The sequence below is a fragment of the Agromyces indicus genome (genome assembly GCF_031432295.1).
Taxonomy (GTDB): Bacteria; Actinomycetota; Actinomycetes; order Actinomycetales; family Microbacteriaceae; genus Agromyces; species Agromyces indicus.
The window spans coordinates 340,823-396,143 of record NZ_JAVKGS010000001.1 but is presented as its reverse complement, the minus strand read 5'-3'; the positions used below and the strand labels follow the sequence as shown (position 1 = coordinate 396,143).

Sequence of the window (55,321 nt, the reverse complement as noted above, 5' to 3'; positions counted from 1 at the left end):
CGAAGGTGGCGGGGGTGACCTCGGGCAGGCGCGACCGGTCGAACGGCGTCATCCTGCGGCGCGACTCGCGCCGCTGCCACGGCAGTCGGAACCGGGCCATGCGCACCTCCTCGAATCGCACCCGTTCCACCGTACCGATCCTCGGTGAACGGATGTCGCCCCCCTCTCTTGCCGCCCCCTCCCCCGCCCCCGCCGTTCCGCCCTCGCCCCTCCCCCGCCGTTCCGCGAAATGACGCAACCTGCGCTTCCGGCCGCGCGCCGGAACCGTTTGCGTCATTTCGCCGGGCGGGCGGCAGGAGCGCGGGGCCGGCAGGCGCGCGGGCCGGGCGGGCGGCGCGCGGGCCGGCAGGCGCGCGGGCCGGGCGGGCGGCGCGCGGGCCGGCAGGCGGGCAGGCGGAGGGGTCGGCAGGTGGGCGCGCCGGGAGGCCGGGGGGTCGGGGGTCGGGGGAAGGGCCGGCGGAGGGCGAGGACGGGACCGAGCCCGGGAAGACCGCGCCGGCCCGCCGCCCGCCCCGCCGCCCGCCCGCCTCGGACGTTCGGCGAAATGACGCAACCTGCGCTTCCGGCCGCGCGCCGGAACCGCTCGCGTCATTTCGCGCGGCGGCGGCAGGAGCGCGGGGCCGGCAGGCGCGCCGGCCGGGGGTGAGGCCGGGGCGGGAGAGACGGGCGGCGGGGTCAGGCGGCTCAGGCGGCGGGGTCGAAGCCGGGGGTGCGACCGTCGCGGCCGACGTACTTCACGACGAGGCTGCAGTCCTTGTCGACGTAGCCCTCGTCGATGAGGCGCTCGAAGCGCTCCATCGCGAGGCGCCCCGCCGCGAGGTCGAGCCCGGCGGCGTCGCCCGCGGCGAGCGCGTACGACAGGTCCTTCGCCGCGAGCCCGGTCGTGAACGTCGCGTCGAAGTTGCGGTTCGCGGGGCTCGTCTCGACGACGCCGGGCACCGGGTACCAGGTGCGCAGCGGCCACGAATCGCCGGATGACACGGTCGCGATGTCGTGGAACACCGCCGGGTCGAGCCCGAGCGCCTCCGCGAGGCGCGCCCCCTCCGACGAGGCCTGCAGGGTGATGAACAGCATGAGGTTGTTCGCGAGCTTCGCCGCGATGCCCGACGTCGGCCCGCCGACGGTGAAGACGTGCCCGGCCATCGGGTCGACGAGGGTCGCCGCCTCGGCGGTGGCATCCGCTTCACCGCCGAGCATGAACGTGAGCGTGCCGGCGTGCGCGCCCGCGATGCCGCCCGAGACGGGTGCGTCGACGAAGCGGATGCTGCGGGCCGCCGCCGCCTCGTGGCACGCGCGCGACGTCTCGACGTCGACCGTCGACGTGTCTAGGACGACCGTGCCCGGGCGCACGCGGTCGAACACGCCGGGCTGCCCGGCGTCGCCGATGAGGACCTGGCGGGAGTGCTCGGACCGGGGCAGCGACGTGAAGACGGCGTCGGCGTCGCGCACGGCGGTCGCGGCATCCGTCGCCGTGCGGATGCCGCCGGCCCGCGCCTGCTCGGCCATGCGCGCGTCGACGTCGAACCCGACGACCTCGTGCCCGGCCCGGGCGAGGTGGGTGGCCATGGGCCCGCCCATGTGTCCGAGCCCGATCCAGCCGATGACCGCCATCCGCGTCCTCCTCGACGTCGTGTCGCGCGGCGCCCGTGCCGTGCGATCGTCTCCACGCTACGCCCGCGGCGACGTGCGGCCCCACCCCCCGCGCGTCGAGCGCGCCGCGGACCCGGATCGTCGGAATGGCCGCGCCCGTGCGACGATTCGCGTCCGACGCGGTCCCGGCCCGCGGCGTCCGACGCGGCGCCGGCCCGAGGCGCCGGCCCGCGGCGCCCGCGCGGGCCGCGACGCGTCAGGGGATCGCCTGGGCGGTCGCCTCGAGCGGGCTGACCGGGCGGTCGCGCTGCGTGGCGAGGGCGAGCCCGGCGGCGCCGCACACGACGACGATCGCGACCGCCTCGACGAACGTGAACCGCTCGCCGAGCACGAGCGCGCCGAAGATCGCGGCGATGACCGGCCCGAAGCTCGTGATGATCGCGTAGAGCCGGGGCGTGATGCGCCGCAGGATGTACGTGTCGAGGCTGTACGGCAGCGCCGACGAGAGCACGCCCACTCCCAGCAGCAGCCCGACGATGCGCCAGTCGAGCGCGCCGACGTCGAGGGTCGCCACCGCGAACGGCACGAGCAGTGCGAGCGAGACGAGGCTCGCGACCGTGAGCCCCTCCAGTCCGGGCAGCCGGGTCGCCACGCGACGCGTCAGCAGGATGTACGCCGCCCAGCTCGCCGCCGCAGTCAGCGCGAGCACCACGCCGATCGGGTCGACGCCCGAAGCGGATGCCGCGGCATCCGTCTCGCCCGAACCGCCGGCCCACGGGCCGATGAGGAGCAGCACGCCCGCCCCCGCCGCGAGCGCGCACGCGAGGTCGAGCAGCCGCCGGGAGGTGAACAGGGCGATCGCGAGCGGGCCGAGGAACTCGATCGTCGCCGCGATGCCGAGCCCGAGCCGGTCGACGGACTCGTAGAAGGTCACGTTCATCACCGCGAGCACCACGCCGAGCGCGAGCGCCGGCCGGAGCCGCCGCCAGGTGAGCTCGGCGCGCTTCGGCCGGTAGAACGGGAGCACCGCGATCGCCATGACGAGCTGGCGCACCGCAACGACCACGAACGAGCCGACGACGGGGATCACGAGCCCCGCGAGCGACGAGCCGAAGTTGATCGACACCTCGGTGCCCAGCTGCGTCGACGCACCGGCGAAGCGGCGGCGGCGGAGCGTGGCATCCGTCATCGCGGCCGCCGGCGCGGGCGTGGTCTCGTGGGGCACCACTCGACGATACGACCTGCGCGGCGCGACTCGCCCCCGCGCCTGCGCCGCCCGCGGTCGCCGCTGTGGTCGGCTGTGATCAGGGGTGCGCGCATGACGAAGCCATTCGGAAGCCTGACGGACGACGAGGTGCAGCTCGCGGGGCGCGTGGAGTTGCGCCGGGTCGTCGTGACCGACGACGTCGAGTCGTGGGACCTGCTGCTGTACCCGGCGGGCGGTCTCGAGCCGATCGCGGTCGACGCGTTCAGCCTCGACGAGCTCACCCGGACCAACCCGCCGTCGTCGCGCGACCTCGCCGACGGGGTGGCGAAGGTCGTGCTCGGATGCCACGGGCTGCGCCGCATCGAACCGTGGACGATGTCGCGGGACGCGTCGAGCTGGTCGGCGCGGGTCGCGGTCGTGCCGGCTGCCGCCGCCGGGGGTGCGGGGGCGGATGCCGCGGAGAGCCCGGGCGCGCCGACCGCCGGTTGAGCGCGGCGCAGTGAGCACGCGGGGCTGAGCGCGGTCACCCGTCGAGCTGCTCGCGGAACCGCGCCGGCACGGCGTCCCGTCCGGCCCGGCGTCCGGCGGCGACGCTTGCCTCGGCCGCGACGAACCCGTCGGGGCGCACCAGGTAGAGCCGATCCGACCGCAGGCGTCCGCCGGCGGCGGGCGGGAACACGTGCGCCTCCGTCCCGAGCCGCTCGGCGACGCGGTGCACCAGGTCGGCGGGGGCGCCGTACCCGTGCACCTGCCAGCGCATCGACCGCAGCGCGTCGAAGTTCGACGGGTCGGCGCCCGTGTACGGCAGCCGCTTGCCGACGACGTCGTCGCGCGCCTGGGAGCGGGTCGGGGGCTCCGGCGACATCCGGTATCGGATGCGCGTCTGGGACAGGAACCCGAACAGTCGTCGGCCCCCGATGACGCGGGGCAGCACGCGTACGGCGGCGGGACCGAGCGCGGGGATGGCACGCCCGCGGATGAACCGGGTCAGCGCCGAGTCGGCGGTGACGAGTCCGAACAGCCGGTCGGTCGTCGCGACGAGCCGGCGCGCGACCGGCCGCCGCTCGGCCTCGTACCGGTCGAGCCGCCGGTCGGGCATGCGGCAGACGAGCACGTCGGCGAGCGCGCACGCGAGGTTGTGGGCGTCCTGCAGGCCGGTGTTCATGCCCTGCCCGCCGACGGGCGAGTGGATGTGCGCGGCGTCGCCGACGAGGAAGCACCGCCCCTCACGGAAGCGCTCGGCGACCCGGTGGTGCAGCCGGTACGTCGCGAACCACGTCGACGACCGGTATCCGACCGTGAACCCGCGCGCGATGCGCGACCGCACGAGCCGCTCGGGCAGCTGCCCGCCCCCGGCGAGGTCGGCGTCGCGCACCACCCCGAGGATGCGCGCGTGCCCGGGCTCGCCCATCGGGAACGACAGCAGGAGGTCGTCGGGCGCCATCCGGATGTTCACGTGCCCGTCGACGAGTCCGGTCGCGCCGAGCGCGTCGGCGACGAAGAACGTGTGCTCGTTCGTCACGCCCTCGAAGCGGATGCCGCTGAGCTCGCGCACCGCGGAGTGCGCGCCGTCGGCGCCGATGAGGTACCGCGCCTCGATGTGCACGGTCGCGGGTCCGTCGCCGGCACCGGACGACCCCGTGTCATCCGGCACCCGCTCGAACACCGCGGTGACGGATGCCGCGCCGCGCTCGATCGCGACTAGGCGGAGCCCCCACTGCACCTCGAGTCCGCGAGCGGTGAGCCCGTCGACGAGGATCCGCTCGTTGCGGCTCTGCTCGAGCACCGTGATCTCGGGGAACGGCGTCGTGCCGCGACCGAACTCGCGCAGCGGCACCCGTCCGAGGACGCGGTGGCGGAACGCGAGCACCGCCCCGACCGCCTCGGCACGCTCGGCCACCACGCGGTCGGCGAGGCCGAGCTGGTCGTAGAGCTCCATGGAGCGCGCCTGCACGACGAGCGCCCGCGACTCGCGGGTCGGGCCGTGCTTGCCGTCGGCGATGATCGCGTCGACGCCGAGCTTCGCGAGCACGTTGGCCGCCATGAGCCCGCTCGGGCCCGCTCCGACGACGAGCACGTCGGTCCGCAGCGTCTCGGACTCCGCCATGCGCCCAGCCTGTCACCACGAGGGCCCGCGCGGGAGGGCGACGGGCGCTTCCCGTCCTTTCAGGGCCCGAGCAGCAGGTCGTCGGGCGCCGTGATCGGGCGCCAGTCGGCGGCGGCGACGGCACGCGGCATCCGGTCGGCGCCCGCCAGCGCGCCCATCTCGAGCCGGGCGAGCTCGGCCACGTCGGCGACGGGCACCTGGAACGTGCGGAACGGCCCCAGGTCGGGCATGGCGGCCGCGCCCCCGGCGAGCCGCGCCCGCTCGCGCTCGGCGCGTGCGGCCCGCGCCGCCTCGTCGAGGTCGAGCAGCGGCGACTGGTCGAGCACGAAGCCCGCGGTCGCGAGCTCGTCGCCCGACCGCCACGCGACGACCTTGAAGAACCGCAGGGGCACGCGGATGCCGCGGTACTCGGGGTCGCCCGGGTCGAGCACCGGCGCCGTGAACACGCTGAGGCGCTGCGCGTGCACCGTCGCGTAGGCGAGCACGTGGTCCTCGAGCCCGTTCCACAGCTCGAGCGACTGGTTGAACGCGGCCTGCTGCGGCGCCGCGTTCGGATACCGGAACGTGTCGGCGTTCGCGCGGGCCGCGACATCCGGCGGCCCCCACACCGGGTCGCGGCGTCGCACGAGGTGCCCGCGGTCGAGGTCGTTGCGCGCGTAGACGTCGGGCCCGGCCTGCCACGCTTCGGGGATGCGCTCGTCGAACCGCCAGTCGTCGCCGCGCGGCACGTCGACGAGCTGCGCGCCGTCGATGTTCACGCCGGTCACGCGGGCGAACCTGCGGCCGGTGTCGAGCACCACGGTGAAGTGCAGGTAGTCGAGGGCGACGGATGCCGCGGCATCCGTCTCGGGCACGGCGGGCAGCGCCGCCTCGGGCCCCAGGAACCGCGCGTCGAACCCCATGCGCCCACCCGATCACGAGCCGCCGACAGCGGCGGGCGGCCACGCCGGAGGCCGGGCGCCGCAATCCGAAGCCGCGCCCGCCGCGAACCACTCTCGTGCGGGCCCGATCGCGGCTCGCCGAGGGAGGCAGTCGCATGGCGCGCAGCGCACGACCGCACGCGCGGGAGCAGGCCGGCGACGCGACCGCTGCCGGCGCGTCGCGGCGGCGCTTCCGGATCTGGGCGGCCGTCTCCGGGGTCATCGCCGCGGGCGTGTTCCTCGCCGCCGCCGAGCTCGCAGCGCTCCTCGCGGCGCGCGACGGCAGCCCCATCCTCGCGGTCGGCGCGTTCGTCATCGACATCGTGCCGCAGCCCGTGAAGGAGTTCGCGATCGCCGCGTTCGGCGCGTACGACAAGGTCGTGCTGCTCGGCAGCCTCGGCATCGCGGTCCTGGTCGCCAGCGCGGTCGCGGGCGTGCTGCAGTTCGCCCGCCCCCCGCTCGGGTCGGTGGCGCTCGGGATCGCGGGCGCGCTGTCGCTCGCGGCGATCGTCACGCGGGCCGGCGCGACCCCGCTCGCCTGGGTCCCCCCGGTGGTGGGTGCGGCGGCCGGCATCGTCATCCTCGAACTGCTCGTGCGGCGGCTGCGGGCGTGGGCGGGCGACGTCCGAACAGCGGATGCCGCGGCATCCGTCACCGACACCGCACCGGACGGTGTCGCACCCGACGAGGCAACCGCACGAACCGGTGTCGACCGTCGCGGGTTCTTCGCGCTGGCCGGGATCGCCGCGGCATCCGCGTTCGTGGTGGGCGTCGGGTCGCGCGTGGTCGCCGCCGCGACCTCATCGATCGACGCGATCCGCGAGGCGCTGCGGCTGCCCGCCCCTCGGTCGACCGTGACCGTGCCGACCGGCGCGGAACTCGACCTGCCGGGCCTCACGCCGCTCTACACGCCGAACGCCGACTTCTACCGCGTCGACACCGCCCTCACGGTGCCCGAGGTCGACCCGGCGACCTGGCGGCTCGTCATCGACGGCCTCGTCGGGCGGCGCGTCGAGCTCACGTTCGACCAGCTCGTCGGGATGGGGCTCGACGAGTACTCGATCACGCTCACGTGCGTGTCGAACGAGGTCGGCGGCGACCTGCTCGGCACCGCGAAGTGGGTCGGCGTGCCGATCCGGGACGTGCTCGCCCTCGCCGGGCCGCAGTCGGGCGCCGACATGGTGCTCTCCCGCAGCGTCGACGGCTTCACGGCGTCGACGCCGCTCGACGCGCTCACCGACCCCGGCCGTGACGCGATCCTCGCGGTCGGCATGAACGGCGAGCCGCTCCCCCTCGAGCACGGCTTCCCCGTGCGGATGGTGGTGCCCGGGCTGTACGGGTACGTGTCCGCCACGAAGTGGCTCACCGAGCTGAAGGTCACCACGTTCGCGGCCGACGAGGCGTACTGGACGCCTCGCGGCTACAGCGCCGAGGCGCCCATCAAGTTCTCGTCGCGCATCGACACCCCGCGCTCGGGGACGCCGGTCGCGGCGGGCTCGGCGGTGATCGCGGGCGTGGCGTGGGCGCAGACGGTGGGCATCGAGCGCGTCGAGGTGCGCATCGACGACGGCGACTGGGAGCCGGCGACGCTCTCCGCGCCCGTCAACGTCGACACCTGGGTCCAGTGGTACCTGGAGTGGGAGGCGACGCCGGGCACGCACTACGTCACGGCGCGGGCCGTGAACCGCGACGGCGAACTGCAGGTCGAGGAGCGCGCCCCGATCGCGCCCGACGGCTCCACCGGGTGGCAGCGCGTGCTCGTCACCGTGACCTGACCCCCCTCGAGGGGACGCGACATGCCGCCGGCCTCCGGGCCGGCACGGCATGTCGCGTCCCCTCGGTGCAGGGGTCGGCGAGCTACCCGAGGCCCGAGAGCCCGCTGCCGACGAGCATCGCGCCGACGACGAGCAGCACCAGAGCCATCACGATCCCGTTGTTGCGGCGGAGCCAGTCACCGAGTTCGGCGAGCACGGGCGACATCCGCTCGCCACCCACCAGGACCGCCACGACCGGGATGCCGACGCTCGCGCACGCGAGCACGACGAACACCGCGCCGGCGACGAGCACCTCGCCCGCCCCGAGGAAGGCGCCCCCGACCGTGAAGCCGGCGCCCGCGGCGAACGCGAGCTCCTTCGGGTTCGCGACCGTGAGCACGAGCCCGAGCCGGAACGCCCCGCCCGCCCCCATGCCGTCGATCGCGCGCATCCACCCGGGGAGCTTCGATTCGGCGTCGCGGCGGGGTCGTCGGTGCCACTTCACGACGGCGCCGACGACGAGCCCGACGCCGACGAGGAGCCGCAGGACGGCCGCGGGCGTCGATGAGCCCGCCGCGTCGTCGACGAGGTCGGCCGCCCACGCGAAGGCCGCGACGAGCGCCCCGAACGCGAGCACCCTGGCCGCGAGGAAGGCTGCGCCGCCCCGAGCCCCGACGGGCGCGAGCAGCAGGAGCAGCACGGCGATGATCGGCAGCGGACTGAGCGCGACCCCGACCGCGAAGGGGACGACGTCCCCGATGACCTCGGCCATGGCGCGAGCCTAGCGCCGCGGGCTGGCGCCCGGCCGCCGCGTCCCCGTCCCCGTCCCCGTCCCCGAGGGACGCAACGCGCCGCGGCTCCGCGGGCGGGCACGGCGTGTTGCGTCCCCTCGCGAGATGGAGACGCGCATATTGAACATTTCGGTTCAGTGAACTACACTGAACCACATGGTTCAAAATGAGGTGCTCGACCGGGCGTTCGCCGCCCTCGCCGACACCACCCGACGCGACATCCTGGTGCGGCTCGGCGACGGGCCCGCCACGATCAGCGAGCTGGCCGAGACCGCGGGCATGACCCTCACGGGCATCCGCAAGCACGTCGACGTCCTCGTCGAGGCCGGCCTCGCCACCACCGAGAAGGTCGGGCGCACCCGGCAGTGCCGCCTGGGCGCCGAGCGATTGGACGACGCCATGGCGTGGATCTCCTTCTACCAGCGCCTCTGGGAGCGCCGTCTCGACGGTCTCGAGGCCTACTTCACCCTGCGCAACTCCACACCGAACGACACCGGAAAGGACGCATCATGACCGAGCAGACCGGCGGCGCCACCGCCGACACCACCGAGGCGATCGAGCTGCGCGCCGAACGCACGCTCCCCGCCACGCCCGAGGAGGTCTTCGACGCCTACACCGACGCCGAGCAGCAGAAGATCTGGTTCTCGATCCTCGACGAGGAGCCCGGCGTGGTCGAGATCGAGGTCGACCTCCGGGTCGGCGGCCGCCAGGTCGCCGTCTGGGGACCCGATCGCGACACCCTCTTCCGCGAGGAGCAGGTGTTCCTCGAGATCGACCGTCCCCGCCGGCTCGTGACCGAGTCCACCGGCAGCGACCCGAGCGGCCAGACCATGACCACCCGCATCGTGGTCACGTTCGAGCCCGTCGACGGCGGCACCCTCATGAGCGTCGTGCAGTCCGGCTTCCCGACGCCCGAGATCCGCGATTTCTTCGCCTCGCAGGCCTGGGTCGGTGCGTTCGACCGCATCGAGGCGTACCTCGCGCGTCGCTGACGCGGCATGGCAGACGGCGAGCGGATGCCGCGGCCTCGCGCTGCGGCATCCGCTCGCCTGTCAACGCCTCGACGGATGCCGCGCCGTGGGGCACGATCGATCGTGACGGCCCGTGCGGGCCGCCCGAAGGGAGGACCCCCATGGCCGAGCAGCCCGGCTTCCAGAACGCCCCCATCGAGGACGGTGCCACCGAGGCGAGCCGCAGCGAGCAGATCCGCGGCATCCTCGTGCAGGTTCGCGAGGACATGAAGATGGGCCACGCGCACGACGAGCAGGCCCTGCTCCGTCAGCGCCTCGAGGAGGCGGGCATCGCCGTCTCGGACGACGAGATCGAGCGGTACATCTCGCACGAGTGACTCCGACCGCGACGGGCCGCCGCGCAGCGGCCCGTCGCGCGCGTCAGGCGGCGGTGTCGTCGGCGAACGCGTCGAGCCGCTCGGCGAGCCACGCCGCCTGACGCTGCCAGTGCACGCCGAGTCCGCCCTCGTGGTCGTTGAACGCGTACTCGACGACCTCGGCGCCGACGGCGTGGTGGTTCGCGGCCGCGTAGACGGTGGACGGCGGGCAGATCGTGTCCATGAGCGCGACCGAGACGAACGCCGGCGCCGTCGCGCGGCGGGCGAAGTGCACGCCGTCGAAGTACGACAGGGTGCGGAACACCGTGGGTCCGGCGTCGCGGTGCACCGACAGGAACCGGACGATCTCGCTGTAGGGATCCTTGTCGGTCATGCCGACCGCCCGCTCGAAGTGGCAGAGGAACGGCACGTCGGGCATCGCGCCGACGAGCCCCTCGACGAGCCCCGCCGCGGCGAGCGCGAGCCCGCCGCCCTGCGACATCCCCGCCACCGCGACGCGCGACGCGTCGACGACGTCGAGTGAGCGGATCGCATCCACCGCGAGCACGGCGTCGGTCATGACGCGCCGGTAGTAGTACTCGGCGGGGTCGTGGATGCCGCGGGTCATGAAGCCGGGGTGCGACGGGCCGGTGCCGTGCGGGTCGGGCGTGCCGCCGCCCGTGCCCCACGAGCTGCCCTGCCCGCGGGTGTCCATGAGGAAGTGGGCGTACCCGGAGGCCGCCCAGCCGAGTCGCTCGTGCGGGAGGCCCCGGCCGCCGCCGTAGCCGACGTACTCGACGACCGCGGGCAGCGGGCCGGTGGCGCCCGCCGGCACGAGGAGCCACCCCTTCACCGGGTCGCCCGCGTACCCCGAGAACTCGACGTCGATCACGTCGACGAGCGCGAGCGGCGAGTCGACCCGGGTGAGCCGCGGCGGCTCGGCGACGGCGCGGGACGCCGCGAGGGTGTCGGCCCAGAACGCGTCGAAGTCGTCGGGCTCGGGCACGTCGGGGCGATACGTGCGGAGCTCGTCGACGGGCAGGTCGAACCGGGGCATGGTGAACTCCTTCGGGGGACTGCCGGGGTGCCGACAGCGTAGTCGGCTCCGGCCACATCGTCCGACCACGGTCGCGCCGCGGCATCCGTCACGGCAGGATGGACCGGGTGCCGCGACCGTCGCGGCGCGGATGGGAGCAGCGCGTGGGCGACAGGGTGATCATCTCGGGACCGGCGTCATGGAACGAGATCGTCCTGCTCGAGCGCCTGCCCGAGCCGCGGCCGCACATGCAGTTCGCGCTCGACGACCACGAGACCGTCGGCGGCACCGGAGCCGGCAAGGCGCTCGGGCTCGCGGCGTTCGGCCGGCCGGTCGAGCTGCACACGCTCATCGGTCCGGATACCGACGGCGAGCGCCTGCGCGACATCCTCGGGCGCGTGCCGGGCCTCGACCTGCACGTCGTCGACGGCGCCCGCACCGAGCGGCACCTGAACCTCATGACGCCCCTCGGCGAGCGCGTCTCCATCTATCTCTCGACGCCCGACGACCACCCGAGCCCCGAGGACCACCGCCTCACGACCGCGATGGAGGACGCCGCCGCGATCGTGCTCGACCTCTCGGAGCGCTCGCGGCGCATGATCCCCGACGCCCGGGCGTCGGGGCGGCCGATCTGGACCGACATCCACGACTACGACGGCACGGCCGAGTTCCACCGGGCCTTCATCGACGCCGCGCAGGCCGTGTTCATGAACGGCGACCGCATCGGCCCCGACCCGCTGCCGTTCATGCGGGAGGTGGTCGACGGCGGGGCGCAGCTCGTGGTGTGCACGCTCGGCGCCGAGGGCGCGGTCGCGGTGGCCCGCGAGTCGGCGGACGGCCAGGTCACCGAGCACCGCGTCGACGCCGTGCCCGTCGAGGTCGTCGACACGAACGGCGCGGGCGACGCGTTCATGTCGGCCGTGCTGCATGCGCGGCTCGACGGCGCCGATGTCGACCAGGCGCTCGAGGCGGGTGCCCGGCACGCATCATCCGCCCTCGTGACCCGGCACCTGCACTCGTCGCTCGACGCGCTCATCGACGACTGAGGCGCGTTCCGGGCCTACCCCTCGACGCGGCGCCGCTGGAACGCCCGGCCGTGCACATCGCGCGGCTGGATGCGGACCCAGCGGTCCTTGGTCTCGGGTGCCCACGGCGTGACCCCGAGCCCCTCCGCGTGCTCGATCTCGCTCGAGCGCTCGAGTTCGCGCGCCTCGCCCTTGACGATGACGCTGTACGCCTCGTCGTCGGTGAAGCCGTCGACCTCGAAGGCGACGTTCGAGTGGATGGTGAGTTCGAGGAGCTTCGTGCCGGGCGCGGTGCGGAACACGATCGCGCGACCGTCGACGCCCTCGTGGTCGACGCGGTGGTTCACCGGGAAGATGTCGACCTCACCCGCGGCGGCCGCCGCGACGCGGCCGTAGGGGACGGCCTCGATGAGCTGCCAGCACTCGTCCTCCTCAAGGTGGCGGGTGGGTGGCCGGTCGTCCTGCTCGTCCATGTCTCCTCCTCGGGTCGTGGATCCGGTCAGATGGCGGCGTCGAACGCCTCGACGGGTCCGACGTCCTCGATGCGTTCGACGCCCGCGGGCGCCCCCACCGGGTCGGGCGCCGGTTCGACCGCGACGCGTTCGCCGTGCTCGGGCACGCGCACCGGCCAGCCGAGCTCGTGCTTGATACGGGCTCGCAGGGCGTCGGCGGCGTGCGCCTCGCCGTGGGTCACGTAGGTCATGCCGGGGGCGGATGCCGCGCCGCGGAGCCAGTCGAGGATCTCGTCGGCGTCGGGGTGGGCCGACATGCTGTCGATCATCACGACGTCGGCGCGGATCGGGACGTCCTCGCCGAAGATGCGGAGCGTCCGCTCCCCCGCGGCGAGTGCGGCGCCGCGCGTGCCGCCCGCCTGGAAGCCCGTGAGCACGATCGCGTTGCGCCGGTCGGGGCCGTAGGCCTGGATGTGGTGCAGGATGCGGCCGCCGGTGAGCATGCCGCTGGCGGAGATGATGATCATCGGCCCGCCGCGCAGGTTGAGCAGCTTGGAGTCGTCGACCGTGCTGATGCGGGTCGCGAGGCGGTACATGCGCGTGAGCCGGTCGTGGTCGAGGCGGTGCTCCTCGGGGTACCGCTCGTAGATGGAGGCGACGTCGACGGCCATGGGGCTGTTGAGGTAGATGGGCACGTCGGGCAGCTCGCCGCGGTCCGCGAGTCGCGCGAGGTGCAGCAGCACGGTCTCGGTGCGTCCGACGGCGAAGGCTGGGATGAGCACGACGCCGCCGCGCCGGGTCACGCGGGTGACGATCTCGCCGAGGCGGTCGGCGGGGTCCTCGTCGGTATGGGCGCGGTCGCCGTAGGTGCCCTCGGTGACGAGCACGTCGCACGGCTCGAGGTCGGCGGGCGCGCGCATGAGCGGGTCCTTGTGGCGGCCGAGGTCGCCGGTGAAGTGCAGCGTGCGTCCCTCGGCGCGGAGGCGCACCTGCGCGGCGCCGAGGATGTGCCCGGCCGGCGCGAGGCGCATGTCCACGCCGTCGGCGATCGACCGGGGCTCGCCGAAGTCGAGTTCGCGGAACCGCCCGAGCGCCGCCTTCACGTCGTCGGACGTGTAGACGGGGCGGGGGTCGGCGTGCCGCGACCAGCCGCGCCGGGCGGCGTGCCGCGCCTCCTCCTCCATGAGGTAGGCGCTGTCGGCGAGCATGACCCGGCAGAGCTCGATCGTCCCGGGCGTCGCGACGATGGGTCCCGCGAACCCGTCGCGGACGAGGGCGGGCAGGTATCCGGAGTGGTCGAGGTGCGCGTGGGTGAGCACGACCGCGTCGATCGACTCCGGCGGGACCGGGAACGGGTGCCGGTTCCGCTCCCGCAGCACCTTGTAGCCCTGGAACAGCCCGCAGTCGACGAGCACGCGCGCGGCATCCGTCTCGACGAGGTACCGGGAGCCGGTGACCGAGTCGGCGCCGCCGAGGAACCGGAGGGAGACGGGCATGGCTACTCGTTGTCGCTGACGACGATGACGGGACCGACGGCTTCGAGGAGCAGGTCGTGGCTGACCGAGCCGAGCAGGAACCTGGCCATGCCGCCCGTCGCGTGGCTGCCGACGATGACGAGGTTCGCGGTGCGGCTGCGTTCGGCGAGGATGGGCGCGGCGCCGCCCTGTTCGAGGCGTCCGGCGGGCGCGCCGCCGAGCGAGCGCGCGTAGTCGAGCGCCTCGTCGAGCACGTCGCGGCGCATGTCCTCCATGAGCTGCACGTCGCCGAGGTACTCGACGTAGGCGGAGTTCCAGCTGGTCGGCACGACCCAGGAGTGCACGAGCTCGAGTTCGTCGCCCGTGCGCCGGGCCTCCTCCACGCCGACGCGCACCGCGGCCATCGATTCGACGGAGCCGTCGACGCCGACGACGATGTTGCGGCGCGCGGTCGCCTCCCAGTCGGCCGGGATGACGGCGACGGAGCCGCGCGAACGGTGCGCGGCGAGCCGGGCGCCGAGGGTCCATGCGGTCTCGCGGCCGTGCGACGAGGTGCCGACGGCGACGAGCACGTCGTGGCCCATGCGTCCGCCGAGCTCCTTCTCGGGTCGGCCGTGCACGGTGTGCGTGGTGATGGTGCGGCCGGGGTGCTCGGCGCGCAGGGCCTCGGCGCGATCCATGAGGGCGACGCGCTGCTCCGAGAGCTCGCCGGTGGCCCGCAGGTACTCGCTGGCCTGGTCCTCGCCGGGGATGACGTGCACGAGTTCGAGCACCTCGTCGCCGCCGCGGGCGGCGGCCCAGCGCAGCGCGGCCTCGGCGTGCGGCGAGCCGTCCCATGCGACCACGGTCTTCGTGAACACCTGCACCACCCCTTCGTCGACCGCGGCGGGTGCGGCCTGCGTCCAGCCTCCCGGGAGCCGGGTCGGCGGTGAGGGCCGAAGGTCACTCGGCCGCGGCATCCGTCACTTGCATAGACTGTGATCTATGGTCTCGGGGCGAGCGGATGCCGCGGCGAGCGGCCTCGCGCTGATCGCCGATCCGACGCGCGCGCGCATGCTCTCGCTGATCCTCGCGCGGCCCGACGGTCGCGCCACGGTCACCGAGCTCGCCGCCGAGCTGGGGCTGCGGCAGCCGACGGTGTCGCACCACGCGAAGGCGCTGCACGACGAGGGCGTCCTCGTGCGCACGCCGGAGGGGCGGCGCGCGTGGTACTCGGTCGCGCCCGACCAGGCCGAGCGGGTCGGCGACCTGCTGGGCGCGCCGGCGTCCGCGCCCGATCCCACGACGGATGCCGCGGTGCTGGACCGCATCGCGAGCGACCTCGCCGACCGCTTCGCCGGCGTCTTCGGCCGGGAGACCGTGGCGAGGTACGTGCGCGAGAGCCACGAGCTGCTCGCGGAGCGGTCGGGGATCACGCGGCGGCTGCCCTCGCTCACGGCGCAGTTCGCCGCGGAGCGGCTGAGCGCGCTGGCGACGGCGGAGCCGCAGCGCCCGCGCGCCGGCGGGGGTCGTGCGGTGCCCGAGGTGCTCTTCGTATGCGTTCAGAACGCGGGCCGCTCGCAGATGGCCGCCGCGATCCTGCGGCACCTGGCCGGGGATCGCGTGCACGTGCGCACAGCCGGCTCGGCGCCCGCGGACGCGCTCCGGCCCGCGGTCGTCTCGGCACTGGACGAGATCGGGGTGCCCGTCGGCGGCGAGTTCCCGAAGCCGTTGACCGACGAGGTGGTCCGCGCGGCCGATGTCGTCGTGACGATGGGCTGCGGCGACGCGTGCCCGATCTATCCCGGCCGCCGCTACCTCGACTGGGAGCTCGACGACCCGGTGGGCCTGCCGCTCGAGCGGGTGCGCGACATCCGGGATCGCATCGAGGCGCACGTGCGGGACCTGCTCGCCTCGCTCGACATCGCATAGATGCTGGTCTATGCTTTCCGCATGACCGAGAAGCCCACCGTCCTGTTCGTCTGCGTCCACAACGCCGGCCGCTCCCAGATGGCCGCCGGCTACCTGCGCGAGCTCGGCGGCGACCGCGTCGAGGTGCTCTCGGCCGGCTCCGCCCCGAAGGACCAGATCAACCCGGTCGCGGTCGAGGCGATGGCCGAGGAGGGCATCGACATCGCCGGCAACACGCCCAAGGTGCTCACCACCGAGGCCGTCAAGGAGTCCGACGTCGTGATCACCATGGGCTGCGGCGACGCGTGCCCGATCTTCCCGGGCAAGCGCTACGAGGACTGGGAGCTCGACGACCCGGCCGGGCAGGGCATCGAGGCCGTGCGGCCGATCCGCGATGACATCCGCCGTCGCGTCGAGGCGCTCATCGCCGAGATCCTGCCCGAGCGCGCGTCCGCCTGAGCGACCGCCGGCGCGGCGCCGACACGTGCCCGAAACACCGGTCGGCGACCATGGTCGGGTGACGACGCTCTCCATCGACCTCGGCGACCTCCGCGACCCGCGCGTGACGCGCCTGCTCGAGGACCACCTGGCCGACATGTTCGCGACCTCGCCCGCCGAGAGCGTGCACGCGCTCGACGTCTCGGGTCTCGCGGTGCCCGAGGTCACGTTCTGGACCATCGCCGAGGGCGACGAGTTCGTGGGCTGCGTCGCGCTCAAGCAGCTCGACGAGACGCACGGCGAACTCAAGTCGATGCGAACGGATGCCGCGGCCCGCGGTCGCGGCCTCGGTGCACGCCTGCTCGAGCACGTCCTCGCCGAGGCGACCCGTCGCGGGTACCGCCGCCTCAGCCTCGAGACCGGGTTGCAGGAGTTCTTCCGCCCGGCGCGCACCCTCTACGCGAAGTACGGCTTCATCGAATGCCACCCGTTCGGCGACTACCGGCCCGACCCGAACAGCGTCTTCATGACCCTCGCGCTCCCGGCCTGAGGCGCGCTCTCGGAGGTCGGGTGTACCGTTCGGCAGCAACAGGTCCGGACCGCGAGCGGAGGAACCATGCTGAAGCAGGTCGCCGAGGGCGTGCACGTGCACGAGAGCGAGTTCCTCCAGAGCAACGCCGTGGTCGTCGAGGGCCATGACGGGGTGCTCCTCATCGACCCCGGCATCACCCGTGCCGAGCTGACGGGGCTCGCCCGGGAACTGCGGGACACGGGCCGGCCGGTCGTCGCGGCGTTCTCCACGCATCCGGACTGGGACCACGTGCTGTGGCACCCGGACCTCGGCGACGCGCCGCGCTACGGCACGGCTCGGAACGCCGAGGCCATGCGCGACCTGCTCTCGCAGCCGGACTGGATCGACCAGGTCGCGGAGGGCCTGCCGCCCGAGCACGCCGATGACATCCCGATGGAGCTCCTCGGCCTGATCACCGCCCTGCCGGCCGACGCCGCGACCGTGCCCTGGCGCGGACCCACGGCCCGCATCATCGAGCATCGCGCGCACGCCCCTGGCCACGCGGCGGTGCTGATCGAGCCGCAGGGCGTGCTCGTCGCCGGCGACATGCTCTCCGACATCCTGATGCCGTTCCTCGACCTGGCGGCCGACGACCCGGTCGGCGACCACCTCGCCGCGCTGGAGCGGTTCGAGCGACTGGCGGACCGCGTCGCGGTCGTCGTCCCCGGCCACGGGTCGGTCGGCGGCGCCGCGGACTTCCGCGCGCGCCTCGAACTGGATCGCGCCTACGTGGAGGCCGTTCGCGACGGCCGCAGCCCCGCCGATCCCCGGGTCGGGCCCGGGGCACCCCTCGACTGGCTGACCGACGTCGACGAGTGGCAGCTCGAGCGCCTCGCCGAGAAGCACCGCGCGCCGGACTCCGGCTAGCCCGCGACCGCCCGCGTCACCCGCAGCAGCCCGAGGAACCCGCAGCGGCGGGCAGGCTCGTCGAGCAGACGCCCGTCGCGGGCAGCACGAGCTCGACGTTGCGGGCCGCTGCCTGGTCGCCCGCGATCCAGGCCGTGATCGAGCGGACCTGCTCGTACCCCGTCGCGAGCAGGAACGTCGGCGCGCGGCCGTAGCTCTTCATCCCCGCGAGGAAGAATCCCGGCTCGGGGTGCTCGAGCTCGGCGAACCCGTGCGGCTCGACCGTGCCGCACGTGTGCACGTTGGGGTCGATGAGCGGAGCGAGCCGGCGCGGCGCCTGCACGACCTCGTCGAGGTCGAGGCGGATCTCGCGCACCATGTCGAGGTCGGGGCGGAACCCGGTGGCGTTCACGACGAGGTCGGTCTCGTGCTCGACGAGGTCGTCTCCGCGCAGGCCGTGGAGTCGTACGCCCGCATCGGTGCGTCCGAGCCGTACCGTCTCGAAGCGGTCGACGACCTCGATGCGTCCGGATGCCACGAGCCGGTCGACCCGGCGGCCGATGGTCGCGCGGGCGACGAGCTCGTCGTCCTCCGACGTGGTGACGCGCACCGCGCTCGCGGTGCGGATGAGCCAAGTGACCCGCGTCGTCGGCTCCTCCTCCGCGAGTTCGGCGAGCGCGAGCAGCGTGTTCGCCGCGGAGTGACCGGCGCCCACGACGGTGGTGTGCCGTCCGGCGAAGCGCGCCCGCTCGCGCCCGAGCACGTCGGGCAGCGCGTGGGTGACGCGGTCGGCGACCTCGGCGAGGCCGAGCGGGTCGAGGCCCGACGACGCGAGCGAGTTGGGCTGGTCGTACGTGCCGGAGGCGTCGATCACGGCGCGCGCCGTGAACTCGTCGACGCCGTCGGCGGTGCGCACGCGCAGCAGGAAGGGCGTCGCCGCGCGGTTCGCGGTCCGCGTGCGGTCCATCCCACGCCGGGTGACCGCCTCGACCCTCACGCCGGTCCGGATGCGGGAGGCGATCGGCTCGAGCGCCGCGAGGGGCTCGAGGTAGCGCTCGACGAGCTCGGCCCCGGACGGCAGCGAGTCGGGTGCAGTCATCCGCCAGCCCGTGGCCTCGAGCAGTCGACGCGAGGCGGGGTCGACGACGTGCTTCCACGGTGAGAAGAGCCGCGTGTGGCCCCAGGTGCGGATGCTCGCGGCGACCTCGTCGCCGGCTTCGTAGACGACGAAGTCCAGTCCGCGCTCGACGAGGTTGGCCGCGGCGGCGAGCCCGACCGGGCCGGCGCCGATGATCGCCACGGGGAGGGTGGCGAGCCGGCGGTCCTGCAGGCTCTGCGCGGTGAGGTCGATCAGGGTCATGGTGGGCGCGCCTCCGAGATATCGATGAACTTCGATACAGAGTGTGGCTAGTCCATCGAAGTTTGTCAATATACGAGCTAGGATGCCGGTATGACCACGACCCCGCAGCTGCTCCCGATGGCCGAGCCGACCGCCGCCGCCTGCTGCGCGCCGTTGACGCGCGAGGCGATCGCGCCCGACCAGGCCGACCTCCTGGCCCGCAAGCTCAAGGCCCTCGCCGACCCGACCCGCCTGCGCCTCGTGTCGATCGTCGCCGCCTCCGACGGCGAGGAGGCGTGCGTGTGCGACCTCATCGAGCCCGTCGGCCTCAGCCAGCCGACGGTGTCGCACCACCTGAAGATCCTGATGGAGGCCGGGTTCCTGACCCGGAGCAAGCGCGGCACGTGGGCGTACTACCGCCTCGTCCCCGGCGCGCTCGGCGAACTCTCGCAGCTGCTCGACGTCACCGCCTCGCGCTGAGCCGAGGGTCGCCCGTCACCCACCCTCGAGGGGACGCGACACGCCGGCGGCCGCCCTTGTGGCACGGCGTGTTGCGTCCCCTTGGCGGCGCGCAGACGGCGCGGCTGGAGCCGCGGCATCCGCTCGCCTCAGTACGCCCGGTGATCGACGAACGCCATGCGCGGCCCGCGCCGCGGCCGCCCCGGCACGCCCGCGGCCATGAGCAGGCGGATGACGCGGTACCGGTGCCCCGCCCATGGCGCGAGCGCTTGGAGCATCTCGTCGTCGGTCATGTCGCGCCCGTACAGCGCATGGCCCACGTAGTTCGCGATGTGGTAATCGCCGACCGAGACCGCGTCGGCGTCGCCGAGCGCGCGCTGGGCGACCTCGGCAGCGGTCCAGATGCCGACGCCCGGGAGGTGCGTGAGTCGCGCGATCGCCTCCGCCGGCGGCAGGTCCGCCGCCTCCTCGAGGCGGTCGGCGTACGCGGCGACGCGCTGGACGGTCGCCGCACGGCGCGGGTCGACGCCCGCACGGTGCCATTCCCACGACGGGATGGCGCGCCATCCGCTCGCCGACGGCACGACCCGCATGGGACGGGGCGTCGGCCCCGGCGCGACCGCCCCGAAGCGCTGGAGCAGCCGGCGCCACGAGGCGTGCGCCTGCAGCGAGATCACCTTCTGCTCGAGGATCGCGGGCACGAGCGCCTCCATCACGCGCGCCGTGCGCGGCACGCGCAGGCCCGGATTGCGGCGGTGCGCGTCGGCGAGCACGGGCAGGTCGGGGGCGAACGCCGACGTGTCGTCGCGCTCCCCCAGCATCGACGGCGCGAGCGCGATGGCCGCCTCGGCCCCCGGACCCCAGGCCTCGCACCGCACCAGGTCGGGGCCGAGCTGCCGGACGCGCAGGGTCGCCGCTCCGGCATCCGTCGACGTCGTGCGCCACACCGAGCCGTCGGGCCCCAGCGCGAACGCCGGATCGCCCGGGCCGCGCCGCAGGGGGCCGAGCGTCTGCACGACCGAGGTCTCGTGCGGCGCCCGCCAGTCGAGGGCGAGATCGGGGGTCACCCCTCCAGTGTGCGCCCTCCCCCTGACGCGGCGCCTCGACAGAGGCACCCGAGTGCGCGGATCCGCGACGAGCGCGCGGCGCGTTCGCCGCGCGCCCGTCGCGAGACCGCGCGCTCGCGTCGAGGAACGCGCGCCGCAACCCCACCCCAGCCACCGCGTCGAGTGCGGGAGGATCGGATGACGCACGGACCCGAGGAGCCCCAGTGACCCACCACGACGACCTGCACGACCTGCACCCCGAGACGCTCGCCGTCCACGCCGGCCGGCCCGAGCGCGTGCCCGACGGGCCGCTCAACACGCCGGTGCACCTCACCTCGACCTACTCGGCGGGCGGGCCGGTCGCCTACGGCCGCTACGGCAACCCCTCCTGGACCGCGTTCGAGGAGGCCCTCGGCGCCCTCGAGGGCGGCCGCTGCGTGTCATTCGCCTCCGGCATCGCCGCGATCGCGGCCGTGTTCGACCTCGTGCCGACGGGCGGCGTCGTCGTCGCCCCCCGCCACTCGTACACGGGCACGATCGGCCAGCTCGACGACCTCGCCGCCGCCCGCGAGGTCGAGGTGCGCTACATCGACGTGCGCGACGCGCCGCAGGTGGCGGATGCCGCGGCCGGCGCCGACCTGGTCTGGATCGAGTCGCCCACCAACCCCGCCCTCGAGGTCGCCGACCTCGAGGCGATCGGCCGGGCCGCGCGCGATGCCGGGGCCCTGTTCGCGGTCGACAACACCTTCGCGGGCCCGCTGCTGCAGCATCCGCTCGACTCGGGCGCGCACCTCTCGGTGCACTCGGCGACGAAGTCGATCGCGGGCCACAGCGACGTGCTCATGGGCGCCGTGATCGGCCGCGACGACGAGCTGCTCGCCCGCATCGAGCAGCGGCGTCGGCTCAACGGCGCGATCCCGGGCGCGTTCGAGGCGTTCCTCGCGCTGCGCGGCCTGCGCACCCTGCCGGTGCGGCTCGAGCGCATGCAGTCGACGGCGAGGGCGATCGCCGAGCGCCTCGACGGGCATCCGGCGCTCGAGGAGGTGCGGTACCCGGGCTTCGGCACGATCGTGTCGATCGTGGTCCAGGGCGGGGCGGATGCCGCGGAGCGGGTCGCCGAGTCGACGCGCGTGTGGCTGCACGCCACGAGCCTCGGCGGCGTCGAGTCGACGCTCGAGCGGCGTCGGCGCTGGCCCGCGGAGGCCGAGACGATCCCCGAGGGACTCGTGCGCCTGTCGGTCGGACTGGAGCACCCCGACGACCTCGTCCGCGACCTCGAGCGCGCGCTCGACGCGGCCGCGCCTCCGGTCGCGACCGACTGAGCCGGGCACCGGAGCGCCCGCCGGCCGTAGTCCGGCCCGCGGAGGCGGTCAACCCCCTGCCTGCCTGCCTCGCACCGTCGTAGCGTGGCGAGCACGACAAGCGAGGAGGCGGGTACGTGACGTTGACCGACGCCCCGACCCCGATCGATCCGGGGCACGACGAGGAGCCGACGGGCCACGGGGCATCCGATCCCATGCGGCCCATGTCGCCTCCGTCGCCGCGCGGCCCGCTCAGCGCGGCGTTGCTGCGCACCATGACGCACCAGCGCCTGGCGGGGCTCGACCTCGTCGACGCGAGCGCGACCGGTGCGCTCGCCCGCACGCGGGACGTGCTCGACGACGACGACATCCAGCTCGCGCTGTTCCTCCTCTACGAGCTCCACTACGGCGGCATCGAGGGCGTGCCCGACAGCTGGGAGTGGGAGCCGCGGCTGCTGCAGGTGCGGCTCGACCTCGAGCGCGCGTTCGAGCTCGCGCTCCGACGGACGGTGCCGCAGCCGACCGCCACGCGCGGCGTGCCCGAGGCCCTCTTCGAACTGACCTCCCTCGACGACACCCCGGGACTCTCGGCGTGGGTCGAGCGCGACGCGACCGAGGAGCAGGTGCGCGAGGTGCTCGCCTGCCGGTCGATCTACACGCTCAAGGAGGCCGACCCGCACACGTGGGCGATCCCGCGACTCCACGGCCGGGCCAAGGTCGCACTCGTCGAGATCCAGGCCGACGAATACGGCGACGGACGCCCCGAACGCCAGCACGCGGCCCTCTACGGGGCGGCGCTCCGCGCGGCGGGGCTCGACGACCGGTACGGCGCCTACGCCGACCACGTCCCGGCGCGCGTCTTCGCGTCGATGAACCTCATGTCGTTCTTCGGCCTGCACCGGCGGTGGCGCGGCGCCATCGTCGGGCACCTCGCCGCGTACGAGATGACCTCGTCGCTGCCGTGCCGCGCCTACGCGCGCGGCCTGCGCCGGCTCGGCTTCGACCCGCAGGTCGTCGAGTACTTCGACGAGCACGTCGAGGCCGATGCGGTGCACGAGCAGCTCGCGGCGAACGACCTCGCCGGCGGGCTCGCCGAGACCGAGCCCGCGCTCGTCGACGACATCCTCTTCGGGGCGTCGGCGTGCCTCACGATCGACGGCCGCCTGTGGGGCGGGCTCCGCGAGGCGTTCGAGCGCGGCGAGTCGGCGTTGCGGATGCCGCTCCCATGAGCCGCACGTCCGGCGACGCGGCATCCGCCCGACCGGTCACCGTCACGGCCTGCGTCAACGGGCCGCTGATCGTGCGCGGCGACATCGACCTCGTCGACGAACAGGGCACCCCCCTTGGCGGCCAGCGCCGCACCATGGCGCTGTGCCGCTGCGGCGCGTCGGCGACGCGCCCGTTCTGCGACGGCTCGCACAAGTCGATCGGGTTCCGCACCGAACCGCCGGCGCGCACGCCCGCCGTGACCCTCGCCGAGCCCCTCTCCGCGGCGGAGGCCGCGGCGCTCGTCGAGCGGACCGATGGATCCGACGCTCCCGTCGGGGCGCGATCCGATCGTCCCGACTGAGCGGTTCAGGGCGGACGGTCGTCAACCCCGTTCCCGCTCCCGGCCGATCCGGCCTACCGTGGAACGATGAGCGACACCCCTACCGTGATCCCCCGCTCACCCGCCCCCGACGACACGCTGGCGTTCCTCAAGAACGGCTACCTCTACGGCACCCGCCGGTTCCGGAAGCTCGGCAGCGACGCGTTCGAGGCTCGGCTGGCCGGGATGCGTGCGACCGTGATGCATGGGCGCGAGGCGGCATCCGTCTTCTACGAGGGCGACCGGTTCTCGCGCGAACGCGCCATGCCGTCGTCGGTGCAGCACCTGCTGCAGGACGAGGGCAGCGTGCAGACCCTCGAGGGCCCGCCCCACCGGCACCGCAAGAGCATGTTCATGCGCATGCTCGACGACGCGAGCGTCGCCCGGCTCATCGCGGCGTTCGAACGCGAGTGGACCCGCGTGCGCGCCGAGCACGCCGGCCACGAGGTGCCCCTGTACGACCTCGGCAACCTCGTGCTGACGCGCGCGGCGCTGTCGTGGGCGGGCATCCCGGCCGACCGCGTCGACGACCGCGACCTCGCCGGCCGGCTCGCCGCGATGGTCGATCGTGCCAGCTCGATCGGCCCGGTGAACTGGGTCGCCAGGGTGCGGCGCCGCGGCGCGGAGGAGTGGGCCGCCGAGCTCGTCGCCGACGTGCGGGCGGCGCGCGTGCAGGCCGATCCCGACTCGGCCATCCGCACGATCGCCGACGGCTCCGACGACCACGGCGCGCCGCTGCCCGAGGAGGTCGCCGCCGTCGAGGTGCTGAACCTCCTGCGTCCGATCGTCGCGGTCAGCCGGTACCTCGTGTTCACCGTGCACGCCATGCACACGCACCCGCAGTGGCATGCGAAGGTCGAGCGCGACGCCGACGCGGCGACCCGCGTCGCCAACGAGGTGCGGCGCTTCTACCCGTTCTTCCCCGTCATCTCCGGCACGGTGCAGCGCCCGTTCGACTGGCGCGGCCGCGACTTCGAACCCGGCGACCGCGTCATCCTCGACCTCTACGCGACGAACCACGACGAGCGCATCTGGGAGGAACCGGGACGGTTCCTTCCGGAGCGGTTCGAGGGCTGGGACGGCGATCCGAACACGCTCGTGCCGCAGGGAGGCGGGGACGCCGCCACCGGGCACCGGTGCCCGGGCGAGGCGGCGACGATCGCGCTCACCGCCCGGTTCGCCCAGCTCGCCGCGACGCGCCCGTTCTCGGTGCCCGACCAGGACCTGCGGATCAGCCTCCGGCACATCCCCGCACTGCCGATGGACCGGCTGCGCGTGCAGATGCGCGACTGACGCCGGGGCTTTGGTCCCCCGGCCGACGACCCGGCGGCGCCATGCTGAAGGGGTCCGATCGAGGGGGTGGTGACGGATGTCGCTGCAGCGCGTCGCGCGGATCGTCCTGCTGTCCGCGCTGGGCTTCACGGCGGTGACGTCGGTCCTGGGCGGGGTGATGCTCGTGATCGGCGCGGTCGTCGACCTCGGCGGGTCCCCGATCGCGATCCCGGACTCGTACCTGGCCGGGTCGCCGTTCGCGTCGACGCTCCTGCCGGGCCTCGCACTCGGCCTCGTGGTGGGCGGCACCCAGGCTGTCGCGCTCGTGATGGTCGTGCGCCGCATGCGCTGGGCGATGCTCGCCGCCGCGGTGGCTGGCTTCGGCATCCTCGTGTGGATCTTCGTCCAGATGGTCTACATCCCGTTCAGCGTCCTGCAGGCGCTGTACTTCGTGATGGGCGTGGTCGAGCTCGCCGCGGTGCTCGTGCTCCTCGATCTGCTGCATCCGTGGGCGCACGCCGCCGCGCCGCGCGCCGAGCGAGCCGACCCGCGCGGGTCGGACCCGAGGGAGCGCAACCCCGTTCCCTGACACCGGCATCCGTGCCAATCTGGTGGCAACGGCACGCGCTGCCGAGCACGAGATGAGGTCGCCATGGCCCGGATGCCGCGACGCTCCCCCTTCGCGGGTCGGCACGCGCGCGCGGGTGTCTCGTTCCTCGCGGCGGCGGTGATCCTGGCGGCGACGAGCGTGTCGGTCGACCTCGCGCTGCTCACGTTCCCCTCCGAGCAGTGGCGCGCCATCGTCGCGGCGGCCTCGCAGGCGATGGAGTTCGCCGGCGTGTGGGTCGCGCTGCCGGTGGGCACGGCCCTCCTCCTGACCGCGGGCGAACCGGCCGCCTGGCGGCGCGCTCTCGCGGTGGCAGCCGCGGTCGCGACGCCCATCGTGGTGCAGCTGTCGGGCGCGGCGCGATCGCCGTTCCTCATCCTCCTCGCCCTCGCCGCGGCCGTCATCGGGTACGCGCTCATCGTCTTCGGGGTCGCGGAGCACCGCCGTGATCCGTCGCCGCCGGGGCGCGTGCCGGTCGCGGTCGCCGTGCTCGCGACGGCGAACCTCCTCGTGATCGCGCTGGGCGCCCTGCACCTGCTGCTGTGGAATCCGCTCGCGCGGGTGCCCGCGCTCGACATGGGTCAGATCTACCTCGTGCTCGGGGCCGGCCCCGGCGGGGTGGACGCCACGCCGGCCGTGTGGGCGTTCGGCGCCGCGTTCGTCACGATCGCCGCAGCGGTCGCGGCCCTCGTCGGTGCGGTGCGCGGGCTCGTGAACACCCACCTCGTGGTCACCTGCGGACTGCTCCTCGTCCACGCGACGAGCTTCTTCCTGTGGGGCGCGGGCATCGGGCTCGGCGAACAGCTCGCCTCGACCTTCGGCGGGCCGATCGGCGACGCCTCACCGGTCGCGTCGCTGCTCGCGCTGGTCGGCGCCGCCTGCCTGGCCGGGGCGATCCTCATGCAACTGCTCCCGGCCGCGCCGGCCGTGGACGACGAGGCGGACGCCGCCGAGCAGGACTGGGGCGGCGAGCAGGACGGCCCGTCCGGCTCCGGCGACGGGCACGGCGTGCCCGTCGCGCCGGCATCCGTCACCCCATAGTGTGGTGTCGTGGCGGCCGCGAAGGATGACGCGGTGGTCCTCGACGTCGGGGGCCACGGCGTCCGCGTGAGCCATCCCGGCAAGGTCGTCTTCCCCGACGCCGGCCTCACCAAGCTCGACCTCGTGAACTACTACGTCGCCGTCGCCGACGGCGCGCTGCGGGGCGCGGGCGGCAGGCCCATGGTGCTGAAGCGCTTCGTGAAGGGCATCGGCCAGGAGCCGTTCTTCCAGAAGCGCGTCCCGGAGAACCATCCGGACTTCATCGACACCGCGACGCTCCGGTATGCGTCGGGCACGTCGGCCGAAGAGGCGGTCGTCCGGGATGCCGCGGGCCTGGCCTGGGTCGTGAACCTCGGCTGCCTCGACCTCAACCCGCATCCCGTGCGAGCGGAGGACCTCGACCACCCGGACGAGCTGCGCGTCGACCTCGATCCGATGCCGGGCGTCGACTGGTCGCAGATCGTCGACGTCGCGATGATCGCCCGCGACGTGCTCGACGACCACGGGCTCGTGGGCTGGCCGAAGACCTCGGGCTCGCGGGGCATGCACCTGCTCGTCCGCATCCGTCCCGAGTGGGACTACCGCGAGGTCCGCCTCGCCGCCGAGACCCTGGCGCGCGAGGTCGAGCGCCGTGCACCCGGACTCGCCACGGCGCGCTGGTGGAAGGAGGAGCGCGGCGAGAGCGTCTTCGTCGACTTCAACCAGAACGCCAAGGACCGCACCGTGGCATCCGCCTACTCGGTTCGCCCGCTGCCCGACGCCCGGGTCTCGACGCCGCTCGACTGGGCCGAGGTGCGCACGCGTCGACCGGAGGAGTTCACCGTGGCCACCGTGCTCGAGCGCTTCGCCGAGCTGGGCGACCCGCACGCAGGCATCGACGATGCCGCCGGCGGGCTCGAGGGGCTGCTCCGCCTCGCCGAGGAGCTCGGCCCGGCCGAGAAGGCGCCGCGCGGGTCGAACGCGTCGGGCGGCACCGGTCGCCGCGAGTCGCGGATGCCGCTCATCGAGGTCGCCCGCACCGAGACCAAGCCCGAGGCGCTCGACGCGCTCGAACGCTGGAAGTCGGCGCACGCCGACGTGGTGGCGCACCTGTCGCCCGCCGACGTCATGCTCGACGGCATGCGGGGATCGAGCTCGCTCTGGTACCGCGTGCGCATCAACCTGCAGCACGTGCCCGAGGGCGAGCGGCCCGAGCAGGAACCGCTCCTCGTCGACTACGACCCCTGGGCGGGCCGCACCGGCTGAGCTGCCGGTGGTCGAGTAGGACGCGAAGCGCCCGTACCGAGACCCCCACCACCCCCCGAAGATGACAGCATGGTCCGATGAGCTCGAAGCGGATCCTCTTCATCGGCGGCAGCGGCATCATCAGCTCGGCGTGCGTGGCCCGCGCGGTGGCCGTGGGACACGACGTGACGGTGCTGAACCGCGGCGGCTCCTCGAGCCTCAGGCCGCTGCCACCGGAGGTGCGGCAGGTCGTCGGCGACATCCGCGACCCCCACTCGGTGCGCGAGGCCCTCGGCCGGCAGGGCGGCGACCCGCTCGAGTTCGACGTCGTGTGCGAGTTCACCGCGTTCACCCCCGACCACGTGCGGGTCGACCTCGAGCTGTTCGAGGGGCGCATCGGGCAGTACGTCTTCATCAGCTCGGCCTCGGCGTACCAGACGCCGCCGAGCCGGCTGCCGGTCACCGAGTCGACGCCGCTCGTGAACCCCGTCTGGGACTACTCGCGCGACAAGATCGCCTGCGAGGACCTGCTCGTCGCGGCCGTGCGCGAGCGCGGGTTCCCGGCGACGATCGTGCGCCCCTCCCACACCTACGACGCGACGCTGCTGCCGACGCTGGGGCACTGGACCGACGTCGCCCGGATGCGCGCCGGCCGGCCCGTCGTCGTGCACGGCGACGGCACGAGCCTGTGGACCATCACCCACCACTCGGACTTCGCCGTCGCCTTCGTCGGCATCCTCGGCAACCCGATGGCCGTCGGCGACACGTTCCACATCACGGGCGATCACGCGCCCACCTGGAACCAGATCTACGGCTGGCTGGCTGATGCGGCGGGTGTCGCCGATCCCGAGTTCGTGCACGTGGCATCCGAGACCATCGCCGCCGTGCACCCGCAGTGGGGGCCGGGGCTGCTCGGCGACAAGGCGCACTCGATGGTGTTCGACAATGCGAAGGTGAAGGCGCTCGTGCCCGAGTTCCGCACCACCGTGACCTTCGACGAGGGCGCGCGGCGGATCATCGAGTTCCACGACGCGCACCCCGAGCTGCAGCAGGTCGACCCGGTGGCGGATGCCGCGTTCGAGCGCATCCTCGCGCTGCCGCGCCGCTGATCCGCGTCAACCCGTTCCACCGGCACCGCCGCCGGACTAGCCTGACTGCACGCGACCCGCCCACGACCGAGCGGTGCGCGCGATGAGGGAAGGGGAACCCCATGACCATCAACTTCGACAACCCGCTGGGCCGGGGCTTCGACAAGGGCCGCGAGGCGGAGGTCGAGTACGAGTTGGAGCTCGAGAGCGAGGGCGTCGGCGAGGACGACGCCGAGGTCGTCATGGAGGATGTGGCCGACCCGGAGGACGATCAGGAGGAGTTCGGCGGTCGCTGACCGCCGCCTGAACGTCCGCTCGGTGCCATTCGCGCATCCCGCCGGTTTCGAGTTGAATGGAACGCATCCGACCGGCGGTGGCACCCATCGCCGGTCGTCCGATGCTCTTCGACGAAGATGAGGTATTCAGGATGACGGTGCTCCGGCGATCCCTGGTGTTCGGCACGACGGTCGCGCTCGGCTTGGGCCTGACCGCCTGCACGCCCGGCGCGCCGGAGGTCCCGGAGCCGACCGGTCCGATCGTGCAGCTCGGTGCACCGGGGGAGCCGAACCGCACCATGTCGCCCGAGGAGGCGGCTTCGCTCGAGCAGGCCGGCCACACCGAGGCCGACATCGAGTACATGCAGATGATGATCCTGCATCACGAGCAGGCGCTGACCATGACCGGGTACGTCGAGGATCGCACGCGCGACCGCGACATCCGTCTGCTCGCCGAGCGGATGCGGCTCAGCCAGGACGGCGAGATGGACCAGATGGCCGCCTGGCTGCAGGAGCGCGGCACGCCGCTCCGCGACGAGCACGGCGGCCACGGCGGCGGCCACGACATGCCCGGCATGCTCACCGACGAGCAGCTCGCCGAGCTCGAGGCGGCGAAGGGCGCCGAGTTCGACCGGCTGTTCCTCGAGTACATGATCCAGCACCACCAGGGCGCGATGGAGATGACCGCCGACCTGTGGGCCGCCGGTGGCGGGCAGGAGGCATCGATCGGCCAGTTCGCGCGCCACGTCGAGAGCGACCAGGGGATCGAGATCACGCGCATGCAGCAGATGCTCGCCGACCGCACCTGATCGTCCCGCGGCCTCGGCGGTGCCGAGCCCCGACGCACCGATGCCCGGCGCTCGAGGAGCGCCGGGCATCGTCGTGCCGGGCGGGGAGGCCGTGGCGGCCTCCCCGCCGAGGCGTCAGCTGAAGGAGGCCTTCAGCTCGGTGAGCGCCTGGATCACGCTGGCGTCGGCATCGGGGCCGGCCTTGCGGATGGCGTTGTCGAGCTGCGCGATGATCGCGCGCTTGCTCGAGCCGTCGGCGACGAGCACGCCGGCCTCGGCCAGGTGCTTGCGCACCTCGGCCAGGGCCTTGCCCGTCAGGGTGCCGGCACGCTCGGCCTGGTCGACGTACGACCCGGCGACGGCGAGGCTCGGCGCGTGCTCGTACATACCCTGGAGCTGCGCGTTCAGCTCGTCCCACTCGATCTCACCGGCGGCGGCGATCTCGTTGGCCGAGAGCTGTGCGGTCGGGGTGAGGGCCATCGAGTCGAATCCTCGAGCGATCTCGCTGCCGAGGATGTTGCCGTTGTACCAGTAGGTCGACCAGTACCCGCTCAGGGTGAGCGCGTTGGGGTTGAGCGGACCGCGGTCGAGGAAGGCGATCTCCGTCGGGTTCGCCGTGTCGGTGAAGTCGAAGATCGACATGCCGCCCTGGTACCACGCCTGCACCATGATGTCGCGGCCCGGCACCGGGATCAGCGTGCCGTTGTGGGCGACGCAGTTCTCCTGGGCGGTCTGCGGTGCGGGCAGCTTGTAGTAGCTGGCGAACTGCAGCTTGCCGTCGACGATGTCGAAGAGCGCGTTGGCGCCCCATGCGGGCTGGTCGGGCAGGCATCGGGCCTGCGTACCGCCGCCCCACTCGTCGGTGAAGACCACCTTCGTGCCGTCGTTGTTGAAGGTCGCCGAGTGCCAGTACGCGAAGTTGACGTCCGCCACGGCATCGGTGCGCACCGGGTTCACCGGGTCGGTGATGTCGAGGAGGATGCCGTTGCCCTGGCACGCGCCCGCGGCGAGCCCGATCTCCGGGAAGGCCGTGATGTCGTGGCAGGTGTTCGTGTTCGGGCTCGGCGAGTAGGTGCCGCCCGACGGGTGACGCGGCTGGGTCGGGCCGTTCTGCAGGCCGTTGACCGCGCCGGTCTCGTAGTTCTGGAAGATGCGCGGCTGGCTCACGATCGAGGCCGTCTCCGGGGCCGCGAGCGGCACCTTGATGACGTCGATGCGCCACTGCGTCGGGTTCTCGCTCGTCGCACCACCGGTGCTGCAGCCCGCCAGCTCGAGCGCCGAGCGGATGCTCGACGTGCCCGAGTTGTAGAGGTACACGTTGTTCGGGTCATCCGGGTCGGTGACGACCGTGTGGGTGTGCGAACCACGGCAGGTCTGCACGCCCGGCAGCTGCACGGGGTTGTCGATGTCGCTGATGTCGAAGATCCGGATGCCGCGGAATCGCTCCGGGCTGACCGAGGGCATCGACGCCGTGCCGCAGTCGATGCGACCGCGGTTCTCCTCGACCGACATGAACAGCAGGTCGCCGTAGACCGAGACGTCGCCCTGGCCGCCGGGGCAGACGAACTGCGACTTCAGTGCCGGAACGGCCGGGTCGGAGACGTCGTAGACCTGGAAGCCGTTGTAGTTGCCCACGATGGCGTGGTCGCCCGTGAAGGCCAGGTCGGAGTTGACGTAGCTGAAGTTGCCGGGGGCGGCGTCGAACGCGCCCTGGCGGGGGATGCTCTCGAGCAGTTCGACGCCGCTCGTGGCGACGGGGGCGTCGAGGTAGCCGCCGGGCATGCCGACGCGGGGGTCGTCCTCGGCGGCGGCGGCCGTGGCGGTCATCAGCGACGCGCCGAGCACGAAGGCTCCGGCCGCGGCGATGGCGCGCCTGCGCCGTCGCACGGGTTGGGTCGTGTTTCTCATGGAAGTGGTGCCCTCTCTTTCGCGGTAGCGATCGAGCCCTTCGGGACGCAGTCGAGCCGCACCTCGTCGTGCGGCTCGAGCCCTCCTGGGGCCATCTCTGGCCCAAACATAGCTATGAATCGGCCGAATGTCAGCAACCGCTTTCCGAGCTTTCCTCACATTACGGATCGACGTGTCGGCCGCGGGGCGTAGGCTCGCGTCATCCGGATCGGAGGGTGCCCATGTGCGGACGTTTCGTGGTCTCGCAGGAGGTCGACGACCTGACCGCGGTCTTCGACGCCGAGAACGACTTCGCCGATTGGCGGCCCTCCTACAGCCTCGCGCCCACCGATACGATCCCGATCGTGCGCGAGCGGGCGAAGTCCGACACGGGCGAGTTCGTCCGGCGGCTCGAGCCGGCCCGCTGGGACTTCCATCCCGCGTTCATGAAGGAGTCGAAGCGGCCGCAATTCAACAGTCGCATCGAGACCGTCGCGACGAACGGGCTTTGGAAGGGGGCCTTCGCGTCCGGCCGCTGCATCGTGCCGATGCGCGGCTACTACGAATGGACGGGCGAGCCGGGCAAGAAGCGCGCCCACTACCTGCACGGACCCGACGACCTCCTCGCCGCCGCCGCGATCTCCACCGCGCGCAAGCTCGACGACGACACCTGGGAGGTCTCGACCTCGATCATCACGCGCGAGGCGCGCGACGCGTCCGGCGAGATCCACGACCGGATGCCGGTGTACCTCCCCCTCGACGCGGTCGACCAGTACCTCGACCCCGCCAAGCTCTCCCCCGCCGACGCGCAGGCCATGGTCGACTTCCTCCTCGCGCAGTCCGACCGGGTCGCGCCGACGATCACCGAGTACGAGGTCGACCCGCGCGTGAACAACCACCGCCGCATCGACCCCCACGACCCGGGCCTCATCGAGCCCCTGGGCGACGAGCCGACGCTCCTCTGAGCAGCCCGCCCGCCGCGCATCGTCGCGACGTGTGACGGGACGACGCCCGCCTACCGCGACAGCAGCGCCCGCCGGACCACTCGGGCGCTCCATCTGCCGAGCAGGACCCCCGCGACCGTGTCCGAGACGTGGTGCTGCCCGCGATAGATCCGCGAGAACGCGATCCCGCCCGGGATGACGTACCGCAGCAGCGGCCCGAGGACGCGGGAGCCTCGCACGCCGTACCGGTCGACGAGGTCGGCCAGCGTGGTGTGGAGCGCGACGGCCGCAGCCGTGTGCCCGGAGGGGAACGACGAGGTCGCGTGCGGCTGCTCGGGCCGCCACACGCCACGCGGTCGCGGTCGACCCACGAGGGCCGCGGATCCGACGAAGCACGCGGTCTCGAGCGCGAGCGCCGCGCCGGGCGCTGCGGCGGAGCGCCAGTCGCGCGTGAGCACCGAGATCCAGCCGCACCAGAACGCCCCGTTCCCGATCGTCTGCGGCACGCCCGAGTACCACGAGAGCGGACCGGTGACCCGATCGAGCACCTCGCGATGCTCGGCCGACTCGACGGGCGCGGCGTCGGGTCCGTGCCCGAACGCGGACTGGAGCGCGCGGACCGCCCGGTCCTCGCGCGGGTCGTCGCCGCCCACGACGCGGATGATCCGGCCCGCGGCGGCGAGCACCGCGACCACCCCGGGCGCCGGGAGGACGAAGGAGCGGACGAACGCGTGCATGCCCGGCAGCCTAGCCACCCGGGCGCCGGCCGCCCGGGAAACGAAGAACAGCCCGGGTCGATGACCCGGGCCGTTCGCTTCGGTGCGCAAGGGGGGAGTTGAACCCCCACGCCCTCACGGGCACACGGACCTGAACCGTGCGCGTCTGCCTATTCCGCCACTTGCGCATACCAGCTCCCACACAGGTGCGAACCAGCCAACCGAGACTAACATACCTGCGCGTGGCATCTGCCCACTCCCCCTCCCCCAACCACCCGACCTCGGCATCCGCTCGGAGTCGCTGCAACCCCTCGCGCCGCCCCTCGGCGCGGGCATAGCCTTGACTACCGGCACCGGCGCCCCGACCAGTTCCCCCGATCGAAAGGATCGCCCGTGACCCACCCCCGCGACGATCGCGCGAGCCTGCGCGTCAGCGCGCCCGTCGACCCATCCGAGGTCGAGCTCGGCGGCATCCGCGGCTGGCTCTTCGACCTCGACGGGGTGCTCACGCCGACGGCCGTGGTGCACATGCACGCGTGGGCCCGGCTGTTCGCGCCGTTCCTCGAGGCGCACGGCGCCGAGCCCTACCGCGACGCCGACTACTACGCGTACATCGACGGCAAGCCGCGCTACGACGGGGTCCGCTCGCTGCTGGCCAGCCGGGGCATCACCCTGCCCGAGGGCGAGGTGACGGATGCCGCGACGCTCGACACCGTGCACGGGCTCGGCAACCGGAAGAACGACGCGTTCAACCAGACCCTCGCCGAGGAGGGCGTGCGGCCGTACCCGGCGAGCGTCGCCCTGCTCGACGCGATCGAGCGCGCCGGCGGCGAGGTCGCCGTGGTCTCCAGCTCGAAGAACGCGCCCGCGGTGCTCGAGGCGGCGGGCATCGCCGACCGGTTCGAGGTCGTCGTCGACGGCGCGGTCGCCGCGCGCGAGGGCATCCCCGGCAAGCCCGCGCCCGACATGTTCCTGCGCGCGGCCGAGCTGCTCGGGCTGCCGCCCGAGGAGTGCGCCGTCATCGAGGACGCGGAGTCCGGCGTGAAGGCCGGTGCGTCCGGTCCGTTCGCCCTCGTCGTCGGCGTCGACCGCGGCGTGGGCCGCGATGCGCTGATCGAACTCGGCGCCGACGTGACCGTCGACGAGCTCGACGAGCTCATCCCGGCGCTCGAGCGCGCCGGCGAGGCATCCGCCGTTCGCAACGACGGCGACCCCACGACCCCCGCACGCACCACCACCGAAGAGGACCGCGCATGAGGTTCGCCGACACCGACCCCCTGAACCGCTCGATCTTCCCCGTCGACGAGTGGGCGCTCGTCGAGACCGAGTTCGGCGCCGACGACATGGGCCGCACCGAGACGCTGTTCGCCGTGGGCAACGGCTACCTCGGCCTGCGCGGCAACGTCGAAGAGGGCCGTGACGGCCACATGCACGGCACCTTCATCAACGGCTTCCACGAGACCTGGCCCATCCGCCACGCCGAGGAGGCGTTCGGCTTCGCGCGGGTCGGCCAGACCATCGTGAACGCACCGGATGCCAAGACGATCCGCCTCTACGTCGACGACGAGCCGCTCGTCATCACCGAGGCCGAGATCATGTCGTACGAGCGCCGCCTCGACTTCCGGCTGGGCTTCCTCAGCCGCCGCATCGAGTGGCGCACGCCGTCGGGCAAGCGCGTGCTCATCACCAGCCGCCGCATGACGAGCTTCACCGACCGCCACCTGGGCGTCATCGACTACGAGGTCGAGCTGCTCGACGCCGACGCCGCGGTGACGATCTCCAGCCAGATCCTCAACCGGCAGGACGGCCGCGACGAGTACCGCGCCGGCGTGACCGAGGCGCCGGGCGCCTTCGACCCGCGCAAGGCCGAGACCTTCACCGAGCGCGTGCTCCAGCCGCGCGTGCAGCGCGGCGACGGCGGGCACTACATCCTCGGCTACCAGTGCACGAACTCGGGCATGACCATCTCGGTCGGCGCCCGGCACTCGATCGCGACCGAGAACGAGTTCACCGAGACCGGCTACATCGGCGACGACCTGGCGAAGCACACGTACCGGGTGCGGGCACGTCAGGGCGTGCCGATCCGCATCACCAAGCTGATCAGCTACCACACCGCCCGCAAGGTGCCGGCGCGCGAGCTCGTCGACCGCTGCGACCGCACGCTCGACCGCGGCGCCGAGGTCGGCGTGGCCGAGCTGTTCGAGCAGCAGCACGCGTGGCTCGACGACTACTGGGCGCGGTCCGACGTCGAGATCGGCGGACAGCCGGAGCTGCAGCAGGCGACGCGCTGGAACCTGTTCCAGCTCGCGCAGGCGACCGCCCGTACCGACGGCGGCGGCGTCGCGGCCAAGGGCGTCTCGGGTTCGGGCTACGGCGGTCACTACTTCTGGGACTCCGAGATCTACGTGATGCCGTTCCTCAGCTACACGGCGCCGATCGTGGCCCGCAACGTGCTGCGGTTCCGGCAGCGGATGCTGGACGCCGCCCGCGCCCGCGCGCTCGAGCTGAACCAGCGCGGGGCCCTCTTCCCGTGGCGCACGATCAACGGTCTCGAGTCGAGCGCGTACTACGCCGCCGGCACCGCGCAGTACCACATCGACGCCGACATCGCCTACGCCCTGTGCCAGTACGTATCGGCCACCGGAGACGAGGACTTCCTCGCGCGAGGCGCGATCGACATCCTCGTCGAGACCGCCCGCATGTGGGAGGACCTCGGCTTCTGGCGCACCAACACCGACGACGTCTTCCACATCCACGGCGTCACGGGCCCCGACGAGTACACGACGGTCGTGAACGACAACCTCTACACGAACGTCATGGCACGGGCGAACCTCGCGGCCGCGGCATCCGCCGTCGACAACCTGCAGGTGAACCACCCCGACGCCCACAAGCGCCTCGTCGAGCGGCTCGGCGTGACGCCGGCCGAGGTGGCGAGCTGGCGGCGCGCGGCGGCGCACATGCACATCCCGTTCGACCCGCAGCTCGGCGTGCACCCGCAGGACTCGGCCTTCCTCGAGAAGGAGCTCTGGGACCTCGAGCACACCCCCGACAACCGCCTGCCGCTGCTGCTGCACTACCACCCGCTGGTGATCTACCGCTTCCAGGTGCTGAAGCAGGCCGACGTCGTGCTCGCCCTCTACCTGCAGGGCGACCGCTTCACGACCGAGGAGAAGCTCGCCGACTTCGAGTACTACGACCCGCTGACCACGGGCGACTCGACGCTGTCGGCGGTCGTGCAGTCGATCATCGCGGCCGAGGTGGGCTACCACGAGCTGGCGCTGCGGTACTTCCGCTCGGCGCTATTCGTCGACCTCGCCGACCTGCACCACAACGCGGCCGACGGGGTGCACGTCGCGTCGACGGGCGGCGTCTGGGCGGGGCTGGTCTCCGGGTTCGGCGGCTTCCGCGACCACAACGGCCGGTTCACGTTCGACCCGCGCCTGCCCGACGGGTGGGACCGCCTCTCGTTCCGCCTCACGCTGCGCGGCACGCGCATCCGCGTCGACCTGACGGCCGAGGCGATCCGGTTCACGATCGAAGACGGTGAAGCGGATGCCACGGTGCCGCTCGAGGTGCGCGGCGAGCGTCTCGTCGTCACCCCCGGCGCCCCGCTCGTGGTCGCGCTCGACGGCCACGGCGCGCGCCGCGTGGGAGCGCCGACCATGCAGAACGTGCGGGGCACCCGCCGCGCCGACGGCACCCTGCTGACCGCGTCGATCCCGACGCTGTCGCTCGACGTCGACGAAGAGGAGGCGGCCGCCGTCTTCGACTGACGCCGCATCCCGGAACCGCATCGTTCCGGGCCGCCCCCGGCGCGTTCGCACGGGCTGGGGCTAGCATGTCAGTCGAGTCACGGACCGGACGGGAGACCTGTGGGCCTACTGGACAACTTCGAGAAGGGTCTCGAGCGCGCCGTCAACGGCGCCTTCGCGAAGACCTTCCGCTCGGGGCTGCAGCCCGTCGAGATCACCGCGGCGCTCAAGCGCGAGATCGACACGAAGGCGGCGGTCGTCTCGCGCGACCGCGTGCTCGTGCCGAACCGGTTCGCGGTGCGCATGTCGCCCGCCGACCACGAGCGCATGTCGTCGCTCGGGCCGGCGCTCATCGACGAGCTCGTCGACCTCGTGCAGAAGCACGCGGCGAGCCAGCGCTTCCAGTTCGCCGGCGGCATCCGCATCGAGCTGCAGGCCGACACGAGCCTGTCCGAGGGCATGGTCCAGGTCGACTCGCAGAACGTGAAAGGCCGTGTCGCGTGGACCCCGGTCCTCGACGTCGACGGCCGGCGGTACCCGCTCCTCAAGGGCCGCACCGTCATCGGTCGCGGCAGCGAAGCGGATGTCACGCTCGACGACGCCGGCGCCTCGCGCCGCCACGTCGAGGTGCAGTGGGACGGCCAGCGCGCGCGCCTGCGCGACCTCGGATCGACGAACGGCACGCAGCTGAACGGCGCCCCGGTGAAGGAGGCGGTGCTCGAGCCCGACTCCGTCATCAGCATCGGGCGCTCGCGTATCGTGTTCCGGGTGCTCGCCCAGGCCGATCCGTCCGACACCGCCGTCGGGCGACGAGTCGACCCCGGTCAGCGCCGCGATGCGGGCGGTTTCTGGGGGCCGGCCGAATGAGTGAACTGACCCTCCTCGTCCTCCAGCTCGGCTTCCTCGTGCTGCTGTGGGTCTTCGTCTTCGCGATCGTGTACGCGCTCCGCAGCGACCTCTTCGGCCAGCGCGTGCGAAAGCTGCAGCCGGATGTCGCAGCAGCCGGACCCGCACCGGCCCCGTCGGCCGGGCCCGCGGCCCCCACAGCCGCGGTCAACCGCCCGGCGCCGCCCTCCGGCGGCGGCGGTGCCGATGCCACGAGCGAGAACGCCACCCGGCTCGTGATCACCTCCGGCGCCAAGGCCGGCGCCGAGTTCCCCCTCGGTCGCGATGAGATCACGATCGGCCGGTCCAGCGACTCGGCGATCATCATCCGCGACGACTACACCTCGACGCACCACGCCCGGCTCATGCTGTGGAACGGCCGCTGGATGATCCAGGACCTCGACTCCACCAACGGCACGTTCCTCAACGGCTCCCGGGTCACCGTGCCGCAGCCCATCCCGCTCGGAGCCACCGTCAAGGTGGGGGCGACGACGTTCGAGCTGCGGCGGTAGCCCATGGCCAGCGTCAAGGCGAGCGCTGCGGTCTCGCACGTCGGACGGGTCCGCTCGAACAACCAGGACTCCGGGTACGCCGGTCGCCGGCTGTTCCTCGTCGCCGACGGCATGGGCGGCCACGCCGGCGGCGACGTCGCGAGCGCGATCGCCACGCAGCGCATCGCCGAGGTCGCCGACACCGACTACGCGTCATCCGCCGAGGCCGTGGCCGCGCTCGAGCAGTCGCTGCTCTCGGCCAACCGCACGCTCGAGGAGACGGTCGCCGACCACTCCGAGCTGACCGGCATGGGCACCACGGTGAGTGCGATGCTCGTGCAGCAGGACCGCGTCGTCATCGCCCACATCGGCGACTCGCGCGTCTACCTCCTGCGTTCGGGCGAGCTGAGCCAGGTCTCCACCGACCACACGTTCGTGCAGCGACTCGTCGACGCCGGCCGCATCACCGCCGAGGAGGCCATGGTGCACCCGCGGCGCTCGGTGCTCATGCGCGTGCTCGGCGACGTGGAGGCCTCGCCGGAGATCGACACGCTCGTCATCGACACGCACCCCGGCGACCGGTGGATGCTCTGCTCCGACGGGCTGTCGGGCGTGGTCCCGTTCGACGAGATCCACGAGATGCTCTCGTCCGACGCGGGCGCGAAGCAGGTCGCCGACCGCCTCGTCAAGGCGTCCCTCGACGGCGGCGCGCCCGACAACGTCACCGTCGTCGTCGTCGACATCGGCGACCCGCCCGCGCCCGACACGCCGCCGCTCGTCGTCGGCTCCGCCGCCGCGCCGCTCGCGTTCGGCACGCCCGAACCCGCCCGCCGACCGGGCATCCGCCTCACCCCGTTCCGTCCGCACCCGGTGCAGGAGACGCACTTCGAGCCGGACTCGGAGGAGTACTTCGACGAGCTGATCGAAGAGGACGAACGCCGGCGCCGGCGCCGCCGGATGATCTGGAGCCTCTGGATCGTCCTCCTCATCGGCGCGATCGTCACCGCGTTCGTCGTCGGCTACCAGTGGACCCAGACCCGCTACTACGTCGGCGACTACAACGGGCGCGTGGCGATCTACCAGGGCATCCAGCAGGACCTGGGGCCGATCACCCTGAGCCAGCTGCACTCCGAGACGCCGATCGACATCGCCGACCTGCGGACCTACGACCAGCAACGCGTCGAACAGACGATCAGCGCCGGCTCCCTCGAGGAGGCGCGGCGGATCGTGGCGCGATTGGGGGAATCCGTTGACTGACCGCGCCACCCGACCCGACGAGCGCGCGCCCGCGACCGAGGGCGTCCGGCGCATCCGCCTGCCCCAGAAGCTGCGCAACCTCGAGTTCTGGCTGCTGCTCGCCGCGTGCCTCATCAACGCGGGCGCGATCGTGCTCGTGCAGCTCGGCGCGATGGGACGCGTCGACACCCAGCTCGTGCTGCTCGGCGCCGGCCTGTCGGCGCTCGTGTTCGGACTGCACATCGCGATGCGGTTCGTCGCGCGCGACGCCGACCCGTTCCTCCTGCCGATCGCGACGCTGCTCAACGGCCTCGGCATCGCGATGATCTACCGCATCGACATCGCGTACGGCGACGCGGGCTGGCAGAGCGCCGCCGTGCGCCAGATCGTGTGGAGCGCGATCGCGATCATCGCGGCGATCGCGACGATCCTGCTGCTGCGCAACCACCGGACCCTGTTCCGCTATACCTACGTGTCGGGGCTCATCGCAATCGTGCTGCTCCTGCTGCCGCTCGTCCCGGGGCTCGGACGCGAGGTGAGCGGAGCGCGGGTCTGGATCGGCTTCGGCGACATCGCCACCTTCCAGCCGGGTGAGATCGCGAAGATCGCGCTGGCCGTCTTCTTCGCCGGCTACCTCGTGCGCAACCGCGACTCGCTGTCCATGGTGGGCCGCCGCTTCCTCGGCATGAAGTTCCCGCGGGCTCGCGACCTCGGACCACTCCTCGTCGTCTGGGCGCTGTCGATGTCGGTCATCGTCTTCCAGCGCGACCTCGGAACGGCGCTCCTCTACTTCGGCCTGTTCCTCGTCATGCTGTACGTCGCGACCAGCCGGCTCTCGTGGGTGGTCCTCGGGCTGGCGCTGTTCTTCGGCGGCGCGATCATCGCGAGCCAGACCCTCGAGTACGTCAACGGCCGGTTCCGGAACTGGCTCGACGCGTTCAACCCGGAGGTCTACGAGGCGGCCGGCGGGTCCTACCAGCTCGTCCAGGGGCTGTTCGGCCTCGCGAACGGCGGCCTCATCGGCACCGGGCTGGGCCAGGGCCGCCCCGACCTCACGCCCGTGCCGCAGAGCGACTACATCATCGCGAGCCTCGGCGAGGAACTCGGGCTCGCCGGCGTCTTCGTGATCCTCGGGCTGTACGTCCTCTTCGTCGCGCGCGGCTTCCGCATCGGGTTCGCCGGCCAGGACGACTTCGGCAAGCTCCTCGGCGTCGGCCTGTCGTTCGTGGTCGCGCTGCAGGTCTTCATCGTCGTCGGCGGCGTGACCCGCGTCATCCCGCTGACGGGCCTCACCACGCCGTTCCTCGCCGCCGGCGGATCCTCCCTCGTGGCGAACTGGATCATCGTGGCCCTCCTCCTCCGACTGTCCGACACGGTTCGCAACCACCCGAGGCTGGTGATCGACGGATGAACCGCGAGCTCAAGCGGGTGACGATCGTCGCCCTCCTCATGTTCCTGACGCTGTTCGTCGCGACGACCGTCATCCAGTACGTCCAGGCGTCGAACCTCGCCGCCGACCCCCGGAACGCCCGCACCCTGTACGAGAGCTACTCGGTCGAACGCGGCCCCATCCTCGTCGGCGGGGAGCCCATCGCGTACTCCGAGCCGAGCGACGACGACTACAAGTTCCAGCGCATCTACGCCAACGGCCCGCTGTACGCGCCCATCACGGGCTTCATCCCGGTGAACGGCGAGGCGACCGGCCTGGAGCAGTCGCTGAACCCCGTGCTGAGCGGCCAGTCCGAGTCCCAGTTCTTCGACTCCCTGAACCGGCTGATCTCCGGGCAGGACCCGATGGGCGCCTCCGTGGAGGTCGCGATCGACCCGGTCGCGCAGCAGGCGGCTTGGGATGCCCTCGGCGACTACACGGGCGCGGTCATCGTGACCGAGCCCGCGACCGGCCGCATCCTCGCCATGGTCACGAAGCCCACGTACGACCCGAACGCCCTCGCGGTGCACAGCGGCACGCAGGTCGAGGAGACCTACCAGGCGCTCGTCGAGGATCCGCGCGACCCGCTCTTCAATCGCGCCACCGGCGGCGACATGAACCCGCCAGGATCCGTGTTCAAGCTCGTCATGACCGCCGCCGCACTGGAGTCTGGGCAGTTCACGCCCGACAGCACGTTCCCCAACCCGGCCGAGTTCACGCTGCCCGGCACGAGCTCGGTCGTCCGCAACTCGAGCGGCGGCACGTGCGGCGGCGGCTCGGAGGTCACGCTGGCCACGGCGCTCCGGCTCTCGTGCAACATCCCGTTCGCCGAGCTCGCACTCCAGCTCGGCGATGACGCGATCCGTGCGCAGGCGGAGAAGTTCGGGTTCAACTCCAACTTCACGACGCCCAACCCGACCGAGACCAGCACGTACCCCGGCAACCCCGACGAGCCGCAGACCGCGCTCACCGGATTCGGGCAGGGCGACGTGCGGGCGACGCCCCTGCAGATGGCGATGGTCTCCGCGGCGATCGCCAACGACGGGATCGTCATGAACCCGGACCTGGTCGACTCGATCACGGCACCCGACTTCCGCACGATCGAGGAGTTCTCGGCCTCGGAGTTCGGCCGTGCGATCAGCGCGCAGACGGCCCAGACGATGACCGAGATGATGGTGGACGGCGTCGAGAACGGCGCGGCGAGTAATGCAAGAATAGACGGCGTCAGCGTGGCCGGTAAGACCGGAACCGCGGAGAACGGCGAGGACGATCCATACACCCTCTGGTTCACCGGGTTCGCCCCCGCCGACGACCCTCAGTATGCGATCACGGTCCTCGTGGAAGACGGCGGGGGACTAGGTCAGGAAGGGTTCGGCAACGGTGTTGCCGCGCCGGTTGCGAAGAAGGTACTAGAGGCGGTGCTGAACAAATGAGACCGAGCGCAGGGCTCACCTTCGGTGGGCGCTACGAACTGCAGTCCCGGATCGCCATCGGCGGCATGGGCGAGGTGTGGCAGGCCACCGACCTCGTCATCGGACGGCAGGTCGCCATCAAGATCCTCAAGGACGAGTACCTCGGCGACCCCGGTTTCCTCGAGCGGTTCCGCGCCGAGGCCCGCCACGCTGCGCTGGTCAACCACGAGGGCATCGCGAACGTCTTCGACTACGGCGAGGAGGAGGGCAGCGCCTTCCTCGTGATGGAGCTCGTCCCGGGCGAGGCCCTCTCGACGATCCTCGAGCGCGAGCACGTGCTCCCCACCGACAAGGTGCTCGACATCGTCGCCCAGACCGCGAGCGCGCTGCAGGCGGCGCACGCCGCGGGCCTCGTGCACCGCGACATCAAGCCCGGCAACCTGCTCATCACGCCCGACGGGCGCGTCAAGATCACCGACTTCGGCATCGCCCGGATCGCCGACCAGGTGCCGCTCACCGCGACCGGCCAGGTCATGGGCACCGTGCAGTACCTCTCGCCCGAGCAGGCGTCCGGACACCCGGCTTCGCCGACGACCGACATCTACTCGCTCGGCATCGTCGCCTACGAGGCGCTCGCGGGCCGCCGTCCCTTCACCGGCGAGTCGCAGGTCGCGATCGCGATGGCGCAGATCAACGAGACGCCGCCGGACCTCCCGGTGACGGTGTCCGAGCCGGTGCGCAACCTCGTCTACTCGTGCATCGCGAAGAACCCGGCCGATCGTCCGCAGACCGCCGCTCACCTGGCGCGCGCGGCGAACGCCCTCAGGCGGGGCGACGTGCGCGGCGCTGCCGCCGCGGTCCCCGCGGTGCTCGGCGCCGCGGCCGGCGCGACCGCCGCCACGGCGATCCTGCCCCAGCAGTCGGGCCCGGGAACGGCCGCCACGACCGTCCTCCCGGCGGGCGCGGCCGCGGTCACCACGACCGAGACCGAGGAAGAGCTCGGCGAGCCCGAGAAGAAGAAGCGCAGCCCGTGGACCTGGCCGCTGATCGTGCTCATCATCCTGCTCGCGCTCGTGCTCATCGGCACGCTCATCGCCCTCGCGCTCGGCGGAGGCGACGACGAGCCGAACCCCACTCGTTCGACGCCGCCGCAGACCACGTCGGCACCTCCGCAGACGACCACCGAGGCGCCCCCGCCGCCCAGCTCGGAGGCGCCGCAGACGGTCGTCGTCGACCGCGCCGCCTACATCGGCCGGAACGTCGACGAGGTGCGCGCAGAACTCGAGCAGGCCGGATTCGCCGTCACCACCCAGCAGGGTGCGGCGGCGACCTCGCCCGACCAGGCCAACACGGTCTCCGACGTGAACCCGAGCGGCACCCTCGCCGTCGGCTCCGCGATCACGGTGACCTACCTCGGCGCTCCCGAGACGCCGAGCGCCCCGGGCAACGCGCCCGATGTGAATCCCTCGGAGGTCGCCCCGGGCGGGCTCGTCCAGGTCAGTTGGCCTGCAGCGACCTGCCCCTCCGGGCAGCAGCTGAGCGGCTACGAGGTCGCCGTGACCGGCGATGCGACGGCCCCGAGCCCCGTCGGAGCCGGCACCACGAGTGTCAACGTGCAGGCCGGCAGCCAGTCGTTCGAGGTCACGTACCGGTACTTCTGCGGCCAGCTCGACTCGCCGTTCTCGCCGGCCGCCCCGGTGACCGTCGCGCCCTAGTCCGCAGCCGAGAGCCCTACCGATCGGAGGAACCGTGAACGATGAAGGTCGCATGCTCGCGGGTCGATACCGCGTGGGTGCGCTCATCGGGCGCGGTGGCATGGCCGACGTCCACGTGGGCACCGACACGCGCCTCGGCCGACAGGTCGCGATCAAGCTGCTGAAGCCCCAGCTCGCGACCGACCCCTCGTTCCGGATGCGGTTCCGACAGGAGGCGCAGTCCGCCGCACGGATGGCGCACCCGACCATCGTGCGCGTCTTCGACGCCGGCGAGGAGACGGTGCTCGACCGCTCCGGTCATGAGGTGCAGCTGCCCTTCATCGTCATGGAGTACGTCGAGGGCCGGCTGCTGAAGGACATCATCCACGAGGGCCCGCTCGAGCCGCTCGCGGCGGCGCGCGTCATCGAGGGCGTCCTCACCGCGCTCGAGTACTCGCACCGCGCCGGGGTCGTGCACCGCGACATCAAGCCGGGCAACATCATGATCACCACCACCGGCCAGGTGAAGGTGATGGACTTCGGCATCGCGCGTGCGGTCTCCGACTCCGCCACGACGGTCGCGCAGACCACCGCGATCCTCGGCACGGCCTCGTACTTCTCGCCCGAGCAGGCGAAGGGCGAACCGGTCGACGCGCGCACCGACCTCTACAGCACCGGCGTCGTGCTCTTCGAGATGCTGACCGGGCGTCCGCCCTTCCGCGGCGACACCCCGGTGGCGGTCGCCTACCAGCACGTGAGCGAGCGGCCGGTCAAGCCGAGCGTCATCAACCCGAAGGTGTCCCCCGCCCTCGACGTGGTGGTCCTGCACGCCCTGGCGAAAGACCGCGACATCCGGTACCAGACGGCCGCGGAGTTCCGGGCCGAGGTCGAGGAGGCGGCGGCGGGCCGGGTTCCCGTGAAGCGGAAGGTCGACGAGACGGCGCTGTTCTTCGGCACCGACACCGGGTCGCTGTCGACGTCCGAGCTGGCGCTGCGCCAGCTCGCCGAGGACGACACGATGACGCGCACGCAGCGGCGCCCACCGGCGATCTGGATCTGGTCGGGCATCATCGCGGTCGTCGTCATCGTCGTCGCGGTCATGTACTGGGCCTTCAACCTCCAGCCCGCCGACGACCTGCCGTCGAACGCGAGGCAGGTGCCCTCGCTCGCCGGCGCGACGTGGGAGGAGGCGGCGAACGAACTGCAGGCGCTGACGCTCCCCGCGACGCGGATCGACGAGACGAACGACACCGTGCCCGCGGGCGAGGTGATCCGGACCGAGCCCGCCGAGGGCGAGATCGTCGACACGGGCACGCCCATCCGGGTGTTCATCTCGACGGGTCGCGAGGCGGTCGCGGTCCCGGATGTCGTGAACAAGACGCTCGAGGAGGCCAAGGCCGACCTCGAGGGCGCGGGACTGGTCGCCGGAAGCGAGACACGGCAGAACTCTCCGACCGTCGCAGCGGGCACGGTGCTCGGCACCGATCCGGAGGCCGGCGCCTCGGTCGAGACCGGTTCGACGGTCAACTTCACGATCTCGAGCGGCAACGTCACGCTGCCCGACCTCACCGGCCAATCGCTGCAGGCGGCCTCGTCGTACCTCGGCTCCTCCACGCTGCAGCTGACGCCCGTGCCGGTGCCCGATCCGGGCTGCCCGTCGCAGGCGGGGTCGCCGGTCGTGCGCCAGTCGCTGGCGCCCGGCGACGTGCCGCAGAAGTCCGAGGTCGAGCTCGTCTACTGCGCGGGCTGAGCGATCCTGACGAGCGGGTTCAGCGCGCGTGCGCGCTCGGACGCCTCGGCGAGCCCGGTGTCGGCGAGCCAGTTGCCGAGCATGCGGTAGCCGCCCTCGGTGAGCACCGACTCCGGGTGGAACTGGACGCCGTGGATCGGCGCGGACTCGTGCCGGAGTCCCATGATGACCCCGCCCTGCGTGCGGCTGGTCACCACGAGGTCGCTCGGGACGGTGCCGTCCACGACGGCGAGCGAGTGGTACCTGGTCGCCGTGAAGGGCTGCGGCACGCCCGCGTAGAAGGCGCTGTCGTCGTGCACGATGCGCGACGTCTTGCCGTGCATGAGCTCCTCGGCGTTCGTGACCGTCGCCCCGAACGCCTCCGCGATCGCCTGGTGCCCGAGGCACACGCCCAGCAGCGGCTGCCCCGCCTCGAGCGCGGCGTCGACCACGGGGATCGAGACGCCCGCGTCGGCGGGCTTGCCCGGTCCGGGCGAGATGAGGACGCCGTCGTACTCGGCGATGCGCGCGGCGACGTCCGCCACGGCGATGTCGTCGTTGCGGACGACCTCGGTCTCGGCGCCGAGCTCCTGCAGGTAGCCGTTCAGCGTGTAGACGAAGCTGTCGTAGTTGTCGATGACGAGGATCCGGGTCATTGCTCCACCGTGACGTCGATTGGGTTGACGATGCCGTCCAGCCAGGGGAAGACCCAGGTGAACAGCGCGAACACCACTGCGGTGGCGATCACCGCGAGCAGCAGGATGCGGACCCAGACGGGTCCGGGAAGGATGCGCCAGAGCGCTGCGTACACGTCCTACTCCCCCCACGCCGCGACCTGCGCGGCGATCTCGTCCGGCGGGCCGGCGCTGATGGGCTGCCACGACTCGAGCACGCCGTACGCGATGATGCGCTCGGCGGTCGAGTAGAGGGGGTTGCAGCTCGTGAGCGTGATGACGCGGTCCGTGGGCTGGAGGTCCGGTCGGTGCGGCACCGGCGCGAGCACGTCGACCGTGTCGGGCGTGACGTACTCGAAGTCGCGGAACCGATAGGTGTACCAGCCGTCGCGCGTCTGGATGAAGATGCCGTCGCCGAGCTGCAGCTGCTCGATCTCGTGCATCCCGCCGCCGTAGGCGCTGCGATGCGAGGCGATGGCGAAGTTGCCCACCTCGCCGGGCATCTGCGTTCCGGGGTAGTGGCCGACGCCGAGCTGGAAGCTGTTCAGGACGTCGAGGCCGATGCCCTCGGCGATCCCGCGCTGGGAGTTCTCGCCGAACCGCGGCACGTACATGACCGCGAACGCCTCGCCGTTGCCGTACGCGGTGGTGTCGACGACGGGGTCGCCGTAGCCCTCGGGCGAAGGCGTCGGGGTGTCGCCGTGCTGGGCCCGCGCCTGTTCGCGCCACTCCGACGAGAGCACGGATGCCGCATCCGACTGCTGCGACGCCATGATGGCGTCGTTCCACCAGAGCTGCCAGCCCAGGAAGAGGAGGATGAGGACGCCGGCCGTGACGAGGAGTTCGCCGAGGACGCCGACGAAGCTCACCCGGGATCGCGCGGGTTCGGGCGCGCCGGATCGCTCGGGCCGTTCCTCGGCGTCGGCGGGATCGACCCGGTCCTCGATCAGGCCTCCGGGCATACGGGCGATTCTATTCGCCCTCGGGTGTGCGGTCTCCGAGTGCCCGCGTCGGATCGACTAGAATCTCGGGCATGGCACGCACGAATTCTTCGAAGCCCGCTCGCGCGGAGCAGCCGAGCGGCGAGGACGCGCCGAACCCCGTCTGGTTCAAGCCCGTCATGTTCGGGTTCATGCTGCTCGGCCTCATCTGGATCATCGTGTTCTACGTGAGCCAGGGTGCGCTTCCGGTGGCAGACCTCGGGTCGTGGAACATCCTGATCGGGTTCGGCATCGCCTTCATCGGCTTCCTGATGACCACGCGCTGGCGCTGACCGGCGACGATACGGAGGGGGCGGATGCTGCGGCATCCGCCCCCTTCGTCGTATCTCTGCACAGTGTTATCCACATCATCCACAGGGTTCTCCACACCATCCACAAGCTGTGGACGCCGGGAAAACGCGGATTTCCGGACGATGTTCGGAATCACACCGGTGTAACTCTCCCCAACTGTGGACAGCGTTGTGGATAACCCCCGACTCGGGGCTGCAGCCCGCTCAGAAGAGCGGAAGGTAGAAGTACCGCAGCGACAGCACCACCAGCACGGCCACCAGGGCCGCGAGCAGGCCGACCTGGAGCCCACGCTGGTCGCGCTTGCGCGTCTCGACGTAGATGAGGCCGACGAGGGCGCCGCCGATGAGGCCGCCGAGGTGGGCCTGCCACGAGATGTTGAAGCCCGGCACGAACCCGATGACGAGGTTGATGCCCACGAGGATGAGCAGCTGGGTCGCGTTGGCGCCGAGGCGGCGCTGGATGACGAGGAACGCGCCCATGAGGCCGAAGATCGCGCCCGAGGCGCCGACGACGCCCGTGCGCGGGTCGGCCAGCCAGAGCACGGCGACCGAGCCCGCGAACCCCGAGATGAGGTACAGCGTCAGGAACCGCCACCGCCCGAGCACGCCCTCGAGCAGCTGGCCGAAGATCCACAGCGTGTACATGTTCAGGGCGACGTGGAAGAGCAGCCCGGTCGAGTGCACGACGAGCGCGGTCAGCATGCGCCACGGCTCGAAGTTGAACGGCAGCGAGTACACGCCCGCGTAGAGCAGGCGGTCGGTCACCGCCAACCCCGGGATGAGCTGCAGCACGAAGACCACCAGCGTCACGCCGATGATCGAGTAGGTGACGACGGGCGCCCCGCGCTCCGCGGCCGACCGCGCCCGCGTGAGCACGGCCGGCTTGGTCCGCGGCGCCGTCGCGCGCTGCTCGCGCATGCACTCCGGGCAGATCACCCCGACCGGAGCCGGCGTCTGGCACTCACCGCAGATCGTGCGGCCGCACCGCTGGCAGAGCACGAAGCTCTGGCGGTCCGGATGCCGGTAGCAGAAGCTCTCGCGCTCGGGCGCCGCGTCGCTCACCGTCGGGGACTCAGCGGCGGTCGACCGTGATCTTCTCGATCACGACGTCGTCGAGCGGACGGTCTCGGCCGTCGGTCGGCACGGCGGCGAGCTTGTCGACCACGGCCTGGCTCGCGGCATCCGTCACCTTGCCGAAGATGGTGTGCTTGCCGTGCAGCCACGTGGTCGGGCCGACCGTGATGAAGAACTGCGAGCCGTTCGTGCCGCGACCGCCCTGGATGCCGGCGTTCGCCATGGCCAGGACGTAGGGCTCGGAGAAGTCGAGCTCGGGGTGGATCTCGTCGTCGAAGCGGTAGCCCGGGCCGCCCACGCCCTGACCGAGCGGGTCGCCGCCCTGGATCATGAAGCCGGGGATGATGCGGTGGAAGATGACGCCGTCGTACAGCGGGTCGGTCGACTTCTGGCCGGTGGCGGGGTGGGTCCACTCGATCTCGCCCGTCGCGAGGCCGATGAAGTTCTCGACGGTCTTGGGGGCGTGGTGGCCGTAGAGATCGACCTTGATGTCGCCGTGGTTGGTGGTGATCGTCGCGACTGCGGTGGGATTCGGCATGACGTCGATTCTCTCACGTGGGGATTCGGCGCGCGGTATGCAACCCCCCGTACTCCCACCCCACATCCAGCCGGTTCGGTGGCAGGATGGAGGAGTTCGCTGCACAACGATGGAGGTCGAGATGAGCCTGTCACGCAAGCGCCGGAAGGAACTCAAGCGGCTGCGCAGCAGTGCAGAGGAACTGTGGGGGGGCCAGCAGGACGTGCTCGATCAGGCGGCCAAGGTCGCCCGCGAGGCGAGCCACCAGCTGAACCTGCTCGCGCAGGAGGAGGTCGTTCCGCGAGTGCGCACGGGCTACGAGAGCTACGTCCGCCCGGGTCTCGATCAGGCCCGCACGGTCGCCCGCGGCGCCGGCCAGACCGCCGAGCGTGCGCTCGGTACGGCGCTGGGCGCGATCATGTCCGTCGGCGACGTCGCCAACGACACGCGGGTCCGCCGCGCGCTCGCGCGCGTGTCGCCGCGTGCCGCTGCGGTGGTGAAGCAGAAGCAGGGTCCCGGCGTGGGTACGTACCTCGCCATCGGGGCCGGAGTGATCGCCGCGGCCGGTGTGGCCTACGCGGTCTGGCAGACGTTCCGCGCCGACGACGAGCTGTGGGTCGCCGACGACGAGCCGATGCCCTCGGCATCGAGCACGGCCGGCTCCGAAGCCAGCCCGTCGCCGGTGATCTGACGCACCACGGTTTCTCGAAGGCCCTCGCCCACCCGGGCGGGGGCCTTCGCCGTGTTCGGACACGCTCGCGCACGCGCTCCGGCGCGCGCTCGAGCACGAGCTCGAGGGGCCACCGGGGCGATTTCACCGGATTCTGGGAATTCCCTTGCAATCCGTTCGCGGTTCCCGCTAATGTCGTCTCTCGGCCCGCCACGACGGCAAACGAGAGGAGGCGAGACCCACATGATGATCCGGCACACGCACACCCCGATCCGCGCTGAGGTCGCCTTCCTCGGCGCCCCCTTCGCGGCCTGCTGACCGTTCGCGCTCGCGCGCTGACCGCAGGGTCCGCACCCGCCTGACGATGCTCGCTCGTTCCTGAGCAACGCCCGTCGCACCGGCATCCGCTCATCGCTCCGCGTCTCCCGACGCCTCGAGCCGCCGGCCACTCCCCTCGAGTCGATCCGAGCGGGTCCTCCGCGTCCATGCCGACGACGGATGCCGCCGCGCGACGTCCCGGGGCTCCCACTCGTCTCCTCCCGGTGCGCGCTGCTGCGCGCGCCATCCGTTCGCACCACCTCCGAAGAAGGACACCACCGTGAACACCGCACTCACCGCCCACCGTTCGACCGCTCAACCGGCGCACGCCGTTCGAGCCGGAGCCGGCCGCCTGCAGGAGCGCCTCGCGCGCCGCGCGGGTCTCGCGCTCCTGGCGTGGAGCCGGGCCTCCGAGGCACGTCGCCTCCGCGAGGACCCGCGCCGTCGCGCCGAGCTCCAGCGCGAGGCCGACCGCCTGCGCGAGTCGAACTTCACGACCCTCGCCCTGCTGGCCCGGACGCTCTGATCGTCATGGCCACCGTGCAGGACCCGATCGCACGGCCCCGTCCGCTCGCCGGACGGGGCCGTCGCCGTCTCCGGGGCCGGCGCGCTCAGGGCTTCGGCAGGATGCCGGCGGCGGGCTGCTCGTCGTTCATGCGCAGGGCGATGTCGAGCAGGCTCACCCGGGTCAGGTTCCGCACCTCGTCGAGCGGGAACCAGCGGGCCTCGTCGCTCGAACCGCCGACCTCGTTGCGCAGCTCGCCGCCGGTCACGCGCGCGCGGTAGACGACCCGCATCGCGTAGAGCGGAGCCGAACCGTGGTGCCGTCTCGCCGCGGGCACCACCATGGTGTCGATCCCCAGGAGCCGCTCGATCTCGGCGTCGTAGCCCGTCTCCTCCCGGATCTCGCGGATCGCGGCGTCGTGGGGATGCTCGGGCAGTTCGATCCCCCCGCCGGGCAGGGTCCACGCTGAACGCCCGTGCTCGTTCCAGTGGGAGAGCAGGATGGCATCGTCGCGGATGATGACCCCGTACGCGGCGATGCGGATGTCCATCCCGCCACTGTATTACCCGGCCCGCAGATCGAGGAGCACCGTCTGGCCGTCCGAGCCGGTGCGACGCGACGCGCGCCACCCCTGCGCCCGCGCGTGCTCGGCGGCGGCGCTCCACTGCGACCAGTGCACCTCGATGAGCGCCCGTCCGTCCGGGCGCAGCCAGCCGGCGAGCCCGGTCACGAGATCGCGCACGTGATCGAGGCCGTCCGCGCCGGCGAACAGCGCAGCCGGCGGCTCGTGCTCGAGCGCCTCTCGGGGCACGAGATGTCGTTCACGCTCGGGCACGTACGGCGGCACGGATGCCGCGAGCGAGACCCGACCGCGAAGCGCCACGGGAAGGTGCGCGAGCCCGGCGCCCTGGTGCACCTGCGCGCCGGACGGCAGGTTCCGTCGCGCGAACCGGAGCGGTGTCGGGTCGACGTCCGTGACGTGGATCTCGGCCATCGGGACCGCGGCGGCCACCGTGGCCGCGATCGGGGCGACGCCGCAGAAGGGTTCCAGCACGACCGGTTCGTCCTGCGCTCGCACGATCCGCACGGCCGCTCGCGCCAGGAGCAGCGAGCGCTGGCGCGGAACGAACACTCCCGGTCCGACCCCGAGTCGGAGCGGACCGAAGCGGACCCAGCCCACGAGCGGTTCGATCGGCTCACCCGCGACGCGGCGGGCGACGAGCGAGGCGAGCTCGGCGTCATCCCTCGCCGAATCGAGCAGGATGGCGGCCTCCTCCTCGGCGAAGACGCTCCCGGCCGCGCGGAGCCGGTCGGCGATCGCCCGTCCGCGCCCCGACGACGGCGAGCCGGTGCTCATGACGATGACCGTATCAACCGGCGGCGACGTCATCGGCGTTCCGAGACGCCGACGGCGGCCCGGATGTGTGGATCTCCGGGCCGCCGACGACGGTGCTTCGCGCGTCAGGGGTGCGTTCAGCCGGCGCAGATCCCGCGCGCGGTCTCGTTCTTGCCCTGGCCGCCCGCTGCCTTGACGACCTCCCCGACGCCGTTGAAGCCGAGCGCGCCCTCGGTGTTGAGGGTCTTGTGGATCTGGCCGAAGCAGGCGGCGTCGGCGGGCGCGGCGTGCGCGGCGCCGGCGAAGCCGAACGTGGCGAGTCCGGCGATGAATCCGGTGGCGAGAATGCGCTTCATTGGACTTCCCCTTCTGTCGTCGGGTGCGTGTTCACCCGTCATCCAGTACTTCCGGCGGAACCGCGGAAACGGATGCACCTGAATGGGAAATTCTTCGGAGGCGGCTCCGCACGAGTCACGGTGCGAGTCGTACGGCGCCGTCGGGGAAGCCGAACACCGCCCCGTCGGCGAGCATGCGGTCGAGCGCGGCGTCGACGCCCCGGGCCGTGCCCGACGACGGCTGGTTCAGGTGCGCGATGACGATCGACCCCGGCGTGGCCGATCGAACGGATGCCTCGACCGTGCCGGTGTCGAACGTCGCGCCGGCATCGCCGTTGACGTCGAACCCCACGACCGTCTCGCCGAGGTCTCCGACGATGCGGACGGCGACCTCGTCGTAGTGCGCGGTGCCCGATCGGAACCAGCGGGGCGGGCGTCCGACGAGCTCGGTGAGCGCCTCGTGGTTCGTCCAGACCTCGTCGATGACCTCGCGCACCGAGCCCGTCCCCGGGATGCCGTACGCGGGGCGCCCGCTCACGGAGAGCGGCCGGTGGGCGGTGCCGTGATTGGCCAGCTCGAAGAAGGGCACCGCGGCGAGCTCCCGGGCGAGTTCGGGATTCGCCTCGATCCAGCGGAGGTTGAGGAAGAGGGTCGCCGGAACCTCCCGCCGGCGCAGCGCATCGATGAGGGTGAGATCGACCCCGCTGCCGCCGGACCCGCCGCAGCCGTCGAACGTGAGCGCGATCGCCGTGCTGCCCTCCGGCGCCCGGTTCACCACGCCCGTCACGTGGAGGCCCCACTCGGCCGGAACCGCGGTGCGGTAGCGCTCCTCGATCGCCGCGAGGTCCGGGGCCGCGGGGACCGTCGGAGTCGGCGTGGGCGTCGGGGTCGGCGCGGGCGTGGGACGCGCACCGCCCGACGGCGACGGGGTCGGCGCGGCGGATCCGCTGGAAGGCTGCGGGGCGCAGGCACCGAGCGTCGCGGCGGCGGTCGAGGCCGAGATCCACGTGAGGGCGGTGCGTCGGGAGAGCGTCAACGGGGGCCTCGTCATCGATGACTGCCGGAAGGTCGCACTCCCGCGAGGGAGGTCGGCCATGCCGACGGAATGTGGAGCCTAGGAGATTCGAACTCCTGACATCCTGCTTGCAAAGCAGGCGCTCTACCAACTGAGCTAAGGCCCCGAGACGGATGCCGCGGCATCCGGTTGTGGAGTTATCGGAGTGGGGCTACCAGGACTTGAACCTGGGACCTCTTCGTTATCAGCGAAGCGCTCTAACCGCCTGAGCTATAGCCCCGAATTTCGGCCGAAGGACAGACTACCCGACCCTGCGGGAATCTCCGAATCGAGCCGAAGCCGGCCGGTCAGCTGTTGGTGAAGCCGACCAGGATGCCGCCCGTGATCTTCACGCTGAGGTTGTACAGCACCGCCACGACGGCGCCGAGCGCGGTCGTCACGACGAGGTTCAGCAGCGACACGATGACCGCGAAGCCCATCACGTTGCCGAGCGAGAAGAAGGTGCGCAGGTCGGTGCCGGCGCCCGCGACATCCTGGACCAGGCTGTTCACCTGCTCGAAGATGCCGGTCGAGCTCAGCACCGTGAAGACGAGGAACGACGCCACGATGTTCACCACCGCGAGGCACACGGCGACCAGGAAGGACAGCTTCACCGCCGACCAGAAGTCGATGTACACCAGGCGCAGGCGCACCTGCTTGCCCGGGGGCTTGCGGTTGGTCTTCTTTGCCAGCTTGTCGGCGACGCTACTCATGACGGTCACTCCTCTCCCGCGGTCTCGGCCGCATCGGTCTCGGCGGCCTCCTCCGCGAGATTCCGCTCGGAATTCTTCGCGATGGCGATGATGCGATCATCGGCGACGAACTTCGCGAAGACCACGCCCATCGTGTCCCTGCCCTTGGCGGGGACCTCGGCGACGTCAGAGCGTACCACCTTGCCGCTGGCAAGAACCACGAGCACCTCGTCGTTGCGCGAGACGATGAGCGCGCCGGCGAGCGTGCCGCGATCGTCGTTCAGCTTGGCCACCTTGATGCCGAGTCCGCCTCGCTGCTGCTTGCGGTACTCCTCGACGCGGGTGCGCTTGGCATAGCCGCCCTCGGTGACGATGAACACGTACGCGTCGGAGGGGCTCGTCTTCTGGCCCGACGCGTCCGGCGGTGCCGCAGCGGCCTCGGCGGCCTCGGCCTCGGTCGACCCCGGCACGACGGATGCTGCGAGCAGCTCGTCGCCGGCGCGGAAGCTCATGCCCTTCACGCCCGACGTGGCGCGCCCCATGGGGCGGAGCGCGTCATCCGTCGCCTCGAAGCGGAGCGACATGCCCTTCTTCGACACGAGGAGGATCTCGTCGTGCTCGTCGACCAGCATCGCGGAGACGAGCTCGTCGCCCTCGCGGAGGTTGATCGCGATGACGCCGCGCGAGCGGTTGGTGTCGTACGCGGTCAGCTCGGTCTTCTTCACGAGGCCGTCGCGCGTCGCGAGGACGAGGTACTTCGCGACCTCGTAGTCGCGGATGTCGAGGATCTCGGCGATCTGCTCGTCGGGCTGCAGCTCGAGGAGGTTGGCGACGTGCTGGCCCTTGGCGTCGCGGCCGCCCTCCTGCACCTCGTACGTCTTCGCCCGGTACACGCGGCCCTGGTTGGTGAAGAACAGCAGCCAGTGGTGGGTGGTCGTGACGAAGAAGTGGTCCACGACGTCATCCGCTCGCAGCTGCGCACCCTTGACGCCCTTGCCGCCACGGTGCTGCGACCGGTAGTTGTCACTGCGCGTGCGCTTCACGTAGCCGCCGCGCGTGACCGTGACCACCATCTCCTCCTCGGGGATGAGGTCCTCCATGGACATGTCGCCGTCGAAGCCGGGGACGATGTGCGTACGGCGCTCGTCGCCGAACTTGTCGACGATCTCGGCGAGCTCGTCGGAGACGAGGCCCCGCTGGCGGGACTCGTCGGCGAGGATCGC

At 72.3% G+C, this 55,321-nt stretch carries 58 protein-coding genes, 3 tRNA genes and 1 pseudogene (2 of these 62 cut by a window edge); 34 read left to right on the top strand and 28 right to left on the bottom strand.

The genetic code is table 11. The features are described from left to right. From RH861_RS01880 to RH861_RS01865, 3 genes and pseudogenes are all read right to left on the bottom strand, one after another. Positions 1-130, bottom strand: partial view of a hypothetical protein gene (locus tag RH861_RS01880; protein ID WP_310519495.1) — the 5' portion only. 551 nt of this gene lie to the left of the window's left edge; 130 of the gene's 681 nt are visible here — the first part of the coding sequence; it begins with the start codon at positions 128-130; its stop codon lies off the left edge, out of view. Between the two features lie 554 nt (positions 131-684). Then, positions 685-1,629 (bottom strand): annotated as a pseudogene (locus RH861_RS16340) (NAD(P)-dependent oxidoreductase); the annotation flags it as partial. Positions 1,630-1,846: 217 nt separating this feature from the next. Then, on the bottom strand, positions 1,847-2,815 hold the full coding sequence (locus RH861_RS01865; RefSeq protein ID WP_310519494.1) for an EamA family transporter: 969 nt from the start codon (positions 2,813-2,815) through the stop codon (positions 1,847-1,849). 93 nt (positions 2,816-2,908) lie between these two features. Between RH861_RS01865 and RH861_RS01860 the strand changes: the two genes are divergently transcribed. Then, a complete protein-coding gene (locus RH861_RS01860; protein ID WP_067947636.1) occupies positions 2,909-3,286 on the top strand; it encodes a hypothetical protein in 378 nt (125 codons plus the stop codon). A gap of 34 nt (positions 3,287-3,320) precedes the next feature. On the opposite strand, the gene RH861_RS01855 is transcribed toward RH861_RS01860, so the two are convergent. Both RH861_RS01855 and RH861_RS01850 read right to left on the bottom strand, forming a co-directional pair. After that, positions 3,321-4,904, bottom strand: coding sequence for an FAD-dependent monooxygenase (locus tag RH861_RS01855; protein ID WP_310519493.1), 1,584 nt, complete (start codon positions 4,902-4,904; stop codon positions 3,321-3,323). 59 nt (positions 4,905-4,963) lie between these two features. Beyond that, entirely contained in the window at positions 4,964-5,806 is an 843-nt protein-coding gene (locus RH861_RS01850; RefSeq protein WP_310519492.1) for a DNA/RNA non-specific endonuclease, read from the bottom strand. Between the two features lie 134 nt (positions 5,807-5,940). Between RH861_RS01850 and RH861_RS01845 the strand changes: the two genes are divergently transcribed. Next, positions 5,941-7,599 carry a molybdopterin-dependent oxidoreductase gene (locus tag RH861_RS01845; RefSeq protein ID WP_310519491.1) on the top strand — a complete coding sequence of 553 codons (1,659 nt, stop codon included), beginning with the start codon at positions 5,941-5,943 and terminating at the stop codon, positions 7,597-7,599. An 82-nt stretch (positions 7,600-7,681) separates the two neighbouring features. On the opposite strand, the gene RH861_RS01840 is transcribed toward RH861_RS01845, so the two are convergent. Continuing rightward, positions 7,682-8,350 carry a GAP family protein gene (locus RH861_RS01840; protein WP_310519490.1) on the bottom strand — a complete coding sequence of 223 codons (669 nt, stop codon included), beginning with the start codon at positions 8,348-8,350 and terminating at the stop codon, positions 7,682-7,684. 175 nt (positions 8,351-8,525) lie between these two features. Between RH861_RS01840 and RH861_RS01835 the strand changes: the two genes are divergently transcribed. The 3 genes from RH861_RS01835 to RH861_RS01825 all read left to right on the top strand — a co-directional run bounded on the left by RH861_RS01835 (position 8,526) and on the right by RH861_RS01825 (position 9,717). Then, positions 8,526-8,882 carry an ArsR/SmtB family transcription factor gene (locus RH861_RS01835; RefSeq protein ID WP_310519489.1) on the top strand — a complete coding sequence of 119 codons (357 nt, stop codon included), beginning with the start codon at positions 8,526-8,528 and terminating at the stop codon, positions 8,880-8,882. Further along, a complete protein-coding gene (locus RH861_RS01830) occupies positions 8,879-9,361 on the top strand; it encodes an SRPBCC family protein (RefSeq protein WP_248599878.1) in 483 nt (160 codons plus the stop codon). The genes RH861_RS01835 and RH861_RS01830 overlap by 4 nt, the downstream gene beginning before the upstream one ends. 140 nt (positions 9,362-9,501) lie before the next feature. Further along, positions 9,502-9,717, top strand: coding sequence for a hypothetical protein (locus tag RH861_RS01825; protein ID WP_310519488.1), 216 nt, complete (start codon positions 9,502-9,504; stop codon positions 9,715-9,717). Positions 9,718-9,760: 43 nt separating this feature from the next. On the opposite strand, the gene RH861_RS01820 is transcribed toward RH861_RS01825, so the two are convergent. After that, positions 9,761-10,753 (bottom strand): acetylxylan esterase, encoded by a 993-nt coding sequence (locus tag RH861_RS01820; protein ID WP_310519487.1) that lies wholly within the window; start codon positions 10,751-10,753, stop codon positions 9,761-9,763. A gap of 143 nt (positions 10,754-10,896) precedes the next feature. Between RH861_RS01820 and RH861_RS01815 the strand changes: the two genes are divergently transcribed. Further along, positions 10,897-11,778 (top strand): carbohydrate kinase family protein, encoded by an 882-nt coding sequence (locus RH861_RS01815; protein ID WP_310519486.1) that lies wholly within the window; start codon positions 10,897-10,899, stop codon positions 11,776-11,778. Positions 11,779-11,792: 14 nt separating this feature from the next. On the opposite strand, the gene RH861_RS01810 is transcribed toward RH861_RS01815, so the two are convergent. The 3 genes from RH861_RS01810 to RH861_RS01800 are packed head-to-tail and all read right to left on the bottom strand — an operon-like array spanning position 11,793 to position 14,550. Next, a complete protein-coding gene (locus RH861_RS01810; protein WP_310519485.1) occupies positions 11,793-12,230 on the bottom strand; it encodes a pyridoxamine 5'-phosphate oxidase family protein in 438 nt (145 codons plus the stop codon). Between the two features lie 26 nt (positions 12,231-12,256). Then, a complete protein-coding gene (locus RH861_RS01805) occupies positions 12,257-13,705 on the bottom strand; it encodes an MBL fold metallo-hydrolase RNA specificity domain-containing protein (protein ID WP_310519484.1) in 1,449 nt (482 codons plus the stop codon). Positions 13,706-13,707: 2 nt separating this feature from the next. Further along, positions 13,708-14,550, bottom strand: coding sequence for a universal stress protein (locus RH861_RS01800; protein ID WP_310519483.1), 843 nt, complete (start codon positions 14,548-14,550; stop codon positions 13,708-13,710). A gap of 118 nt (positions 14,551-14,668) precedes the next feature. Here RH861_RS01800 and RH861_RS01795 point away from each other — a divergent pair, with 118 nt between their 5' ends. From RH861_RS01795 to RH861_RS01780, 4 genes are all read left to right on the top strand, one after another. Then, positions 14,669-15,595 (top strand): metalloregulator ArsR/SmtB family transcription factor, encoded by a 927-nt coding sequence (locus RH861_RS01795; protein ID WP_310519482.1) that lies wholly within the window; start codon positions 14,669-14,671, stop codon positions 15,593-15,595. Positions 15,596-15,616: 21 nt separating this feature from the next. Then, positions 15,617-16,033, top strand: a complete 417-nt coding sequence (locus RH861_RS01790) for an arsenate reductase ArsC (RefSeq protein WP_067947620.1) — start codon at positions 15,617-15,619, stop codon at positions 16,031-16,033. Between the two features lie 58 nt (positions 16,034-16,091). After that, positions 16,092-16,562: a GNAT family N-acetyltransferase gene (locus RH861_RS01785; protein WP_310519481.1), complete on the top strand. Its 471-nt coding sequence runs from the start codon at positions 16,092-16,094 to the stop codon at positions 16,560-16,562. Positions 16,563-16,628: 66 nt separating this feature from the next. Next, on the top strand, positions 16,629-17,450 hold the full coding sequence (locus tag RH861_RS01780) for an MBL fold metallo-hydrolase (RefSeq protein ID WP_310519480.1): 822 nt from the start codon (positions 16,629-16,631) through the stop codon (positions 17,448-17,450). A 16-nt stretch (positions 17,451-17,466) separates the two neighbouring features. On the opposite strand, the gene RH861_RS01775 is transcribed toward RH861_RS01780, so the two are convergent. Further along, a complete protein-coding gene (locus RH861_RS01775; RefSeq protein WP_310519479.1) occupies positions 17,467-18,789 on the bottom strand; it encodes an NAD(P)-binding domain-containing protein in 1,323 nt (440 codons plus the stop codon). Positions 18,790-18,879: 90 nt separating this feature from the next. Between RH861_RS01775 and RH861_RS01770 the strand changes: the two genes are divergently transcribed. Then, positions 18,880-19,248 (top strand): metalloregulator ArsR/SmtB family transcription factor, encoded by a 369-nt coding sequence (locus RH861_RS01770; RefSeq protein WP_310519478.1) that lies wholly within the window; start codon positions 18,880-18,882, stop codon positions 19,246-19,248. Positions 19,249-19,376: 128 nt separating this feature from the next. Here the strand turns inward: RH861_RS01770 and RH861_RS01765 are convergent, their stop codons facing one another. After that, positions 19,377-20,294: a DNA-3-methyladenine glycosylase family protein gene (locus tag RH861_RS01765; protein ID WP_310519477.1), complete on the bottom strand. Its 918-nt coding sequence runs from the start codon at positions 20,292-20,294 to the stop codon at positions 19,377-19,379. Between the two features lie 203 nt (positions 20,295-20,497). Between RH861_RS01765 and RH861_RS01760 the strand changes: the two genes are divergently transcribed. The 10 genes from RH861_RS01760 to RH861_RS01715 all read left to right on the top strand — a co-directional run bounded on the left by RH861_RS01760 (position 20,498) and on the right by RH861_RS01715 (position 29,478). Next, positions 20,498-21,595 (top strand): trans-sulfuration enzyme family protein, encoded by a 1,098-nt coding sequence (locus RH861_RS01760; RefSeq protein WP_310519476.1) that lies wholly within the window; start codon positions 20,498-20,500, stop codon positions 21,593-21,595. A 116-nt stretch (positions 21,596-21,711) separates the two neighbouring features. Further along, a complete protein-coding gene (locus RH861_RS01755) occupies positions 21,712-22,803 on the top strand; it encodes an iron-containing redox enzyme family protein (protein WP_310519475.1) in 1,092 nt (363 codons plus the stop codon). Further along, positions 22,800-23,144: a CDGSH iron-sulfur domain-containing protein gene (locus RH861_RS01750; RefSeq protein WP_310519474.1), complete on the top strand. Its 345-nt coding sequence runs from the start codon at positions 22,800-22,802 to the stop codon at positions 23,142-23,144. The genes RH861_RS01755 and RH861_RS01750 overlap by 4 nt, the downstream gene beginning before the upstream one ends. Before the next feature lie 66 nt (positions 23,145-23,210). After that, positions 23,211-24,455, top strand: coding sequence for a cytochrome P450 (locus tag RH861_RS01745; RefSeq protein ID WP_310519473.1), 1,245 nt, complete (start codon positions 23,211-23,213; stop codon positions 24,453-24,455). A gap of 76 nt (positions 24,456-24,531) precedes the next feature. Continuing rightward, complete coding sequence (locus RH861_RS01740; RefSeq protein WP_310519472.1) at positions 24,532-25,023, top strand: hypothetical protein; 492 nt, start codon at positions 24,532-24,534, stop codon at positions 25,021-25,023. A 63-nt stretch (positions 25,024-25,086) separates the two neighbouring features. Then, on the top strand, positions 25,087-26,082 hold the full coding sequence (locus tag RH861_RS01735; RefSeq protein ID WP_310519471.1) for a hypothetical protein: 996 nt from the start codon (positions 25,087-25,089) through the stop codon (positions 26,080-26,082). A gap of 9 nt (positions 26,083-26,091) precedes the next feature. Continuing rightward, positions 26,092-27,327 carry a non-homologous end-joining DNA ligase gene (gene ligD / locus RH861_RS01730; protein ID WP_310519470.1) on the top strand — a complete coding sequence of 412 codons (1,236 nt, stop codon included), beginning with the start codon at positions 26,092-26,094 and terminating at the stop codon, positions 27,325-27,327. A gap of 77 nt (positions 27,328-27,404) precedes the next feature. Next, positions 27,405-28,415 carry an SDR family oxidoreductase gene (locus RH861_RS01725; protein WP_310519469.1) on the top strand — a complete coding sequence of 337 codons (1,011 nt, stop codon included), beginning with the start codon at positions 27,405-27,407 and terminating at the stop codon, positions 28,413-28,415. 101 nt (positions 28,416-28,516) lie between these two features. Continuing rightward, positions 28,517-28,690: a hypothetical protein gene (locus tag RH861_RS01720; RefSeq protein ID WP_310519468.1), complete on the top strand. Its 174-nt coding sequence runs from the start codon at positions 28,517-28,519 to the stop codon at positions 28,688-28,690. Between the two features lie 131 nt (positions 28,691-28,821). Then, positions 28,822-29,478 carry a DUF305 domain-containing protein gene (locus RH861_RS01715; RefSeq protein WP_197466982.1) on the top strand — a complete coding sequence of 219 codons (657 nt, stop codon included), beginning with the start codon at positions 28,822-28,824 and terminating at the stop codon, positions 29,476-29,478. Positions 29,479-29,592: 114 nt separating this feature from the next. On the opposite strand, the gene RH861_RS01710 is transcribed toward RH861_RS01715, so the two are convergent. Next, on the bottom strand, positions 29,593-31,365 hold the full coding sequence (locus RH861_RS01710) for an LVIVD repeat-containing protein (RefSeq protein WP_310519467.1): 1,773 nt from the start codon (positions 31,363-31,365) through the stop codon (positions 29,593-29,595). A 221-nt stretch (positions 31,366-31,586) separates the two neighbouring features. Here RH861_RS01710 and RH861_RS01705 point away from each other — a divergent pair, with 221 nt between their 5' ends. After that, positions 31,587-32,309 carry an SOS response-associated peptidase gene (locus tag RH861_RS01705; protein WP_310519466.1) on the top strand — a complete coding sequence of 241 codons (723 nt, stop codon included), beginning with the start codon at positions 31,587-31,589 and terminating at the stop codon, positions 32,307-32,309. Between the two features lie 50 nt (positions 32,310-32,359). Here RH861_RS01705 and RH861_RS01700 read toward each other — a convergent pair whose 3' ends face one another. After that, a complete protein-coding gene (locus RH861_RS01700) occupies positions 32,360-33,025 on the bottom strand; it encodes a phosphatase PAP2 family protein (protein ID WP_310519465.1) in 666 nt (221 codons plus the stop codon). An 83-nt stretch (positions 33,026-33,108) separates the two neighbouring features. Further along, a tRNA-Leu gene (locus tag RH861_RS01695) sits at positions 33,109-33,192 on the bottom strand. Positions 33,193-33,532: 340 nt separating this feature from the next. Here RH861_RS01695 and RH861_RS01690 point away from each other — a divergent pair. The 9 genes from RH861_RS01690 (at position 33,533) to pknB (ending at position 45,653) form a co-directional block, all read left to right on the top strand. Beyond that, entirely contained in the window at positions 33,533-34,261 is a 729-nt protein-coding gene (locus RH861_RS01690) for an HAD family hydrolase (protein ID WP_374760955.1), read from the top strand. Beyond that, positions 34,258-36,777: a glycoside hydrolase family 65 protein gene (locus tag RH861_RS01685; RefSeq protein WP_310519464.1), complete on the top strand. Its 2,520-nt coding sequence runs from the start codon at positions 34,258-34,260 to the stop codon at positions 36,775-36,777. Before RH861_RS01690 ends, RH861_RS01685 begins: the two co-directional genes overlap by 4 nt. A 99-nt stretch (positions 36,778-36,876) precedes the next feature. Then, positions 36,877-37,623, top strand: a complete 747-nt coding sequence (locus RH861_RS01680; protein ID WP_310519463.1) for an FHA domain-containing protein — start codon at positions 36,877-36,879, stop codon at positions 37,621-37,623. After that, positions 37,620-38,153: an FHA domain-containing protein FhaB/FipA gene (locus tag RH861_RS01675; protein ID WP_248599852.1), complete on the top strand. Its 534-nt coding sequence runs from the start codon at positions 37,620-37,622 to the stop codon at positions 38,151-38,153. Before RH861_RS01680 ends, RH861_RS01675 begins: the two co-directional genes overlap by 4 nt. A 3-nt stretch (positions 38,154-38,156) precedes the next feature. Continuing rightward, positions 38,157-39,389 (top strand): Stp1/IreP family PP2C-type Ser/Thr phosphatase, encoded by a 1,233-nt coding sequence (locus RH861_RS01670; protein ID WP_310519462.1) that lies wholly within the window; start codon positions 38,157-38,159, stop codon positions 39,387-39,389. Then, the gene (locus RH861_RS01665) at positions 39,382-40,779 is read left to right on the top strand and encodes an FtsW/RodA/SpoVE family cell cycle protein (RefSeq protein WP_067947578.1); all 1,398 of its coding nucleotides are present in this window, start codon (positions 39,382-39,384) and stop codon (positions 40,777-40,779) included. The genes RH861_RS01670 and RH861_RS01665 overlap by 8 nt, the downstream gene beginning before the upstream one ends. Beyond that, positions 40,776-42,230: a peptidoglycan D,D-transpeptidase FtsI family protein gene (locus tag RH861_RS01660; RefSeq protein ID WP_310519461.1), complete on the top strand. Its 1,455-nt coding sequence runs from the start codon at positions 40,776-40,778 to the stop codon at positions 42,228-42,230. The genes RH861_RS01665 and RH861_RS01660 overlap by 4 nt, the downstream gene beginning before the upstream one ends. After that, complete coding sequence (locus RH861_RS01655) at positions 42,227-43,924, top strand: serine/threonine-protein kinase (protein ID WP_310519460.1); 1,698 nt, start codon at positions 42,227-42,229, stop codon at positions 43,922-43,924. The genes RH861_RS01660 and RH861_RS01655 overlap by 4 nt, the downstream gene beginning before the upstream one ends. A 34-nt stretch (positions 43,925-43,958) precedes the next feature. Then, a complete protein-coding gene (gene pknB, locus RH861_RS01650) occupies positions 43,959-45,653 on the top strand; it encodes a Stk1 family PASTA domain-containing Ser/Thr kinase (protein ID WP_310519459.1) in 1,695 nt (564 codons plus the stop codon). Here pknB and RH861_RS01645 read toward each other — a convergent pair. From RH861_RS01645 to RH861_RS01635, 3 genes are read right to left on the bottom strand one after another with little or no spacing between them, the layout of a single operon-like run. Continuing rightward, entirely contained in the window at positions 45,638-46,288 is a 651-nt protein-coding gene (locus RH861_RS01645; protein ID WP_310519458.1) for an aminodeoxychorismate/anthranilate synthase component II, read from the bottom strand. The genes pknB and RH861_RS01645 overlap by 16 nt on opposite strands. Beyond that, positions 46,285-46,443, bottom strand: a complete 159-nt coding sequence (locus tag RH861_RS01640; protein ID WP_310519457.1) for a hypothetical protein — start codon at positions 46,441-46,443, stop codon at positions 46,285-46,287. The genes RH861_RS01645 and RH861_RS01640 overlap by 4 nt, the downstream gene beginning before the upstream one ends. Before the next feature lie 3 nt (positions 46,444-46,446). After that, complete coding sequence (locus RH861_RS01635; RefSeq protein ID WP_310519456.1) at positions 46,447-47,268, bottom strand: class E sortase; 822 nt, start codon at positions 47,266-47,268, stop codon at positions 46,447-46,449. A gap of 71 nt (positions 47,269-47,339) precedes the next feature. On the opposite strand from RH861_RS01635, the gene RH861_RS01630 reads away from it, so the two are divergent. After that, a complete protein-coding gene (locus RH861_RS01630; protein WP_310519455.1) occupies positions 47,340-47,579 on the top strand; it encodes a cell division protein CrgA in 240 nt (79 codons plus the stop codon). 222 nt (positions 47,580-47,801) lie between these two features. On the opposite strand, the gene RH861_RS01625 is transcribed toward RH861_RS01630, so the two are convergent. After that, on the bottom strand, positions 47,802-48,659 hold the full coding sequence (locus RH861_RS01625) for a rhomboid family intramembrane serine protease (protein WP_310519454.1): 858 nt from the start codon (positions 48,657-48,659) through the stop codon (positions 47,802-47,804). A 10-nt stretch (positions 48,660-48,669) separates the two neighbouring features. Further along, on the bottom strand, positions 48,670-49,209 hold the full coding sequence (locus tag RH861_RS01620) for a peptidylprolyl isomerase (protein WP_067947568.1): 540 nt from the start codon (positions 49,207-49,209) through the stop codon (positions 48,670-48,672). Between the two features lie 121 nt (positions 49,210-49,330). Between RH861_RS01620 and RH861_RS01615 the strand changes: the two genes are divergently transcribed. Both RH861_RS01615 and RH861_RS01610 read left to right on the top strand, forming a co-directional pair. Next, positions 49,331-49,879: a hypothetical protein gene (locus RH861_RS01615; protein ID WP_082847089.1), complete on the top strand. Its 549-nt coding sequence runs from the start codon at positions 49,331-49,333 to the stop codon at positions 49,877-49,879. Positions 49,880-50,456: 577 nt separating this feature from the next. Continuing rightward, a complete protein-coding gene (locus RH861_RS01610; protein ID WP_310519453.1) occupies positions 50,457-50,702 on the top strand; it encodes a hypothetical protein in 246 nt (81 codons plus the stop codon). An 85-nt stretch (positions 50,703-50,787) separates the two neighbouring features. Here RH861_RS01610 and RH861_RS01605 read toward each other — a convergent pair whose 3' ends face one another. The 8 genes from RH861_RS01605 to gyrA all read right to left on the bottom strand — a co-directional run. Further along, entirely contained in the window at positions 50,788-51,231 is a 444-nt protein-coding gene (locus RH861_RS01605; protein ID WP_310519452.1) for an NUDIX hydrolase, read from the bottom strand. Positions 51,232-51,243: 12 nt separating this feature from the next. Continuing rightward, a complete protein-coding gene (locus RH861_RS01600) occupies positions 51,244-52,038 on the bottom strand; it encodes a class I SAM-dependent methyltransferase (RefSeq protein ID WP_310519451.1) in 795 nt (264 codons plus the stop codon). A gap of 116 nt (positions 52,039-52,154) precedes the next feature. Next, the gene (locus tag RH861_RS01595; RefSeq protein WP_067947553.1) at positions 52,155-52,373 is read right to left on the bottom strand and encodes a hypothetical protein; all 219 of its coding nucleotides are present in this window, start codon (positions 52,371-52,373) and stop codon (positions 52,155-52,157) included. 115 nt (positions 52,374-52,488) lie between these two features. Further along, complete coding sequence (locus RH861_RS01590) at positions 52,489-53,388, bottom strand: polysaccharide deacetylase family protein (protein WP_310519450.1); 900 nt, start codon at positions 53,386-53,388, stop codon at positions 52,489-52,491. 72 nt (positions 53,389-53,460) lie between these two features. Beyond that, positions 53,461-53,533, bottom strand: a tRNA-Ala gene (locus tag RH861_RS01585). Between the two features lie 40 nt (positions 53,534-53,573). Beyond that, positions 53,574-53,647 (bottom strand) — tRNA-Ile (locus RH861_RS01580). A 67-nt stretch (positions 53,648-53,714) separates the two neighbouring features. Further along, entirely contained in the window at positions 53,715-54,119 is a 405-nt protein-coding gene (locus RH861_RS01575; protein WP_067947550.1) for a DUF3566 domain-containing protein, read from the bottom strand. A gap of 5 nt (positions 54,120-54,124) precedes the next feature. Beyond that, a protein-coding gene (gene gyrA / locus RH861_RS01570) for a DNA gyrase subunit A (protein ID WP_374760954.1) crosses the window boundary here: on the bottom strand, positions 54,125-55,321 show its 3' portion. It continues 1,326 nt past the right edge of the window; only the last 1,197 of its 2,523 coding nucleotides appear in the window; the start codon falls outside the window, past its right edge; it ends in the stop codon at positions 54,125-54,127.

Excerpts from the sequence above, each read along its gene's own strand:
- RH861_RS01835 (WP_310519489.1), top strand. The coding sequence starts at position 8,526 with ATGGTTCAAAATGAGGTGCTCGACCGGGCGTTCGCCGCCCTCGCCGAC.
- RH861_RS01735 (WP_310519471.1), top strand. The coding sequence starts at position 25,087 with ATGGCCCGGATGCCGCGACGCTCCCCCTTCGCGGGTCGGCACGCGCGC.
- RH861_RS01715 (WP_197466982.1), top strand. The coding sequence starts at position 28,822 with ATGACGGTGCTCCGGCGATCCCTGGTGTTCGGCACGACGGTCGCGCTC.
- RH861_RS01705 (WP_310519466.1), top strand. The coding sequence starts at position 31,587 with ATGTGCGGACGTTTCGTGGTCTCGCAGGAGGTCGACGACCTGACCGCG.
- RH861_RS01830 (WP_248599878.1), top strand. The coding sequence starts at position 8,879 with ATGACCGAGCAGACCGGCGGCGCCACCGCCGACACCACCGAGGCGATC.
- RH861_RS01645 (WP_310519458.1), bottom strand. The coding sequence starts at position 46,288 with ATGACCCGGATCCTCGTCATCGACAACTACGACAGCTTCGTCTACACG.
- RH861_RS01750 (WP_310519474.1), top strand. The coding sequence starts at position 22,800 with ATGAGCCGCACGTCCGGCGACGCGGCATCCGCCCGACCGGTCACCGTC.
- RH861_RS01840 (WP_310519490.1), bottom strand. The coding sequence starts at position 8,350 with ATGGCCGAGGTCATCGGGGACGTCGTCCCCTTCGCGGTCGGGGTCGCG.
- RH861_RS01660 (WP_310519461.1), top strand. The coding sequence starts at position 40,776 with ATGAACCGCGAGCTCAAGCGGGTGACGATCGTCGCCCTCCTCATGTTC.
- RH861_RS01805 (WP_310519484.1), bottom strand. The coding sequence starts at position 13,705 with ATGCCCGTCTCCCTCCGGTTCCTCGGCGGCGCCGACTCGGTCACCGGC.
- RH861_RS01770 (WP_310519478.1), top strand. The coding sequence starts at position 18,880 with ATGACCACGACCCCGCAGCTGCTCCCGATGGCCGAGCCGACCGCCGCC.
- RH861_RS01615 (WP_082847089.1), top strand. The coding sequence starts at position 49,331 with ATGAGCCTGTCACGCAAGCGCCGGAAGGAACTCAAGCGGCTGCGCAGC.
- RH861_RS01820 (WP_310519487.1), bottom strand. The coding sequence starts at position 10,753 with ATGCCCCGGTTCGACCTGCCCGTCGACGAGCTCCGCACGTATCGCCCC.
- RH861_RS01850 (WP_310519492.1), bottom strand. The coding sequence starts at position 5,806 with ATGGGGTTCGACGCGCGGTTCCTGGGGCCCGAGGCGGCGCTGCCCGCC.
- RH861_RS01710 (WP_310519467.1), bottom strand. The coding sequence starts at position 31,365 with ATGAGAAACACGACCCAACCCGTGCGACGGCGCAGGCGCGCCATCGCC.
- RH861_RS01860 (WP_067947636.1), top strand. The coding sequence starts at position 2,909 with ATGACGAAGCCATTCGGAAGCCTGACGGACGACGAGGTGCAGCTCGCG.
- RH861_RS01745 (WP_310519473.1), top strand. The coding sequence starts at position 23,211 with ATGAGCGACACCCCTACCGTGATCCCCCGCTCACCCGCCCCCGACGAC.
- RH861_RS01575 (WP_067947550.1), bottom strand. The coding sequence starts at position 54,119 with ATGAGTAGCGTCGCCGACAAGCTGGCAAAGAAGACCAACCGCAAGCCC.
- RH861_RS01780 (WP_310519480.1), top strand. The coding sequence starts at position 16,629 with ATGCTGAAGCAGGTCGCCGAGGGCGTGCACGTGCACGAGAGCGAGTTC.
- RH861_RS01675 (WP_248599852.1), top strand. The coding sequence starts at position 37,620 with ATGAGTGAACTGACCCTCCTCGTCCTCCAGCTCGGCTTCCTCGTGCTG.
- RH861_RS01855 (WP_310519493.1), bottom strand. The coding sequence starts at position 4,904 with ATGGCGGAGTCCGAGACGCTGCGGACCGACGTGCTCGTCGTCGGAGCG.
- RH861_RS01595 (WP_067947553.1), bottom strand. The coding sequence starts at position 52,373 with ATGAAGCGCATTCTCGCCACCGGATTCATCGCCGGACTCGCCACGTTC.
- RH861_RS01790 (WP_067947620.1), top strand. The coding sequence starts at position 15,617 with ATGACCGAGAAGCCCACCGTCCTGTTCGTCTGCGTCCACAACGCCGGC.
- RH861_RS01845 (WP_310519491.1), top strand. The coding sequence starts at position 5,941 with ATGGCGCGCAGCGCACGACCGCACGCGCGGGAGCAGGCCGGCGACGCG.
- RH861_RS01620 (WP_067947568.1), bottom strand. The coding sequence starts at position 49,209 with ATGCCGAATCCCACCGCAGTCGCGACGATCACCACCAACCACGGCGAC.
- RH861_RS01775 (WP_310519479.1), bottom strand. The coding sequence starts at position 18,789 with ATGACCCTGATCGACCTCACCGCGCAGAGCCTGCAGGACCGCCGGCTC.
- RH861_RS01605 (WP_310519452.1), bottom strand. The coding sequence starts at position 51,231 with ATGGACATCCGCATCGCCGCGTACGGGGTCATCATCCGCGACGATGCC.
- RH861_RS01720 (WP_310519468.1), top strand. The coding sequence starts at position 28,517 with ATGACCATCAACTTCGACAACCCGCTGGGCCGGGGCTTCGACAAGGGC.
- RH861_RS01825 (WP_310519488.1), top strand. The coding sequence starts at position 9,502 with ATGGCCGAGCAGCCCGGCTTCCAGAACGCCCCCATCGAGGACGGTGCC.
- RH861_RS01600 (WP_310519451.1), bottom strand. The coding sequence starts at position 52,038 with ATGAGCACCGGCTCGCCGTCGTCGGGGCGCGGACGGGCGATCGCCGAC.
- RH861_RS01700 (WP_310519465.1), bottom strand. The coding sequence starts at position 33,025 with ATGCACGCGTTCGTCCGCTCCTTCGTCCTCCCGGCGCCCGGGGTGGTC.
- RH861_RS01630 (WP_310519455.1), top strand. The coding sequence starts at position 47,340 with ATGGCACGCACGAATTCTTCGAAGCCCGCTCGCGCGGAGCAGCCGAGC.
- RH861_RS01810 (WP_310519485.1), bottom strand. The coding sequence starts at position 12,230 with ATGGACGAGCAGGACGACCGGCCACCCACCCGCCACCTTGAGGAGGAC.
- RH861_RS01635 (WP_310519456.1), bottom strand. The coding sequence starts at position 47,268 with ATGCCCGGAGGCCTGATCGAGGACCGGGTCGATCCCGCCGACGCCGAG.
- RH861_RS01725 (WP_310519469.1), top strand. The coding sequence starts at position 27,405 with ATGAGCTCGAAGCGGATCCTCTTCATCGGCGGCAGCGGCATCATCAGC.
- RH861_RS01795 (WP_310519482.1), top strand. The coding sequence starts at position 14,669 with ATGGTCTCGGGGCGAGCGGATGCCGCGGCGAGCGGCCTCGCGCTGATC.
- RH861_RS01685 (WP_310519464.1), top strand. The coding sequence starts at position 34,258 with ATGAGGTTCGCCGACACCGACCCCCTGAACCGCTCGATCTTCCCCGTC.
- RH861_RS01690 (WP_374760955.1), top strand. The coding sequence starts at position 33,533 with ATGCACGCGTGGGCCCGGCTGTTCGCGCCGTTCCTCGAGGCGCACGGC.
- RH861_RS01740 (WP_310519472.1), top strand. The coding sequence starts at position 24,532 with ATGTCGCTGCAGCGCGTCGCGCGGATCGTCCTGCTGTCCGCGCTGGGC.
- RH861_RS01670 (WP_310519462.1), top strand. The coding sequence starts at position 38,157 with ATGGCCAGCGTCAAGGCGAGCGCTGCGGTCTCGCACGTCGGACGGGTC.
- RH861_RS01655 (WP_310519460.1), top strand. The coding sequence starts at position 42,227 with ATGAGACCGAGCGCAGGGCTCACCTTCGGTGGGCGCTACGAACTGCAG.